Source organism: Halobacillus salinarum (assembly GCF_022919095.1).
GTDB classification, from domain to species: Bacteria; Bacillota; Bacilli; order Bacillales; family Halobacillaceae; genus Halobacillus_B; species Halobacillus_B salinarum.
The window spans coordinates 1496695-1554365 of record NZ_CP095073.1 but is presented as its reverse complement, the minus strand read 5'-3'; the positions used below and the strand labels follow the sequence as shown (position 1 = coordinate 1554365).

53 protein-coding genes, 2 pseudogenes and 2 riboswitches (2 of these 57 only partly in view) are annotated in these 57671 nt (G+C 41.9%); of the genes and pseudogenes, 15 read left to right on the top strand and 40 right to left on the bottom strand.

What is annotated here, in order from left to right:
* On the top strand, positions 1–838 hold the final stretch of the coding sequence (locus tag MUN89_RS07880) for a DEAD/DEAH box helicase (protein WP_244712722.1). 2366 nt of this gene lie to the left of the window's left edge; the window shows 838 of its 3204 coding nt (coding positions 2367–3204); the start codon falls outside the window, past its left edge; the stop codon is at positions 836–838.
* A 40-nt stretch (positions 839–878) separates the two neighbouring features.
* On the opposite strand, the gene MUN89_RS07875 is transcribed toward MUN89_RS07880, so the two are convergent.
* Positions 879–1760, bottom strand: coding sequence for a COX15/CtaA family protein (locus tag MUN89_RS07875; RefSeq protein ID WP_244712720.1), 882 nt, complete (start codon positions 1758–1760; stop codon positions 879–881).
* A gap of 279 nt (positions 1761–2039) precedes the next feature.
* Between MUN89_RS07875 and MUN89_RS07870 the strand changes: the two genes are divergently transcribed.
* Positions 2040–2693: a haloacid dehalogenase type II gene (locus tag MUN89_RS07870; protein WP_244712718.1), complete on the top strand. Its 654-nt coding sequence runs from the start codon at positions 2040–2042 to the stop codon at positions 2691–2693.
* A 13-nt stretch (positions 2694–2706) separates the two neighbouring features.
* On the opposite strand, the pseudogene MUN89_RS07865 reads toward MUN89_RS07870, so the two are convergent.
* Positions 2707–4655 (bottom strand): annotated as a pseudogene (locus MUN89_RS07865) (PAS domain S-box protein).
* 252 nt (positions 4656–4907) lie between these two features.
* The gene (locus MUN89_RS07860) at positions 4908–5741 is read right to left on the bottom strand and encodes an ABC transporter ATP-binding protein (protein WP_244712716.1); all 834 of its coding nucleotides are present in this window, start codon (positions 5739–5741) and stop codon (positions 4908–4910) included.
* Positions 5742–6119: 378 nt separating this feature from the next.
* Here MUN89_RS07860 and MUN89_RS07855 point away from each other — a divergent pair, with 378 nt between their 5' ends.
* On the top strand, positions 6120–7514 hold the full coding sequence (locus tag MUN89_RS07855) for an NADP-dependent glyceraldehyde-3-phosphate dehydrogenase (RefSeq protein WP_305852452.1): 1395 nt from the start codon (positions 6120–6122) through the stop codon (positions 7512–7514).
* Positions 7515–7666: 152 nt separating this feature from the next.
* Here MUN89_RS07855 and MUN89_RS07850 read toward each other — a convergent pair whose 3' ends face one another.
* From MUN89_RS07850 to MUN89_RS07835, 4 genes are all read right to left on the bottom strand, one after another.
* Positions 7667–8632, bottom strand: a complete 966-nt coding sequence (locus MUN89_RS07850; RefSeq protein ID WP_244712715.1) for a bile acid:sodium symporter family protein — start codon at positions 8630–8632, stop codon at positions 7667–7669.
* A 147-nt stretch (positions 8633–8779) separates the two neighbouring features.
* Entirely contained in the window at positions 8780–10270 is a 1491-nt protein-coding gene (locus MUN89_RS07845; RefSeq protein ID WP_244712713.1) for a UxaA family hydrolase, read from the bottom strand.
* A 10-nt stretch (positions 10271–10280) separates the two neighbouring features.
* Entirely contained in the window at positions 10281–11717 is a 1437-nt protein-coding gene (uxaC, locus tag MUN89_RS07840) for a glucuronate isomerase (RefSeq protein WP_244713635.1), read from the bottom strand.
* Positions 11718–11746: 29 nt separating this feature from the next.
* Positions 11747–13273, bottom strand: coding sequence for a tagaturonate reductase (locus MUN89_RS07835; RefSeq protein ID WP_244712711.1), 1527 nt, complete (start codon positions 13271–13273; stop codon positions 11747–11749).
* A gap of 149 nt (positions 13274–13422) precedes the next feature.
* Between MUN89_RS07835 and MUN89_RS07830 the strand changes: the two genes are divergently transcribed.
* A complete protein-coding gene (locus MUN89_RS07830; protein ID WP_244712710.1) occupies positions 13423–14412 on the top strand; it encodes a LacI family DNA-binding transcriptional regulator in 990 nt (329 codons plus the stop codon).
* A gap of 50 nt (positions 14413–14462) precedes the next feature.
* Here MUN89_RS07830 and MUN89_RS07825 read toward each other — a convergent pair whose 3' ends face one another.
* The 4 genes from MUN89_RS07825 to MUN89_RS07810 all read right to left on the bottom strand — a co-directional run bounded on the left by MUN89_RS07825 (position 14463) and on the right by MUN89_RS07810 (position 19836).
* Positions 14463–14642 (bottom strand): hypothetical protein, encoded by a 180-nt coding sequence (locus MUN89_RS07825; RefSeq protein WP_244712709.1) that lies wholly within the window; start codon positions 14640–14642, stop codon positions 14463–14465.
* Between the two features lie 158 nt (positions 14643–14800).
* Positions 14801–17110 (bottom strand): 5-methyltetrahydropteroyltriglutamate--homocysteine S-methyltransferase, encoded by a 2310-nt coding sequence (gene metE, locus MUN89_RS07820; protein ID WP_244712708.1) that lies wholly within the window; start codon positions 17108–17110, stop codon positions 14801–14803.
* Between the two features lie 158 nt (positions 17111–17268).
* Positions 17269–17457: riboswitch (cobalamin riboswitch) on the bottom strand.
* A gap of 61 nt (positions 17458–17518) precedes the next feature.
* A riboswitch (SAM riboswitch) is annotated at positions 17519–17630 on the bottom strand.
* A gap of 47 nt (positions 17631–17677) precedes the next feature.
* Positions 17678–19159, bottom strand: a complete 1482-nt coding sequence (locus MUN89_RS07815; RefSeq protein WP_244712707.1) for a sensor histidine kinase — start codon at positions 19157–19159, stop codon at positions 17678–17680.
* The gene (locus tag MUN89_RS07810) at positions 19156–19836 is read right to left on the bottom strand and encodes a response regulator transcription factor (protein WP_244712706.1); all 681 of its coding nucleotides are present in this window, start codon (positions 19834–19836) and stop codon (positions 19156–19158) included. Before MUN89_RS07810 ends, MUN89_RS07815 begins: the two co-directional genes overlap by 4 nt.
* 202 nt (positions 19837–20038) lie before the next feature.
* On the opposite strand from MUN89_RS07810, the gene MUN89_RS07805 reads away from it, so the two are divergent.
* The 5 genes from MUN89_RS07805 (at position 20039) to MUN89_RS07785 (ending at position 24569) form a co-directional block, all read left to right on the top strand.
* Entirely contained in the window at positions 20039–22195 is a 2157-nt protein-coding gene (locus MUN89_RS07805) for a glycosyltransferase family 39 protein (RefSeq protein ID WP_244712705.1), read from the top strand.
* Between the two features lie 32 nt (positions 22196–22227).
* Positions 22228–23247: a glycosyltransferase family 2 protein gene (locus MUN89_RS07800; protein WP_244712704.1), complete on the top strand. Its 1020-nt coding sequence runs from the start codon at positions 22228–22230 to the stop codon at positions 23245–23247.
* The gene (locus tag MUN89_RS07795; protein WP_244712703.1) at positions 23222–23650 is read left to right on the top strand and encodes a GtrA family protein; all 429 of its coding nucleotides are present in this window, start codon (positions 23222–23224) and stop codon (positions 23648–23650) included. The genes MUN89_RS07800 and MUN89_RS07795 overlap by 26 nt, the downstream gene beginning before the upstream one ends.
* Entirely contained in the window at positions 23640–23924 is a 285-nt protein-coding gene (locus tag MUN89_RS07790) for a hypothetical protein (protein WP_244712701.1), read from the top strand. Before MUN89_RS07795 ends, MUN89_RS07790 begins: the two co-directional genes overlap by 11 nt.
* Before the next feature lie 264 nt (positions 23925–24188).
* On the top strand, positions 24189–24569 hold the full coding sequence (locus MUN89_RS07785) for a DUF2512 family protein (RefSeq protein WP_244712699.1): 381 nt from the start codon (positions 24189–24191) through the stop codon (positions 24567–24569).
* Positions 24570–24736: 167 nt separating this feature from the next.
* Here the strand turns inward: MUN89_RS07785 and MUN89_RS07780 are convergent, their stop codons facing one another.
* The 3 genes from MUN89_RS07780 to MUN89_RS07770 all read right to left on the bottom strand — a co-directional run bounded on the left by MUN89_RS07780 (position 24737) and on the right by MUN89_RS07770 (position 27146).
* Positions 24737–25480, bottom strand: coding sequence for an SDR family oxidoreductase (locus MUN89_RS07780; RefSeq protein ID WP_244712697.1), 744 nt, complete (start codon positions 25478–25480; stop codon positions 24737–24739).
* An 80-nt stretch (positions 25481–25560) separates the two neighbouring features.
* Complete coding sequence (locus tag MUN89_RS07775; protein ID WP_244712696.1) at positions 25561–26025, bottom strand: flavodoxin; 465 nt, start codon at positions 26023–26025, stop codon at positions 25561–25563.
* 755 nt (positions 26026–26780) lie between these two features.
* Positions 26781–27146 (bottom strand): hypothetical protein, encoded by a 366-nt coding sequence (locus MUN89_RS07770; RefSeq protein ID WP_244712694.1) that lies wholly within the window; start codon positions 27144–27146, stop codon positions 26781–26783.
* Between the two features lie 303 nt (positions 27147–27449).
* Here MUN89_RS07770 and MUN89_RS07765 point away from each other — a divergent pair, with 303 nt between their 5' ends.
* On the top strand, positions 27450–28745 hold the full coding sequence (locus MUN89_RS07765) for a C15 family peptidase (protein WP_244712693.1): 1296 nt from the start codon (positions 27450–27452) through the stop codon (positions 28743–28745).
* A gap of 153 nt (positions 28746–28898) precedes the next feature.
* On the opposite strand, the gene MUN89_RS07760 is transcribed toward MUN89_RS07765, so the two are convergent.
* Positions 28899–29771 carry an alpha/beta hydrolase family protein gene (locus tag MUN89_RS07760; protein ID WP_244712692.1) on the bottom strand — a complete coding sequence of 291 codons (873 nt, stop codon included), beginning with the start codon at positions 29769–29771 and terminating at the stop codon, positions 28899–28901.
* Positions 29772–29873: 102 nt separating this feature from the next.
* Here MUN89_RS07760 and MUN89_RS07755 point away from each other — a divergent pair, with 102 nt between their 5' ends.
* Positions 29874–30851: a Gfo/Idh/MocA family protein gene (locus MUN89_RS07755; protein WP_244712691.1), complete on the top strand. Its 978-nt coding sequence runs from the start codon at positions 29874–29876 to the stop codon at positions 30849–30851.
* A 40-nt stretch (positions 30852–30891) separates the two neighbouring features.
* Here MUN89_RS07755 and MUN89_RS07750 read toward each other — a convergent pair whose 3' ends face one another.
* From MUN89_RS07750 to MUN89_RS07700, 11 genes are all read right to left on the bottom strand, one after another.
* Positions 30892–31059 carry a YfhE family protein gene (locus MUN89_RS07750; RefSeq protein ID WP_244712690.1) on the bottom strand — a complete coding sequence of 56 codons (168 nt, stop codon included), beginning with the start codon at positions 31057–31059 and terminating at the stop codon, positions 30892–30894.
* 214 nt (positions 31060–31273) lie between these two features.
* Positions 31274–32314, bottom strand: a complete 1041-nt coding sequence (locus tag MUN89_RS07745; protein WP_244712689.1) for a zinc-binding dehydrogenase — start codon at positions 32312–32314, stop codon at positions 31274–31276.
* Between the two features lie 74 nt (positions 32315–32388).
* On the bottom strand, positions 32389–33177 hold the full coding sequence (locus tag MUN89_RS07740) for a YibE/F family protein (protein WP_244712688.1): 789 nt from the start codon (positions 33175–33177) through the stop codon (positions 32389–32391).
* Positions 33174–34283 (bottom strand): YibE/F family protein, encoded by a 1110-nt coding sequence (locus MUN89_RS07735; RefSeq protein ID WP_244713633.1) that lies wholly within the window; start codon positions 34281–34283, stop codon positions 33174–33176. The genes MUN89_RS07740 and MUN89_RS07735 overlap by 4 nt, the downstream gene beginning before the upstream one ends.
* A gap of 330 nt (positions 34284–34613) precedes the next feature.
* On the bottom strand, positions 34614–34868 hold the full coding sequence (locus MUN89_RS07730; RefSeq protein WP_244712687.1) for a zinc ribbon domain-containing protein: 255 nt from the start codon (positions 34866–34868) through the stop codon (positions 34614–34616).
* Between the two features lie 24 nt (positions 34869–34892).
* Complete coding sequence (locus MUN89_RS07725; RefSeq protein WP_244712685.1) at positions 34893–35249, bottom strand: hypothetical protein; 357 nt, start codon at positions 35247–35249, stop codon at positions 34893–34895.
* Positions 35246–35518 carry a hypothetical protein gene (locus MUN89_RS07720; RefSeq protein WP_244712683.1) on the bottom strand — a complete coding sequence of 91 codons (273 nt, stop codon included), beginning with the start codon at positions 35516–35518 and terminating at the stop codon, positions 35246–35248. Before MUN89_RS07720 ends, MUN89_RS07725 begins: the two co-directional genes overlap by 4 nt.
* 352 nt (positions 35519–35870) lie before the next feature.
* Entirely contained in the window at positions 35871–36467 is a 597-nt protein-coding gene (locus MUN89_RS07715; protein ID WP_244712681.1) for a class I SAM-dependent methyltransferase, read from the bottom strand.
* A 75-nt stretch (positions 36468–36542) separates the two neighbouring features.
* Positions 36543–37178, bottom strand: coding sequence for a hypothetical protein (locus tag MUN89_RS07710; protein ID WP_244712679.1), 636 nt, complete (start codon positions 37176–37178; stop codon positions 36543–36545).
* A 41-nt stretch (positions 37179–37219) separates the two neighbouring features.
* Entirely contained in the window at positions 37220–38035 is an 816-nt protein-coding gene (locus tag MUN89_RS07705) for a lipid II flippase Amj family protein (protein ID WP_244712677.1), read from the bottom strand.
* 204 nt (positions 38036–38239) lie between these two features.
* Positions 38240–39601: a DUF2254 domain-containing protein gene (locus tag MUN89_RS07700; protein ID WP_244712675.1), complete on the bottom strand. Its 1362-nt coding sequence runs from the start codon at positions 39599–39601 to the stop codon at positions 38240–38242.
* 344 nt (positions 39602–39945) lie between these two features.
* Between MUN89_RS07700 and MUN89_RS07695 the strand changes: the two genes are divergently transcribed.
* Together MUN89_RS07695 and MUN89_RS07690 are read left to right on the top strand one after the other, a co-directional pair.
* Positions 39946–40572, top strand: coding sequence for a YesL family protein (locus tag MUN89_RS07695; protein WP_244712674.1), 627 nt, complete (start codon positions 39946–39948; stop codon positions 40570–40572).
* 117 nt (positions 40573–40689) lie between these two features.
* Positions 40690–42096 (top strand): sulfatase family protein, encoded by a 1407-nt coding sequence (locus MUN89_RS07690; RefSeq protein ID WP_244712672.1) that lies wholly within the window; start codon positions 40690–40692, stop codon positions 42094–42096.
* Positions 42097–42210: 114 nt separating this feature from the next.
* On the opposite strand, the gene MUN89_RS07685 is transcribed toward MUN89_RS07690, so the two are convergent.
* The 12 genes from MUN89_RS07685 to MUN89_RS07630 all read right to left on the bottom strand — a co-directional run bounded on the left by MUN89_RS07685 (position 42211) and on the right by MUN89_RS07630 (position 54256).
* Positions 42211–43608 carry a sulfatase family protein gene (locus MUN89_RS07685; RefSeq protein WP_244712670.1) on the bottom strand — a complete coding sequence of 466 codons (1398 nt, stop codon included), beginning with the start codon at positions 43606–43608 and terminating at the stop codon, positions 42211–42213.
* A 23-nt stretch (positions 43609–43631) separates the two neighbouring features.
* On the bottom strand, positions 43632–44516 hold the full coding sequence (locus tag MUN89_RS07680; RefSeq protein ID WP_244712668.1) for an AraC family transcriptional regulator: 885 nt from the start codon (positions 44514–44516) through the stop codon (positions 43632–43634).
* Positions 44517–44748: 232 nt separating this feature from the next.
* Positions 44749–45768, bottom strand: coding sequence for a Gfo/Idh/MocA family protein (locus tag MUN89_RS07675; protein WP_244712666.1), 1020 nt, complete (start codon positions 45766–45768; stop codon positions 44749–44751).
* Positions 45762–46592: a sugar phosphate isomerase/epimerase family protein gene (locus tag MUN89_RS07670; RefSeq protein ID WP_244712664.1), complete on the bottom strand. Its 831-nt coding sequence runs from the start codon at positions 46590–46592 to the stop codon at positions 45762–45764. Before MUN89_RS07670 ends, MUN89_RS07675 begins: the two co-directional genes overlap by 7 nt.
* Positions 46593–46829: 237 nt before the next feature.
* Complete coding sequence (locus tag MUN89_RS07665; protein WP_244712662.1) at positions 46830–47759, bottom strand: carbohydrate ABC transporter permease; 930 nt, start codon at positions 47757–47759, stop codon at positions 46830–46832.
* Entirely contained in the window at positions 47756–48619 is an 864-nt protein-coding gene (locus MUN89_RS07660) for a carbohydrate ABC transporter permease (protein ID WP_244712660.1), read from the bottom strand. The genes MUN89_RS07665 and MUN89_RS07660 overlap by 4 nt, the downstream gene beginning before the upstream one ends.
* A gap of 69 nt (positions 48620–48688) precedes the next feature.
* On the bottom strand, positions 48689–49996 hold the full coding sequence (locus MUN89_RS07655) for an ABC transporter substrate-binding protein (protein ID WP_244712658.1): 1308 nt from the start codon (positions 49994–49996) through the stop codon (positions 48689–48691).
* Positions 49997–50264: 268 nt separating this feature from the next.
* Positions 50265–51284, bottom strand: coding sequence for a Gfo/Idh/MocA family protein (locus MUN89_RS07650; protein WP_244712656.1), 1020 nt, complete (start codon positions 51282–51284; stop codon positions 50265–50267).
* 595 nt (positions 51285–51879) lie between these two features.
* Positions 51880–52323, bottom strand: coding sequence for a GNAT family N-acetyltransferase (locus MUN89_RS07645; RefSeq protein WP_244712654.1), 444 nt, complete (start codon positions 52321–52323; stop codon positions 51880–51882).
* Between the two features lie 218 nt (positions 52324–52541).
* Positions 52542–52835 carry a hypothetical protein gene (locus MUN89_RS07640; RefSeq protein WP_244712653.1) on the bottom strand — a complete coding sequence of 98 codons (294 nt, stop codon included), beginning with the start codon at positions 52833–52835 and terminating at the stop codon, positions 52542–52544.
* A gap of 9 nt (positions 52836–52844) precedes the next feature.
* Positions 52845–53645: an MFS transporter gene (locus tag MUN89_RS07635; RefSeq protein WP_244712651.1), complete on the bottom strand. Its 801-nt coding sequence runs from the start codon at positions 53643–53645 to the stop codon at positions 52845–52847.
* 62 nt (positions 53646–53707) lie between these two features.
* Positions 53708–54256 carry a TetR/AcrR family transcriptional regulator gene (locus MUN89_RS07630; protein WP_244712649.1) on the bottom strand — a complete coding sequence of 183 codons (549 nt, stop codon included), beginning with the start codon at positions 54254–54256 and terminating at the stop codon, positions 53708–53710.
* A 187-nt stretch (positions 54257–54443) separates the two neighbouring features.
* Here MUN89_RS07630 and MUN89_RS07625 point away from each other — a divergent pair, with 187 nt between their 5' ends.
* Positions 54444–54656: a hypothetical protein gene (locus tag MUN89_RS07625; protein WP_244712647.1), complete on the top strand. Its 213-nt coding sequence runs from the start codon at positions 54444–54446 to the stop codon at positions 54654–54656.
* 632 nt (positions 54657–55288) lie between these two features.
* Here MUN89_RS07625 and MUN89_RS07620 read toward each other — a convergent pair.
* Both MUN89_RS07620 and MUN89_RS07615 read right to left on the bottom strand, forming a co-directional pair.
* Complete coding sequence (locus MUN89_RS07620; RefSeq protein WP_244712645.1) at positions 55289–55699, bottom strand: hypothetical protein; 411 nt, start codon at positions 55697–55699, stop codon at positions 55289–55291.
* 63 nt (positions 55700–55762) lie between these two features.
* Positions 55763–56713: an alpha/beta fold hydrolase gene (locus MUN89_RS07615; protein WP_244712643.1), complete on the bottom strand. Its 951-nt coding sequence runs from the start codon at positions 56711–56713 to the stop codon at positions 55763–55765.
* 225 nt (positions 56714–56938) lie between these two features.
* On the opposite strand from MUN89_RS07615, the pseudogene MUN89_RS07610 reads away from it, so the two are divergent.
* Positions 56939–57671 (top strand): annotated as a pseudogene (locus MUN89_RS07610) (helix-turn-helix domain-containing protein); it runs 297 nt beyond the window's last position.

Sequence of the window (57671 nt, the reverse complement as noted above, 5' to 3'; positions counted from 1 at the left end):
GCCAGGATTCTACAAAAGCAAGCGGAAGTTTTTGCAGCTCAGTTCAGAAAAGATTGCGCGAATGACCCGGCCGTTTATCTTAAGGAGAATGAAAGAAGATGTACTTGAGGACCTGCCTGAAAAAATTGATTCCGTTCAATATTCTGAGTTAACGCGGGACCAAAAAGAAGTATATCTGGCTTATTTAGAAAAAATTCAATCTGAGATCAACGCTACCATTGCTACGAAAGGCATCCAAAAAGGGAAGCTTGAAATTCTTGCCGGCCTTACAAGACTCCGGCAGATTTGCTGCCATCCTTCCCTCTTCCTTGAAAACTATAATGGAGAATCCGGCAAGCTGGAGCAATTGAAAGAGCTTGTCAAGGAATTAAAGGCCGGGGGCCACCGGATATTAATCTTTTCTCAATTTTCAAGTATGCTGACTCTCTTGTACGAGGAATTAACGGCCTGCGGTCTGGACAGCTTCTACTTAGATGGAAGCACCAAAACGAAGACACGGATGGATATGGTGGATCAGTTTAATGAAGGAGAAAAAGAAGCATTTCTTATTTCCTTAAAAGCTGGGGGAACCGGCTTGAACCTTACCGGTGCGGACACGGTTATTTTATACGACTTATGGTGGAATCCAGCCATTGAAGAACAAGCAGCTGGACGCGCTCATCGCATTGGACAGGAAAAAGTAGTCCAAGTCATCCGTATGATATCCGAAGGTACCATTGAAGAACGGATCTACCAGCTGCAGCAGAAGAAAAGGGATCTCGTAGACCGCATCATCCAGCCTGGTGAATCCATGCTGAGCTCACTTACTGAAAATGAAATCCGTGAACTACTGCAATAATAATAAAGCCCTCCACTTCTTTAGCGGAGGGCTTTACATGTTATCTGGGATTTCTTTGCATTTTAAACCAATAGCCTCCCAGGATCGATGCACCAATCACCATGGTGATGGTGGAGATGATCATGTGAAGAGAAGAGGCGATAATAATATTTCCTGTGATCACTATGACAAAACCAACAACCGCATTTAAAAGGATCGTGATAAAGTACAGCCACGCAAGCGTAAGATGATACCGGAACTTTGTTGCGTAAATCACAAACCATAAGGCAGCAACAAAGATCACTACTGTAGCAACCCAGTGCAGTGAATAAATCATATTAGCCAAATTGGCATTCTTCACTAAATATTCTACAGCAGGAATATCTAATAGCACGTTGCTCGCACGGCTGTGCTTGAAAAATGCACCTAGTATAATCTGGGCTAAATAGAGGGAGTAGCCAACTAAAAAGGCCTTGTAGCTCATAGTCACGGCTTCCCTGCTTGCCTGGGGAACCACTGTTTTTTCCTTGTGAAGACTGTAACTGAGTAACACAAGCACTAACAATAACGCCTGGCTGAACGTTACATCGAGCGTAGTAAATCCAGGCGGCGTCCCGAGCAGGACATTAAATCCGCCAACTAAAGATTGTAAAACAAGCAGACCAAGACTTAATAAGGCTAAAATAAGGACAGATCGATTTTTGCGATATTTATAGATAGCTCCTGCTGCATTTATGACTGTTAAGAACACCAGTAATGGAACCATTAACCGGTGGGAATACTCAATAATCATATGATAATTCGTAAAGTCCGGAATCACTGATCCTTTGCAGACCGGCCAGGTCGTTCCGCAGGCATCACCGGATTTTGTAGCAACAACTACATTTCCAAGGATTAATGCCAAAAACGTAACGAAAGTAGTTAAAATTGAAAATTTCTTCATGGTTTTACCCTTTCTCTATTTAAAATCAGGAATAACCCTAGTTTCTCCATTACAAATGATATCATGAAAACCAAAGGAGAGAGAACGGAAAAGGCAACTTATGGTCATGAACTTTTTGTGAACAAAAGCCTGTGTTAGAGAAGTTTAATCCTTCCGCTTCCATTTTAGTAAACGATCAGTAAGCCCATTCCCTCCTTTTCTGCCCATTAATCCCAGTCGATCGCTCGTTTAGACAGCTGTGTTAGAGGGAAATTCCGCAACGAAAGGAGCTGAGCAGACATGAACGAACACGCTTATGTTTTTGATGCATATGGCACATTGTTTGACGTGCATTCGGTTAAGGAAAAAATTCATGAGTATTATCCAGATTACAGCACAGCAATTAGTCAGGAGTGGAGAACGCGACAGATCCATTACTTTCTCGTCCGCCAATTGATAGACGGATACGAGTCGTTTGATATCATCACCCGGCGGGCATTAATCGATGCCCTGCAGTTCAGCGGCATCGAAGCAGATCCTGAAAAAATACAAGTGTTTATGGAACAATACAAAAGATTAAAGCCTTATCCAGAAGTAGAGGAACTTGCTGTACAGTATCCTCAGAAAAAGTTGACAATTTTTTCAAATGGCACAAGAAACATGCTGAAGCCTTTACTCGATTTCAACGAGCTTTCTTCTCAATTCGAGCTCTTAAGTGCAGATGACACAAAAATATATAAGCCTCACAAACAGGCTTATCAATACGCACAGGACCACTTGGATGAAAATAAAGATAAGATCCTCTTCTTTTCCAGTAACCCCTGGGATATTGCCGGAGCAGCTCAATTCGGTTTTCATACGGCCTGGGTTAACCGTGGTGAGGAGAAATGGCCGGAGTTAGGGATTGAACCCACTTATATTCTTCACAACTTAAAAGAAGTTTCTGATGCATAAAAAAGGATGGCCATCAGCCATCCTTCATTTCTTCATAAAGGCAAACCTGGTCTTTGCCTTGCTTTTTGCTATAGTATAAAGCCTGATCAGCCAGCCTGAATAATTCCTCTAGCGATCGGCCGTCCGACGGAAAACTTGCAGCACCTATAGAAAACGAGGAAGCAATGATGCTTTGTTTCAAATGATAAGGCTGGCGCAGGATCTGCAATAATTGCTCCGCTCTTTGCTGAACGTAGTCTGTACCAGGTACATCGAATAAGAGAATTGCAAACTCATCCCCGCCTATACGAGCGACAAGATCGCTTTCCCGCCCCAATGATGCAGCCGAGTTCCTACCATTTTGAGAAAGTCATCCCCTGCATCATGCCCGAGCTGGTCATTTATTTCTTTAAATTGATCTCCGTCTAAATAAAGTAAGGCAGCTTTACCATTGACTGTCTGTTTCAACCTTGACCTGCCCTGATCTTCAAACAAACGGCGGTTGGGAAGACCTGTTAAATAATCATAGAAGGCCAGTTCCTTTAATTTCTCTTCATAGCTTACTTGTGAAGAAATATCTCTGGCAACCAGCACAATATTTGCTACGCTTCCCTCAGCAAAAACTCCTGTTCCTCGGCATTCATGCCAAATCCATTGCTGATTCTTCTTTAACAAACGAACCTTTAAGGAAAAAGAGGTCTTCCCTTCCTGGAAAGCTATAAAAGCCTCTTTTACGAAACGGAAATCTTCTGGGTGAACCCTCCCGATAACTTTTTCAGCCGTTGCTTGAACCGGGTCAAAACCAAATAATTTTTCATGAGAGGGAGATGCATATTTCAAGGTGCCGGTTGGAGTGAGAACTGCAATAAGGTCGCGGGAATGATTAGCAATTAACAGAAATCTTTCTTCACTTTCCTCAAGTGCATTTAACACTATATTTTGATCTGTGGTATCTTCCATGATCGCGTAAAGCGATACACGCCTGTCTTCCAGTATTATCGGGACTAAACAAACTCGAATATTCCTCTTCTCCCCGTTTATATGAAAATTCGTTTGGAAAACAGCTTCATTCGAATGTTTTCCTTCGAAATAAGTTCTCACCTTATTTTTATCACAATCAGGAATCCAGGAGAAAATGGATTTGTAAGATAGTGCTTTTTCTGTAAGGTTCATCATCTTGAGAAACGCCGGATTCGCTTTAAGAATGGTTCCATTTATCGTCAGCCTTAGAATGGGTTGAGGATTGTATTCAAACAGCGCATGATAACGATGGCGGCTTGCGGCTAGTCTTCCCTCAGCTTTCTTATATTCTGAGATGTCCCGAATAATGGAGCTGACTGCTATTACTTCCCCACTTTCTCCGTGAATCGGGGATACCGTTATTTCGACATCCAATTGAGTCCCATCTTTATGTTGACGAACGGTTTCAAAAGCGGCTGTTCCTTTTCCATCTATAGCTTTATGTAGAAGATCATAAGCTTCTTGAAGATACCTGACGGGTATAAACGGGAATACTGTCTCCTGCAATTCTTGTTCATGAAACCCGTACAATTTTTCAAAAGCATCGTTAACCTCAAGTGTCTTCCCATCCAGCGAGACAATTAATATAGCATCTGCCGTATGCTTCATCAGGGATTTAAATTTCGCGTTCATGCGTTTCAGTTCAAGTTCCTTACTGACTAATTCAGTAATATTGCGGGTAATGGCCAGTACATGGGTGACCCTGTCATTTTCATCCTTTAAGGGTGTTAAAAGGGTGTGACCGAAAAATTCAGTCCCGTCTACCACTATTTTATCCTCGTAAGTTCCTGGAACTCCTGATCGTAAAACTTTTAAATATTCTTGATTCAGCTGATTCGCATAATTCGGTGCAAGAATATCTTCTATTGTTTTCCCCGACCAGTTCGATTGACCTATTTTATGGTATGTTTCAGCTGCATGATTAACATAAGTGTACCTGAAGGACTCTCCTTTAACTTCCATAAGGAAAATAAAATCTGAGACGCCGTCCATCAAAAAATGCAGAATATCTTCACCAGGGACCTGTCCTGAAGCGTCTTTAAATCGAGCCTTAAGTACTTCGTCCATCCTCACCACTTTTATCGCCTCACCTATACTCATCCAATCTTGTGTGTGTATACACATGATACCATTTGACTAGCTGAATGGAACATCTCTTTTTAAAATCATACAAAAAAGAGGATATCAGCTGCTTGATATCCTCTTTCCTTATTTCTATCCAATTGACTGACTCTTAGCTTCCTGCTGAGCTGCTTTAATAAGGCAGCGGCCTTTCCCATGAGGGATACACATTGGAGTTCCGAATAGTGGATCCTCTCTGACATCACATCTCATTTCAAACACATTCTGCATTAAATCACACGTAATTACGTCTTCAGGTCTTCCTTGTGCAAATACCGTTTTATTTTTCACAGCAATAATATGATCTGCGTATCGGCAAGCGAGATTAATATCGTGAAGCACCATAACCACTGTTCGTCCTTGATTCTGATTCAAATCAAAGAGGAGATCCAGGATTTCTATTTGGTGGGTCATATCTAAATAAGTAGTTGGTTCGTCAAGGAGCAGCGTATCTGTGTTTTGAGCAAGCGTCATCGCAATCCAGGCACGCTGTCTCTGTCCGCCGGATAGAGAATCTACTGTTCTCTCACGCAAGTCCATCAAGTTAGTATCCTCCAGCGCATGGTTAACAGCCTTTTCATCCCCGTCAGACCATCTCTTCGTAATTCCCTGATACGGATACCGCCCCTGTTTTACGAGCTGATATACGGTCAAACCTTCTGGAGTTGTAGGGCTTTGCGGCAGGATCGACATTTTCTTTGCTACTTCTTTCGTACGCAGCTTGGAAATATCTTCACTGTCTAATACAACCTGACCAGACTTAGGCTTTAATAAACGAGCAAGTGACCGCAGTAAAGTTGATTTACCACAGCCGTTTCCACCAATAAGTACAGTCACTTTTCCTTTTGGAATGCTGATATTTAATGAATCAATAATGGTTTGATCTCCATAACCAAGGGTCAGATCATTTGCCAACAGTGTATCCATACAATCGATCTCTCCTTTAAGCACACTTTCTATTAAGCTGTTGGTTTTTATCATGAATTAGAATTTATTGTAAGTATTTAAGAATATTTTTACTCAATCTCTAGTTTATGAGGTTAGGAAACCCTTGTCAATGAATATGAGAATCATTTTCATATACTCACCGCTAATATAGCTATGCCATAACGAGTCGAAAAGAACAAAATTCACTTCCCTATATTTTAATGAAATAACGCGTTAAACGGATATAGAAGAAGAATCAGTTCAATGTAAGCGGTTTAACAACGTTGTTAGGCTGTTTATACGATTTGATGGAATTTATTTTGTCACTTATAATTAGAAATCAGAATTTTCAAATAATATGTTAGGAGTGAATTCACTATTAAGCATACGGTAGAAGAAAACGTAAGGGATGTATATTCAGTCACAGGGGAAGCTCGTCTAGGTAATATCAGTCTCATGAGTAAGGAAGATGTGGATCGTGCCATTGATCAGGCATCGGACGTGCAAAAAAATTGGAAGGAAATTGATCTTCATACGAGAGCGAGAATTCTTCATCAATGGGCGGACAACTTGGTCGATAAACAATTGATAATTGCAGATATGATTTCACATGAAGTAGGGAAAGGGATGTCTTCTGCGAAGAAAGAAGTCCTGCGTACGGCTGACCTTATTCGTTATACAGCTGAAGAGGGACTTCGATCCCATGGCGATTTAATGCGGGGAGACTCTTTTAAAGGCGGGCCGTCTTCGAAACTTGCTATGGTTGAACAGGAACCTTTAGGAGTTGTATTAGCCATTTCTCCTTTCAATTACCCAGTCAACTTGGCCGCATCTAAGATTGCTCCCGCTCTTATAACAGGAAACGCTGTGGTCTTCAAACCTGCCTCTCAAGGAAGTCTTAGTGGTAAGTTAATGATAGAAGCTTTGAATGATACGGACCTTCCAGAGGGGACCGTACAGCTTATTACAGGGAAGGGTTCAGAGATCGGTGATTTTCTTGTCACTCATCCAAAGATAAACATGGTAACGTTTACGGGAAGTACACAAACAGGACAAGCTATTTCCCAACAAACAAAAATGGTGCCGGTAGTCCTTGAGTTAGGCGGAAAAGACCCTGCGTTAGTTCTGAAAGATGCTGATTTAGACCTTGCAGTGAAACAAATCGTCAGTGGCGCTTTTTCTTATTCAGGACAGCGATGTACAGCTATAAAAAGAGTACTTGTTCAGGATGAAGTTGCTGAGGAATTGGTACAGAAACTTAAAGAAGCCATAAATAACCTGTCCGTTGGGGATTACCAGCAGGAATCGGATATTTCTCCTCTCATCAACACAAGAGCTGCTGATTACGTGGAAGAATTAATCGATGAAGCCTTGCAGAAGGGAGCTCATGCCGTCACAGGAAATAAGCGGGAAGCAAATGTTATTCACCCCACTCTTCTCGATCAAGTTAACGAAGACATGCGGGTGGCTTGGGAGGAACCTTTTGGACCAGTACTTCCTGTAATAAGAGTTCAAAACGAAGAGGAAATGGTTAAATTAGCCAACCTATCTGAATACGGATTACAGGCAAGTATTTTTACTAAAGATACTCAAAAAGCGATTAAATTAGGTTCACAGTTAGAAGTCGGTTCCGTACAGCTGAATGCAAAAACAGAAAGAGGACCGGATCACTTTCCTTTCATTGGTGCGAAAAGCTCCGGCCTGGGATCTCAAGGTATTCGCAGAAGTATCGAATCTATGACACGGGACAAGCTGTTTGTCCTGAACTTATAGAAAAAAGGACCGGAATTCCCGGTCCTCAGCTCGTAGAAAAACCTATGGTTTTTCTACGAGCTTTTTTTATGGATACTGAGGTCTAATAATTGTTCGCCTCTCTCTTACAAAAGAACTTCCGACACATTTGAACCTGATTTGCCAGCCAGCTCCTATGATGTTTCGACAGCAGCTCTCTCTGCAGCCCTCAAATTACGGGACAGGAAAAAGCCGGTAAACGAAGCTAAAATCTGCTGAAAAAGCATTCCGACAATAACAGGAACGGCTACTGGCGGAGGGAAATAAGTGATCGCAATCACTGCCCCTCCGCTGATATTCCGCATCCCGCTGTTGTACGTAAGCGAAACAACGATAGGAGAGCTTTGCTTTAATAATCTGCCTGTGATAAACCCTGTTCCATAGGCAAGTACAGCCATTCCAAAAACGGTAACCGCAATAAGCAGTAACTTTCCATTGACCTCCTTTAAAAAAGGTGCCACGTCCGAGCTGTTAATGGCTACAACTAAACCTATTCCCACTTTTGTAAAAGGAGCGAATGCCGCACTTAGCTTGTCCGATGTTTGCTTTTTAGCAAATTGATTGATGAGCATCCCTAGTAAAGAAGGAAGTACGATCATCCAGAAAAGCCCGGACATAATGGCAAGTACGTCCATTTCCACAGAGGTTCCTACAAAAATCTTCAGTACGTACGGGACCACAAAGGGAGCTAGGAGTGTATCCACCAAAATAATAGAAAGGGTTAAGACGACATGACCTTTGTAAATGGACACCCAAATCAAGCTGGTGATTCCTGTAGGAATAACAAAGGATAAAATAAGTCCCGTAACGGTATAGGAATCCCCTGGGAAAAGCAAAGAACCAATTCCTAAAGCTATTAGCGGCATAACTAAATGTAACACCAGGAGACAGGCGAGCAGCGGCAAAGGCTGTCTCAATACCTTTCTTAAATCACTGAAATTTGAATTCAGACTCCCTGAAAAAGTCATGACAGCAAAGATCCACGGTACTAGAAACACAAATTCTTTGAGCCATGCTGAAAAAATGACGCCGATCACAACACTTGCAGGAGTAATAAACGGCATGCACTTTTGCAAAATCATATTTATACGCTGCAGCATCCTATTATCCACCCTATCTTAGTATCAATCCATATAGTTTAACACGCTCTTTAGGTTTATGCTCTACTAAAGGTTTAACGTCAGCCTATGTACTTTTGATTCCATAAAAAAGCCCTGTCCGGAAAGGACAAGGCGAGAATAGCTCCATTATAAGGTAACGCCTGATTTAAAGATGGCGATTTCCCTGAAATCATTAATCTCATTATTCACTGGTTTCCCATTTGCGACTTGGATGACGTATTCAATGAATTCATCCAAAAGTTCATCTGGATCATAATCTGCAAGGAGTTTTCCTGCATCAAAATCTATCCAATGCTTCTTTTTTTCGTAGATTTGAGAGTTGGTTGAAATCTTTACTGTAGGTACAAAAGAGCCAAACGGTGTACCTCTTCCTGTTGTGAATAAGACAAGCTGACAACCAGCCGACGCAAGCGCGCTGGATGCAACAAGATCGTTTCCTGGAGAGCTCAGCAGGTTCAGACCCTTCGTCGTTAAAGTCTCTCCATATTTCAGCACATCTTGTACAGTTGAGGTGCCGGCTTTTTGAGTGCAGCCCAGTGACTTATCCTCAAGAGTAGTAATCCCCCCGTCTTTATTTCCAGGGGAAGGATTTTCATAGATCGGCTGGTTGTGTTGGATAAAATACTGCTTAAAATCGTTGATCATCTGTACCGTTTCATTAAAAACCTCTTCATTAGCGGCTCTTTCCATTAATAAAGACTCTGCTCCAAACATTTCAGGAACTTCTGTGAGCACGGTCGTTCCATTCTGAGCAGCCATAAAGTCCGAGAGCCTGCCCAACAGGGGATTCGCTGTGATTCCAGAAAAACCGTCTGAGCCTCCACATTTCAGCCCTATCTTTAATTCCGATAGAGGTACTTCCTCCCGTCTATCCCGCTTACCGCTTTGGTAGATTTCATGAAGCAAAGATACGCCTGCTTCCATTTCATCAGAAACATCCTGCGATACTAGAAATTTTACACGATCCTCATTAAACTCCCCAAGCGATTCCTTTAAATCATAGATGTTATTATTCTCACATCCGAGCCCTAACACAAGTACTCCTCCTGCATTCGGATGGTTGATGGCATTTCCAAGAATGGTTTTCGTGTTTTCGTGATCATCTCCAAGCTGTGAGCATCCATAGTTATGTTTTAACACATGGATATTTTCAAAAGGAGCGATGTCGCCGACTTCACTTTTAAATTGCTTGACCATTAACTCTGCAATTCCATTTACACACCCGACCGTAGGAACGATCCACAATTCATTCCTGATGCCAACACGTCCATCATCACGCTTGTAGCCTTGAAAAGTTAAATGCTGATTTTGAAACGGGTTCTCCTTGAAGTTTGGGGAATACAAGTATTCCTGGACTCCTTCCAGGTTTGTTTTTGTATTCGTTGTATGAACCCATCCTCCTTTTTCAACGTCTTCTGTCAGGCGGCCGATTGGAAAACCGTACTTAATCACCTGATCGCCTCTATTTAATGCATTCAGCGCCATTTTATGTCCCTGGGGGATGGACTCTTTTACTTCAATCTCCTGGTCGCCTATTCGTACTTTTTCTCCGTTTGCTAAATCTTTAAGTGCAACCCAGACATTATCCCGTTCATTTATTTGTACTACTTCTTTCATTGTTTACCTCCTAGAGACTGGATGATGATGGACTGGCTGAAGAGCTGCTGACGGAGATTTCCTCAAAGCCCAAGTACTGCTTAGCGTTTTCATAGGAAACACCTTGCACAATCTGCTTCAGAAGGTCTTCATCATTAGGAATTTCGCCCTTTTCAACCCATTCGCCTAATAAGTCACAAAATAGTCTTCTAAAATATTCATGGCGTGTATAGGAGAGAAAACTTCTGGAGTCTGTCAGCATTCCAATAAAACGGCTGAGCAGCCCGATGTTCGCAAGTGTTTTCATTTGACTGAGCATGCCTTCCTTATGATCGTTAAACCACCAGGCAGTACCGAATTGAATCTTCCCGGGCACGCCTCCGCCCTGAAAGCTTCCTGTAATGGCGGCGAGAACCGGGTTATCATTGGGATTTAAAGAATAAAGGACAGTTTTAGGCAGACTGTGACCTTTTTCTAAAGAATCGAGTAAATGAACAAGCGGTTTCGCAATCGGTTCGTCGTTCATACTGTCATAGCCGGTGTCAGGGCCAAGGTCAGCGAGCATTCGGGAATTATTATTTCTCAGTGCGTTAATATGAAATTGCATAATCCATCCGTGCGAAGCATAACGCTCTGCTAAAAATTTAAGGGTAAAGGATTTATATTTCGCTTCTTCTTCTTTAGAGACTTTTGCTCCTGTCATCACATGTTTGAAAATCGTGGAGGCTTCTTCCATAGTCGTCTCGGCAAACATCATCGTATCTAAAGCATGATCCGATACTCTTCCTCCGACAGCATGGAAAAATTCGATTCTTGATTCCAGAGCAGCTAAAAAGTCTTCATAACTGCGAATGGGTATATGTGACACTTCTCCAAGCTTTTCGACCCAGTTTTTAAACCCTTCCTTATTTAGTTCCAGTCCTTTATCCGGGCGAAAACTTGGCAGCACCTGAAACGAAAGATCTTCTTCCTTAAGAAGTTGATGATATTCCAAGGAATCTGTGGGATCATCAGTAGTACATACGACTTCCACTTTGGATTTTGTAATGAAATCCCTGGTGGAAAATCCTTCTGATTGAAGCTTTTCGTTTACAGTTTCCCAAATTGCAGGAGCTGTTTCTTCATTGAGCAGTTCCTTTACTCCAAAATAGCGCTCGAGTTCTAAATGAGTCCAATGGTATAACGGATTGCCAACCGTCATCGGAACCGTCCTGGCATACGCCAAAAACTTCTCATAATCGCTTGCATCCCCTGTAACATAGGCTTCTTCCATGCCATTAGCTCTCATTGCTCTCCATTTATAATGATCGCCATACAGCCATACTTCAGTAATGTTGTGATAAGGTTTATTTTCATAAATCTCTTTCGGACTTAAATGACAATGGTAATCAATGATCGGCATATCCTTTGCATAGGTTTCATACAACCGGACAGCGGTTTCATTATTTAACAAAAAGCGTTCATCCATAAATTTCTTCAACAAGGACCATCCTTTCCCTATTTGTTTACTTCCTTCTTATTCATTAATTCCTCCAAGGCGGGCTGTGCTCCTAGGCGGAGCATCAATTCAATGTGCTCATGTATACGCTCTGCAAGGTTAGGGAACCGAGTTAAGTCTTCCCCCCATAAGGCAGTCCGGGCAAGGATTTGACGAACGGATTCTATATAAATTCCCTTTTTAGAGCTCTCCCAGAAATGAATAAAGGCGTTCATGGCTGCTTCGGTATCACGAACCTTGTACGCCACACCTTCACGCTCCCCTGTAAAATGACCTTCTTCTACAGACACTGGTTTATAATAGACAAACATGGCTGCCAGAGCATAACTCATGAAGGAAGGGAGCTGACCCGTTTCTGCATAATAGTTCTGAAACAAAGGAAGAACCCTCGCTCTGAATTTATTTACCGCATTTAAGCCGAGATCAGTTAAGTAATGCTTAATATAAGGATTTTGAAATCGTTCGATGACAGCTTCACTGAATTGAATCGTTTCATCACGGTCAAAAGATAAATAAGGCATGATTTCTGTTTCCATGGCCTCGCTCACGAAATCCTTAAGTAGAGGATCCTTCATCGCTTCATACACTGTATTAAGTCCGTATAAAAAGCCTGCCGCAAACATCATCGTATGAGGCGCATTTAACAGGCTTACCTTCAACGTTCGATAAGGCTGAACTTTGGCCCACTTAACGTTTAACCCCGCTTGTTGTAAGGGCAGAAGATCCTCAAGTTCCTGATCAGCTTCAATGACAAATAAATGAAAAGGCTCACCTGTAACCATAAGCTCGTCATGATAACCTAGCCGGTGTTCCCAATCCAGTGCATGTTCCTTTGGATATCCCGGCACAATCCGGTCTACAAGTGTGTTGCAGAACGTATTTCTTTCTTGTACCCATTTTTTAAACGGAACTGGTAAACGCCAGTCTTCAGCGATGGTCAATACGATTTCTTTCAACTTCGTCCCATTGTCTTCGACGAGCTCACAAGGGATAACTACAAGACCTGGTGCCTCTTCTTTCCCTTTGCATTGGTAGCGATGAAATAAACAGGCAGTGACTTTCCCTGGAAACGACAGCGGAGACTGGGAAGGATCATACTCTTCTCTGCTATAAGAGAGTCCCGCTTCAGTCGTATTAGAGAAAATAAATTGCAGTTCATCAGAAGCTGCAGTATTTAAAACCTCCTGCCAATTTTCATACGGGTTGATACTGCGGGAGATGGAGCAGTTTACTTCAACCTCTTCCACTTCTTTCCCGTTGTCCAATCCTTGGAGAATCGTCGTATAAAGATTTTCCTGACGTTCAAGCTTTGGCACGACTCGTCCATGAGGAGTAGGCTGAACCGCTGCGACTCGGCCGTTAAATACTCCTTTATCATTCATCTGCTGTACCATCCAATTCGTAAAGCAGCGGAGGAAATTCCCTTCACCAAACTGCAAAATTTTTTCAGGTAGAGAGTCTACGGGTTGAATGGAGGAATGCTTCAATTTACGTGTTAGAACTAGCTTTTTATCCAGTAAGTCCACAGGTTACCTCCTTTCTAAATAACAACGTTGTTATTAACTGTTAAAAAAATATTCTGAAAACAACGTTGTTATTTTAAATCATATAAAGTTAAGCTATAATTGTCAATGACTATTCTAATTTTTATCACTATTAATGCAGGAGGAGCTTTATGGGAGTTACCATTAAAGATATAGCCAAAAAAGCGGGGGTAAGTTATTCCACCGTTTCTAAAGCACTCAGAGACAGCCCGCTTGTTCAGAAGCCGACGAAAAACAAAATCATGGCGATCGCAGAAGAACTAGGGTACCAGCCGAATATTGCGGCCAGAAGTCTCGTATCAAAAAAATCCTGGGTCGTTGGAGTGGTTTGGCCATCAGTGGAACGGATGACACTATCCGCATTGATTACAAAGGTAAATAAAGAACTCGAGGAAAAGCAATATACGACTGTCCTTTCCATTAATGAGATCGATTCAGCCATCCAAACCTTTCAGCGTTTTCAAGTAGATGCCATACTGGTTTTTCGTGATCAGGCAAACAGCCCGTTTGAATTAGAGGCCCTGGATACGAACATTCCCATTCTTTTTTATGGAACACAATCCGATCAAGTCTCTCCAGTCGTGGATGTAAACCGAAAAAAAGCGATTGAGCTTGCTGTCGAGCATCTTTCAAAGCTTGGCCATAAAAAAATGGCTTATATCGGAAATCTGGGTGAAAAGGATACGCTGCAGCAGGAAAAGGTACAGACTTTTCAGCACATGCTTGTTCGAAAAGGGATCGAGTCTGGCGGGATCCCTTTATTAAATGGGCTCGAAGCATCGGAAGGCTATAGAGCGGGCAGACAAATCATTCAAGCAGCTTCCCCGCCTACTGCAATATTGAGCGGAAGTTATGATTTGACTCGAGGACTGTTTCAAGCGTTGCATGAAGCAGGTCTATCTGTTCCCCAGGATATTTCTATAGCCAGTTATGATCATGTCCCACAAATGCTGGAATTTGATCCGCCTGTAACCAGTGTCGGGGTGCCAATTGAAAAAGTCGCTGAAGAAATCGCCGCGATTTTGCTCCGTATGATTGACCAAACTGATGTCCAGCAAACCTATTTACTAGACCCGGAGCTCGCTGTCCGGACTTCCACACGGCACAGAATAAACCAGTAGAGACTAAGCTCTACTGGTTTATTTTCATATCTAAACGGATGATTTTTTTATTAAAGGTTTTCGGGCTTGGAGGCTTCATTGCCAGCCCCATGTTCAATATAATCCTGTTCAAGCATAGTCCTGTCTTTCATTGACAGATTCGCTTCCTGAGCTTCACGCTTGCCTCTTTTTTCAAAGTAGATCGCTACTGTAATGATTGCTGCTGGAATTAATAACAACAGCCACATCATCGAGATCCCCTCCTAGGGTTAAATTGGATTACGGTTATTATATTCCCGCTGAACTGGTTTATACTCCAATTTAACAGGAAACAGGGACAGGGACTGATTTCCTGTAATAAACCTGCCGTTTTTGTCATCTCATTGTAAGCGTTTCCGATACTTTAGGCCTACCTGGCTTTCGTCGAATTCGTCAGCTTGATCTCTTCTCTTTTTAGACGGGCAGCTTCGGTCATATTTTTGAGAGACTCTACCGTTTCCTTAATGTTTCTTGTTTTAAGCCCACAATCCGGGTTCACCCAAAACTGCTCGGGATCAAGCACTTGTAGAGCGCGGGTGATACTCTTTTCCATTTCTTCCACAGGTGGTATTCTAGGACTGTGAATATCATACACGCCAAGTCCAATTCCCTTGTCGTAATGGTCGTTCTCAAAAGCAGCTACTAAACCACCGTGACTTCTAGCCGCTTCAATAGAAATCACATCAGCATCCAGTTGATCAATCGTATCCATGATGTCATTAAAGTTCGAATAGCACATATGGGTATGGATTTGAGTCTCATCTTTAGCTAAGGTTGTCGTAAGTTTAAAAGCGTACACTGCTTCAGCTAAATATTTTGCCTGCTTTTCCACTTTTAAAGGCAGACCTTCCCGTAAAGCAGGCTCATCGACTTGAATCATATGAATATCCCGCTCTTCCAAGGCATGGATTTCTTTCTGCAAAGCTAAAGCGATCTGTCTATTCACATCAAATTTACTCACATCATTCCGGACGAATGACCAGTTAGTAATCGTAACAGGACCAGTAAGCATGCCCTTAAGCGGTTTATCCGTCAAGGATTGAGCAAACGCAATCTCTTCAACCGTCATCGGTTCTTTCCAATAGACATCTCCATAGACAACTGGAGGCTTTACACATCTTGAACCGTAAGACTGTACCCAGCCAAAACGGGTAAACGCAAATCCACCGAGCTTTTCTCCGAAAAATTCAACCATATCATTCCGTTCAAATTCTCCATGAACGAGTACATCCAAACCGATGGTTTCCTGACAGGAGACCCATTCGGAAATGTTTCTCTCGATAAACTCTTTGTATTCTTCGTTACCCCAATCTCCTTTTCTCCATTTAGAACGGGCCTGACGAATTTCTTTCGTTTGGGGAAGACTTCCAATTGTTGTTGCAGGCAGTAAAGGAAGTCGAAAAAATTCCTCGTGCACCTTCTTACGACGGCTGTATGGAAGCTTGCGTCCAGGAGTTCTCGTATTCCAATCGGACACTTCCTGTTTGACGTCTCCGCGGTTCCGTTCTTCTGACTGCTTTAAGGCGTCCAATTGCCGCCATTGATCGTCTATCACCGGTTCGATGCTTGCTTTTCCTTCATTCAGTCCCTTGGTAAGTATGGTTACTTCCTCAAGCTTTTCATCGGCAAAGGCAAGAGCTCCCTTTAATAACGGCGGCAGGGAATCTTCCGTTTCAATAGTAACTGGGGTATGGAGCAAGCTGCAGGAAGGCTGAATAATCAGCTGGTCTGAATCAACACATTCAGCAAGCTTCTCTAAGTATTCGAATCGATCGTTTAAATCAGCCTTCCACACGTTGCGTCCATCGATCATGCCTGCCGCTAACACTTTCTCTTTAGGAAATCCAAATTTTTTCAATTGGGCAAAGTTCGCGCCTTCATCGTGCACAAAGTCGAAACCAATGCCATCGACCGGGAGATTGATGATTTCTTCGTAGCGGTCAACCGCTTCAAAATAGGATTGCAGCAGAAGTTTGACATTGGAAAGCCCACTTGTTATTTCGTGATACACTTCTTTCAAAAGCTCGACTTCCTCGTCAGAAATGGACGTGCTTACTACAGGTTCATCCACCTGAATCCATTCAGCCCCTGCTTCTTCCAAATCTTTAAAGACTTGCATATAGTGAGGAATCAATTGACGCACACAGCTTGCGAAATCGTTTTCTTGATAGCCTTTAGCGAGCTTAACTAAAGTTAAAGGACCTAGGATGACCGGCTTTGTTTTTACATGAAGCTCATTTTTTGCTTCTAAAAAGTAATCAAGCAGCTGGTTATGAGCGACTCGTGGAGCAAAATGGTCTATTTCAGGAACAATATAATGGTAATTGGTATTGAACCATTTCGTCATTTCACACGCTACCGCTTCTTTGCTGCCACGGGCCATGGCAAAATACGTCGCCAAGTCGTCCGTTCCCGTTTCGCTTTTGAATCGGTCTGGAATCAGCCCGAACATGAACGCCGTATCAAGAACGTGATCATACAAGCTGAAATCTCCAACGGGAATGAGATCAATGCCTTTTTCCTTCTGCTTGTTAATGTGAGAAAATCGCTGTTCTTTCATTTCTGTCAAAAGCTCATTTTCTGAAAGTGAACCTTCCCAAAATGCCTCTAACGCTTTTTTCCATTCACGTCTTTCACCAATACGTGGATAACCAAGAGATGAACTCCTCCATTGTTTCATTCCATATGCCTCCATTCTGTTTCAAGCAAGTGAATAAATGATAAAAAAATCTTAAGCATAAAAAAATCTCTCTTCGCAAAGAGAGATTGTTATGAAAAAGGCCTGATCATGCACAGACCTGTCCTGTTTTCACAACACCTCCCTATCCTCGTAGGTTTAGTGACCAACACCAACAGGCAGGTCTCCTGACTTATGATCATCACTTCCTGCGCCTTCCCATCGAGATCGACAGTGACGTGTTGCAGGCAGCTCCCATATACAGTGGCGGGACCGTGCCGGATTTGCACCGGCTTCCCTTTTAAGCTGTTTACAGCAAGATCAACAGCACCTTTGGTTATTCCTATTTACGCGCTGCTAATAAAAAACCTCCCTATCAGCTGTGATAGAGAGGTTTATGCTTCCGCGCGCCTCTCATTTTTCAGAGTGAAAAACACTCTGCAGGATTTAGCACCAGTCCAGCTTAACGCTGGCAGGTTGCCGGGCTTCACAGGGCCAGTCCCTCCGCCGCTCTTAATAAGAGATGATTTTAATGGATTAAAGGAATACTAGCATTTAATCCTTTCCTTGTCAATTGAGGTTTGCCTTTAAAGGCAGGCTGACGGAAAAAGTAGATCCTTGATCAATCGCACTTGTCACACGTACACTTCCTCCATGGGCCTCAACAATGGATTTCGTAATGGAAAGCCCCAGCCCTGCCCCGCCATATTTTCTCGTTCGGGATTCTTCCACACGGAAAAACCGGTCAAAAATATGGTCAAGGTTGTTTTCGCTGATTCCAGGTCCATTATCCTGCACTTTTAATTCAGCACGACCGCGGACAGGCGATAGAGAAACGGTAATCTTCCCTTGGGCATCGTCCGTATGCTGAACAGCATTATGGAAAAGATTCAGCAAAACTTGTTTCATTTTATCTGCATCCATGTTTACATAGACGTCCTCTTTGACTTGGAAGTCAACATGTCGATCTCCTGCTAATAAATGCAGCTGATTTTCCATATCAAGGACAAGCCTTGTAAGGGAAGATGGAACGAGATCAAGTTCTGGCCTCCGATCAAGCTTTGCAAGCAGTAATAATTCTTCGACAAGCTTAATAATCCGCCGCGATTCACCGTGCATACTATTGAGGCCTGTGTATAGCTGATCTTTATTTTCAGCCGCCCCTCTCAGAAGTACTTCTAAATACCCGTGAATAGAAGTGAGCGGCGTACGAAGCTCATGAGAAGCGTCTGCGATAAAGCGCCGCATTTGCTCTTTTGCTTCTTTTTCATGCTCAAAAGAAACCTCCAGCCGCTCCAGCATTTCGTTAAAAGAGTCAGCCAGCCGGTCAATTTCTTCCTGCCCTTGCTGTTCAGGGAGTCTGTCCTTTAAGTTTGCTGCACTAATTTTTTTTACGCCATCTACCATGGCGGACAAAGGCGTAAGAGTCCTCTTCAATACAGAAAAGTAAATGACGATTCCTGCGGCAAACGCTAAAATCGAGAGGACAATAAAGGTGAGCAGCTGGCGCCATAATACCTTTTGCAAACGAGAGGTACTCACGCCCATTTGAATGACGCCTCCAGTTTCTCCATTACGATTATGCATGACTGGTCTGAAAACGATCAATTGTTCCCTGCCTCCAGAATCCTGTACCACCTCGTGTTCGATGGGCTGATGCTTCTGAAGGTTTGCTTGTATTTGCTGAATCGCTTCATCAGAGAGTTCCGGAGCAGCAAGCTTACTATCCTGCAATAGATTGCTGTATGTTCCTTCTTTATTAATAAGGGCCAAAGAAAAATCCTCAATCATTAGAAATCTCGACCGCCCGTCTTCAGGCGGATCGGGGAGTGGTGCCTCGTTCAATATCATTTCCACGGGCATGGACATTAGTTGAGCCCTTACTGTTTCTGCTTCATTTTGATATAAAAAATTCTTCATAACTAAATATTGAACGATGCCAATCATCAATAGGATAAAGGAAAGGATAAACAGCATCCGTGTTAAAAGCTTAGACCTGAGTGAACCTGGTGCTGCCATGCGGCGGACAGCAGCCAGCCATCTTTTTATCATGGCAGATCCAGCCTGTATCCTGAACCTCTAATCGTTCGGATCAGCTGATGTTCCTTGTCCTTTAACTTATCGCGAAGTGCCCGCACGTACACTTCTACGATATTTTCTTCTCCTTGAAATGAATACCCCCACACTTTATCGAGGATCATTCCTTTACTCAAGACGATGCCATGATTCAAAATCATATATTTTAAAAGCTCGTATTCTGTTGGAGACAGAACGAGAACTTGATTTTGAAACAGAATTTCACGGCGGCGGTCATCAAGCTTAAAAGGCCCGTACACGACTTCGCCAAACATATTAGGAAATTGATTACGCAGCCGCGCGTTCATTCGCGCTAACAGCTCTTCAAAGCTGAAAGGCTTAATGACGTAATCATCAGCTCCGAGAGTGAGCCCTTTCACCCGATCGTCGACTTCATCCTTGGCGGTCAGCATGATGACAGACGCCTGTAGACCATTCTTTTTCAGCATACGGCACACTTCAAAACCATCGATCCCCGGCATCATAATATCGAGGATGACAATGTGCGGCTGAAAATCTTTAGCGATCGTGACAGCAGACATCCCTTCAGAAGCGGTTTTCACTTCAAAGCCTTCATTTTCAAGTCCCAGTTGAAGAAATTGAACAATATGTGGTTCATCATCCACAAGCAATACTTTGATTTCTGATTTCATTTAACTCAACCTTCCCCTGCAAGAGATGTCAGCCAGCTCCTGCAATCCTGCCTATCTATTTTCTCCTATTATAAAGGGTTCTGACAGCCGGGGATATCATTTTCAGCAAACTTTCAGCTAGTTTTAAAGGACAAATCAGCTTGGTCATGCACAATACAGGTACAGTCTCATTAACACATTGGAATTATAGGAGTGAATAGTCATGATCAATCGTTTTAAATCTCGTTTAGATGTTCCGCTGTTTTTTATCGTTCTGCTTTCCTTATTTTTAAATGGTTACAAAATTTGGACCGATGAATACGCCAATACTTATTACACCACTGCGGTAGGAAGTATGATGCAAAGCTTTCATAATTTCTTCTTCGGGTCGCTCGACTCCGCTGGTTCGGTAACCGTTGATAAACCACCGGTTACCTTTTGGATTCAAACCATAAGCGCTAAAATTTTTGGTCTGGAAGGCTGGAGTGTCATTCTTCCTCAAGCGCTTGCCGGAGTTGGGTCTGTGATTCTTCTCTACATCTTAGTAAAGCCTAACTTCGGGAAAATGGCAGCTCGGCTTGCTGCATTAGGAATGGCGGTTACACCTGTGGCTGTCGCGGTGAGCCGGACGAATAATATCGACAGCATGCTCGTATTTACCCTCCTGCTTGCGACGTTGCTTTTATTTAAAGGAGTGAGAAGTGGCAGTAAATGGAGCATTATGGCTGCATTCGCTGTTATCGGAATCGGTTTTAATATGAAAATGCTCCAAGCCTATATGGTTCTTCCCGCTTTTTACCTGTTCTATTTGTTAGGCGCGAAAGTGGACTGGAAAAAGAAGCTCGGAATCCTGACTGGGGCAACTACCGTGCTGATTGTGATCTCCCTATCATGGGCTTTAATTGTTGATTTAATTCCAGATGACCAGCGTCCTTATATTGGCAGCAGCGACACGAATTCCGTGCTTGAACTTGCGTTTGGCTATAACGGCCTGTCGAGGCTGACTGGACAGCAAGGACCCGGAGGCGGCGGAGATGGACAAGGTCAGCCTCCAGGTGATAACGGCACGACAAACGATATGCAGCAGCTTCCTAATGAACAGCCGGACTTCCAGCAAGGGAATGGCAAGGGAACAGCCGGAAATGCTGGCTTTGGACCACCCGACATGGAGAATGGGCAGCAAATGGGCGGTCAGAGAAATGGTCCCGGCGGTGCAGGAGGTATGTTCGGGACAGGAGAGAAAGGTCCGTTAAGACTTTTTAAATCCGCTTTATCCGGCCAGGCAAGCTGGCTGATTCCTTTTGCTGCTTTTGCCAGTCTGAGCCTACTTGCCGGATTCTCATTTAGAAATCGGACGGCAAAGCAGACAGAAATCATTTTCTGGCTCGCCTGGTTAATTCCAGGGATGGTCTTCTTCAGCGTCGCAGGCTTCTTCCACCACTATTATTTAATCATGCTTGCTCCACCGATTGCTGCCTTATTTGGAACAGGTGCTGTGAAGCTTTATCAAGATTACCGAACCAATGAAGGCTGGAAATCGTGGCTGCTTCCTGCAGCTGTGTGTATTACTGCGATTTTCCAGTGGTATATCATCCACCCTTATGATGACGTCATTGGAAACGGGTGGTCAATAGGAGTCGCAGTTCTAGGAATAGGTGTCTCCTTATGGCTGGTCTTCAGTAAGGATCGGCAGCCTCAGATAAAAACCTATATATCAGCTGCAGCTCTAACGGCCCTTCTCATTGGACCATTGTACTGGGCAGCTACTCCAATCGTCTATGGCGGGAACAGCATGATTCCACAGGCAGGACCAACAGGCGGCGAAATGGGAGGATTTGGCGCAAGAAATGCTCAAGCTCAAAGTGATCAGGATTTTGCTCAAGGGGACGCATCTGCAAAGCAGCCTCCTACCGGGCAAGGACAGAACAATTCTGTCAGCCGCTCCGCCAATATGGGAGGCGGTCCCGGAGGAATGAACGGCTCTCAATTAGATGAACAAACATTAACCTATTTAACAGAAAACAATTCAGGAGAAACATATCTGTTTGCCACTACCAGTTATCAAACAGCAGCACCTTATATTATAGACGAACAGGAATCCGTGATTACGATGGGAGGATTCTCTGGATCTGATCCCGTCTACTCCGTTGAAGAACTGAAAAAACTCGTAACAACCGGCCAATTGAAGTATTTCCTTATTTCTGAACGCGGAATGAGAGGCGGCGGCAGCTCTGAAGTAACCCAATGGATTAAAGAAAATGGCAAAGAAATTCCCGACGACGAATGGCAGTCCAATTCCGCAGATAATGGAAGCGAAGATTCTATGCGCTCAGGATTCGGAGGGGGATCTAGTTTATATGAAGTGAGCATTGACGAATAAAAAAACGCCACTCGAAAAGGAGGGTACAGCATATGGAACCATTTACGCTCTACGATAGGATGAATAGGAAAGAAAGGAAGGGGATGGCCGTGCGGTATTCAGTGATTGTCCCTGTTTACAATGAGGAAGAAGTCATTCATTCCAGTTTCAAACGGTTAAAGCAAGTCATGGATCAAACCTGTGAAACGTATGAGCTTATTTTTGTCAATGATGGCAGCGTTGATCAAACGCTCGCCATCCTCAAAAACTATGGCGATCAGGATGCAACAGTAAAAATTATCGATTTCGCCCGGAATTTCGGACACCAGATTGCCATTACTGCAGGGATGGATATGGCCAAAGGTGATGCCGTTATCGTTATTGATGCCGACCTTCAGGACCCTCCAGAATTAATTCACACCATGATAAAAAAGTGGAAGCAAGGGTATGAGGTGGTTTATGCGAAGAGGACAAAACGGAAAGGAGAATCTTTATTTAAGCGTTATACAGCCTCTTTATTTTACCGGACGCTCCGGACGTTGACGGAAGTAGACATTCCTTTAGACACAGGGGATTTCCGATTAATCGACCGAAAAGTGTGCGAGCAGATGAAGCAGCTCCATGAAAGAAACCGGTTCGTAAGAGGTCTCGTCAGCTGGGTCGGTTTCCGTCAGACTTCCGTAGAGTATGAACGAGATGAACGGCTGCTTGGGGAATCGAAGTATCCATTAAAGAAAATGCTTAAGCTTTCCTTGGATGGGATTACCTCCTTTTCCTATAAACCATTAAAACTAGCAACGTATGCCGGTGTCTTCCTTTCTCTGGCAGGGTTTATCTATATGCTTGCAGTCATTTACTTAAAGCTGTTTACTTCCCAGACAGTCGTCGGCTGGTCGTCGGTGATTGTTATCCAATTAGTCTTCAGCGGCTTTGTGCTGCTGATCCTCGGTGTCATGGGGGAATACATCGGGAGAATTTATGACGAATCAAAAAACCGGCCGCTTTATGTCATACGTGAAAGCTACGGCATAAAGGAAAACAAAGAACATGCCAAAATACTCAGCAAAAAATAGTGGAACCCAATTCATGAAGTTCAGCCTGACAGGAATACTGAACACAGTGATCGATGTGAGCCTCTTTTTCCTCCTCACTGCTGTTCATTTTCCTTACTGGCTGGCGCAGGGTTTGTCCTACAGCGGCGGTGTATTGAATAGTTATCTTGTGAATCGCAAGTGGACGTTTCAAAAAAAAGACGGACTGAAGAAGGAAGAATTATTACGTTTTATCCTCGTAAATGTAATCACTTTGCTGATCTCATCCATCGTTTTAAAAATGACACTCGACTATCTAAACCTACATCTAGTTGCGGCTAAAGGAACAGCCACCCTTTCAGGACTCGGCTTGAATTTCGGTTTGAGCCGCACGTGGGTATTTTCCGATAAAAAAATAAAAGGGGCGATTCAAAATGACCATTAAAAGAGTCGTCATTCCTGTAGCTGGATTAGGAACACGCTTTCTGCCGGCCTCCAACCTCGCTATTGGGAGATATATCTTAAACCCTTCCATATTCAAGCATCTGAAAAATCTCGAGAAAGGTTCTGGCAGCGAACACCAGTTAACCGATGCTTTAAAACAGTCGTTGCATCATGAAAGCATGGAAGTAGTGAAGCTCCATGGGGCAACGCTACGATACCGGCAATCGCTTAGGATACATGCAGGCAGTCTTGGAAATCGGAATACAACGAGATGAACTGCGTGAAGAATTGCTTTACTTCATGGCGAACCTCCTTAATAGAGAAAGCCGGGTGATTTCCTAATAGATGTCAAAGGTTTTACAATTAGTTAAAGTTATTGATAAAAACGTTTAAATTGGAAACGAATGGGAAGCGTTTAATGTAACACGGCAAAAGGAAAAACAATTTTTTTATTTAATTGATGCAGTGTGATGCGGTTATGGACGGCTTTTGACGGATTGGAGTGTACAATAATTCTTTTCACCTCAAAAGGAGGATGTATGATGGAGCATAAAAAAGCCCTCACCATTAAAGGGATTTCGACGCTGGTATCCTTATTTATTGTTCTCACTTTTGGATATGGAGTTTCCATCTGGAGTGTCCTGATCGTAACAGTCATTCTTGGAGGATTATCGTATTTCTTAGGAGATTATTTACTGCTTCCAAAATTCAAAAACCAGGCAGCGACGGCAGCCGATTTTGTATTAACCTTTGTAGTTATCCTTGCCGCTGGCAGCTGGATTCTTTCACCTGAACAATCTATTTGGCTGGCAGCTCTCATATCAGCCGTTGTAATTGCTACTGTAGAATACTGCTTTCACATTTATCTTGCATCCCGTGCCCTTCCAGCAAATAATATTGTGAAAGCCGATGTTTATTAAGCTATAAAGTACAAACTTAGACGGTCGAGATCATTCTCGATCGTCTTTTCTTGTGAAGAAGATCGATGAAAACCGATTGGGTTTCCGTTGTAAAACGATGATCCTTGGTCATTATTAACGCCATCCCAAAGAATTCTTTGGGATGGCGTTTGTTTAGACAGCTATCTTTATAAATCTTGCTCAGTTGGCCGGACAACAATTTCATTGATGGTAACTTCCGGAGGTTCCTCCAGAGCGTAACGAATCGTCCTTGCGATACTATCAGGCTGTATAGCCATTGAATACAAGTCTTCTGTCCCTGATTTCATATCTTCATCAGTAATCGTACTCGTCAGTTCAGTTGAAACAGCACCAGGAGAAATAATCGTTGCTCGAATATTGCTTTCTTTTGCCTCTTCCATTCTCAAACCGTCTGTAATCGCACGAACGGCGAATTTTGTGCCACTATAAACAGCGCTTCCTGGGAATACGACATGACCTGCCACGGACGAAAGGTTAATAATATGCCCTTGTTTTCTTTCTCTCATGTGTGGCAGGACAGCTGAAATTCCATACAGCACACCTTTAATATTCACATCAATCATTTTATCCCATTCATTGACTTTCTGTTTATTAAGCAGTGATAACGGCATAAGACCTGCATTATTCACAAGGGCGTCAATTTGGCCGAATTGATCTTGAGCAAATTCCGCCAACTCCTCCACTTCTTCATACGAAGTTACATCAGTTACTTTATAGGCAGCACGCTTTTCGTCGCTGTTCAATTCATTTGTTAATTCCTGCAAACGCTCTTCACGACGGGCTGCCAATACTAGCTTGGCGCCCTTTGATGCAAGTTCTTTGGCCGTTTCTTCGCCAATTCCGCTGGAGGCACCAGTGATGATGACTACTTTATCTGTAAGGTTTGCCACTTTTATTTCCTCCTAATGTTGCAAGTATAGTTCTCAACCCCTGTTTCCTTTCCCTTTTCAATTTAAACATCAGAATCGGTTTACAGTTCACTTAAAACCCCCAGCTTTTTAACAAATTCCCTGGCAAAAGCTTTACACTCTTTTGTGTCTTCCTCACCTGGATCTAAATCGACTTTTAAATAATCGAGAACTACGTTCGCCCCGCATTCTATAAACCGGTCGCCAAACTTATGAATAGCACCACCGTAATCAGGATACATGGAATCACATGAGCCAAAGAGCGCCGTTATTTTTCCCGTTAAATCTACTTCTTGCAAATCATCATAGAGATCCTCCATTTCATACGGCAGATCCCCGTCTCCCCACGTATATGTACCTAGAAGAATCGCATCATAATTCTGTAATTCTTCCATAGATATTTCATCAAAATCAATATGATAGGCCGTTACAGCAGCTCCTTGTTCGGCTGCTTCCTGCTTGATAATCTCTGCCATTTCTTCTGTATTTCCAGACATGCTGGCGAACAGCATGATAATGTCAGTCATCTTTATCTCTCCTCTATATTTATTAACTTAAGAATAAGTGATAATGATTCTCATTGTCAATTAAACATAAAAAAGAGTCATTTTATTAAATGACTTGTTTATTTGAAGAACGATACTGTTTGTGAAATAGATCCATTCAGATCACATCGTGCCACATACCCTTGTGAAACATAGGACGCTTCATTTTACCTTTTAAAAAATCAGGAACTTTCACAGCCGTTTCATTTCCTGGAATATGCTTCCTGTCGTTTAACTCTTTCAGGAAGTGGAACTCCCTATTATACAAGCCATTTTCCTAAGGAGCTCTCCTATGAATCATGACAAGAAGTTACTAATTAACATGGCAAATGGTGACAAACTGGCTATGGAATACTTTTAAGATAAATATGAAAGTCACGTCAATAACCTCATCGCACAGACATTAAAAAATCCCCCGCAAAGTGAAGAAGTAGCGAGGGAAATTTTTAAACTAATAGGGGAGCATCCTTTTTTCTTAGATAAGGATAAACATGTGTCTGTCGAGCTTACAAAGCTTTGTTTAACATTCCTGCGTAAAAGAACAATGATTGTCAGCTAAGTTCCCGTTCAAGAAAGGATCCACCCTTGCGGAAAGATGAACCGGGAAATCTTGAACAGTAGTACAGGGGAATTATACAAAGAGTGGATATACATAGGGAAACTAAGCGCAACCACTTCTCACACAGCAGTTCCTGCTTCTTTTTTTCGTCACTTTCCCCATTATACTATGAGCACATTTATAAATAAGAGTAATTAATGCAGCTTCGTATTTCCGCTGCGACCTGCTCGGGTTTGTCGAGTTCAATCACGACAAACCTGTACTGATGGCCGCTCAATTCAATAATGACCAGCGGTACTTGATGTTCATAGGAAAGAAAGTACCAGTTATCCTGATATTTAAATGTTCCTTCAAAAATATTCAGCGGGGAAATGGACGTGCCAGGCATTCGGACAGTCCACGCCGGCGGCTTAAAATAATCGACTACCGTACTTTTAATCGTATGATACGGAATTCTGACTTCTTTCTTTAATGCGAATAAACGGATCACCAAGCCAAGTTTCACCACAAGTTCAGTGTCTTTATACTCCAGACTCCTTCTCATGCTTCTCTCCTCCAAAAGAAATAATTTCGTCAGATGGCTTTGGTCGTCTAAGCTATTTCTTTCTTCTATTTTACTATATGGTCAAGTATATAGGGGGTTTCCAATTTTTAAAAGTTCTTAAAGACTCCGTGGAGGGTAGACCTTACTTCTTATTTATCAACTTCTTTTCCCTCATTCCTTTTTCTTACTCCCGCACGACTAAGTTCTCAATTTCTTTTCAAATAATTCAAACTATTTGAAAATTTCCCTGTTTCTTCTTACAATGACCTCGTCTAAATATAATTAAACTAAGGAGGACGTAGGATGAAAAATGTTAAAATAACAAGTCTAGCTTTAGCAGGTTTCCTTGCCCTCATAGGTATGGTTGCAGCTTCTCCGTCACAGGCAAGTGCTAAAAGCAACAGCTGTTACGACACCGATACTCCATTAACCCCGGAAGAACAGCGAATCGAGGACGGTTCCCCTATTCCCCAACAGATTATGGAAGATGCAGACTTCACTAAATTTGCCCAACGGTTTAAGAAAAAGCTCTGTCAGGCAAAAAATTCGAAGCAAGCTGAAAAAGCAGTTCAAAAACACGGTACGCATCTTTGGAAAATCGCAGTAAAACGAGCACAGGGAAAACGCTCTGATCTCGGAACACTTGATTCGTATGATGACCGTCCACTGTATTGGACGAGACTACATATGACAAAAACACTTCGCCAATGGAGTCCTGGGTTTGAACTTTCTGAGAAGAAACGCGACGAATTGATGAAGGAGCTTGAATATACTTCGCGAGGTATCACAACCATTCATTTTCCAAAAGCGAGAGGTGTGAAGCGAATTCTTGTGAGTGGATTTGATCCGTACCGATTAGAGCAGGAATACAGGCGAACGAACCCATCTGGTGCTGCGGCTCTTCAATTGGATGGGAAGAAAGTCATGACTGACAGCGGACCAGCGATTATTCAAGCCGCTAACTTTCCTGTCCGCTGGGATGACTTTGATGAGGGCATAGTGGAAGATACATTTGGTCCATATTTAAAAGAAGGAAAACAACAAATTGACCTGATGATGACCATCAGTCAAGGCGGACCAAAAGTCATGTCTATTGAAGGTTATGCTGGCCGCTGGCACACAGGTGTAGGCAATAACTTAGAAGATCGTTCAGAAGAAATCCCTACGGTTTCAGACTGGCCGATGCCGGATAAGCTGCCGGAGTTTATCGAGACTACCCTGCCAGCTGAAGCCATGATTGAAGCAGGCACTGGCCCGTGGCCGGTAAAACGAAATGACGAAGTATGTGAATGGCTCGCACCTGAATATCAGGATCAACCTTACGTATGCAATGACAACGGGCCGACCGCATTATCCAAAGCCCGTGCTGGAGGAGGTGGCAGCTACATGTCAAATGAAAGTCAATACCGTTCCAATCGGGTCAGACTCGGACTAGGCGCATACGATATTCCAGGCGGCCACCTGCACGTTGCTGCTCAAGAATACTATCCTGAAGACAAAAGCGTCTATATCACTGATCAATTTAAACAATTCCGTAAAGACACGGTAGATCAGACAATTGAACTTGTAAAAGCGGCGGCTGGCGCCGTTAAGAAGTAAAAAGTATAACGTCTGCAGAGAAACTATCCTCTGCAGGCGTTTTTGTTGATGATGTAGAGAGTTTTCGATCCGCTAAAAGGTACACTTACCCAAAAATCATCATTCTAAAAGAGTTTTTCTTGTAAAAGTGTTACTTATGCAAGTATGAAGTGGTCACTCAGAGAGAAACTCTGCAATTTCTTTATTGAGTTGCTGGTGAAAACTTGCTCTATCAAACCCCGGCGGATCCTGGGAAGGAGGAAAATCCGGACGAACCAATTTTTCAGGGAAAGGAGACAAGAAGGAAAAGTGACCGCCATTTTCTATCATTCGATGCTGCATTTGATTCGGACCAGAAAGACCATTCAAAATGATATCCGAGTGAAAGGATGTGGTAATCTCGTCTTTTTCACCTGTGAGCATAAGAACGGGAACGGTCACCTCATCCAGCGCTCCTTTTTCTTTAAACCACACCGATGCCGGCGCCAGCAGAACAAGCCTCCCAATTCTTGAATCAGGTTCGACCTTTACGTTGCAGGAGTTTCCATCTGATGATTCCCGAGGAAGCGAGACCGGCCTTCCACCTGCCGCAGCTAGAGCTGTGTAGGCGCCCATAGAGTGACCGATAATGGCTGCGTCTTTTTGTCTCACGTGACTTGCAAACTCCTCACTGTTCATAAACCAGTCAATAGCAGCGCTAAGCTGCTTCGGACGGTTTTCCAGATTTTCTACTGTGCCTTCCAAAGAGTTATCCGTAAGGTTGTTAAAGGGATGCTCAGGCAGTCCGACAACAAATCCGCACCGTGCCAAATAACGTGCCAACGTTCGATAAACATACGGCGTTCCACCGGTACCGTGAGAGATGATGGCTAAAGGATGTTCCCCTTCACTCACGGGCGCATGTTTGGCTGCCTTCAATACATAGGGGCCCACTCTTTCTTCTGTTTCCAGAATGGAAGTTGGATACATGACCAGCATTGGAAACGTGAAACCTTTTTCAGCGACTTCTACCTGCTGATATCCACAAGTATGGCATTCTTTTTGCATAGTGTCATCATCCTTATTCTTTGTGATCGTTCTAATCGATTGTATAATAAACGTAATGAAATTAGCGAGCACCATTAAACATTAATAAAAAGGCGGGGTACTATGAAAAAGGTAAGCTGGGGAATTATCGGCTGCGGCAATGTGACAGAAGTCAAAAGCGGTCCAGCCTTCAACCAAGTAAATAACAGTTCGTTAACGGCCGTCATGAGAAGAAACGGGGATTTAGCAAAAGACTACGCCATGCGACATGGGGTGCCGAAATGGTACGACAAAGCGGAAGATTTGATCCAGGACCCGGAAGTTAATGCGATCTACATAGCCACACCACCAAGTTCACATAAACCTTATACCCTTATGGCAGCAGATGCCGGAAAGCCTGTGTACGTAGAAAAACCAATGGCTTTAAATACAGAAGAATGCCAGGAGATGATTAATTACTGCAAGAGCAGAAAGGTTCCGTTATTTGTAGCCTACTACCGCCGTTCTCTTCCGCGTTTTCTTAAAGTAAAAGAGCTGTTAAACAATGGTTCAATCGGCGACGTCCGATTTGTATCCATGCAGCATTTAAAAAGACCCATTTCTAAAGATGAAACGGGAGCATGGCCTTGGAGAGTTCAGCCGGAAGTTAGTGGCGGAGGACTTTTTTACGATTTAGCTTCCCATACCCTGGATTTAATGGATTTTCTTCTCGGACCTATAGCAGATACAAAAGGATTTGCCGCAAATCAGGAAAATTCTTACCGAGCAGAAGATATCGTAAGTGGAAGCTTTCAATTTGAGAGCGGTGTGATGGGAACGGGAGTGTGGAGCTTTTCATCCTTTAAAAATGAAGATCGAAACCGAATAGTAGGCACAGAAGGAGAAATCCGTTTTTCCTCTTTTGATCACGAGCCGATTACACTCGAAAAAGCATCCGGTATCGAACATTTTTCCATTGATCACCCAAAGCACATTCAGAAGTACTTAATTGAAAGAATCGTAGAAGAACTGTTAGGAAATGGTCATTCTCCCAGTACCGGCGAAACCGCACTTCGAACAAACCGCATCATGGATGCACTCGTGGAAGAATACTATTCTTAATATAGCTCAATAGAAAAAAGCAGCTGACAACCAGCTGCTTTTACTCTTTCAGATTAGGATTTTCATTTTTTGCTTCTTTGACGCGAGGTTTACGATATCCACCTGCGATATCCGCTTGTTTAAACTCTTTAGCATAATGAACCTCTTGAGCGTCAGACAGCTCCACCTTTTCTCCTCGAATTGGTTGATACTGTGCATTTCTTGCCATAGTACTCATCCTTTCTTGGAATTAGGTTATATGCACTGTTTCCCGGCACACTATGGAAATAAACCTATTTGAATAGAAAAACTTTGTATTAGATTCCGTATTCACTTCAAAATCGCGCCAAGACTTACATGCAGGTCGTTTCTTTAAATAAACCCAGGAGTCAAACTCCTCGCTGTAGTTTGACTCCTGGGTTCATAAAAACAAATCGATCGTTCTACCCTTCAGGCAGTAATAAAATTTTTCCTAATTTCCCTTTGTTTTTAAAGTAATTTTGAGCTTCTTTAGCTTTTTCAAGTGGGAACGTTTGATCAATAACCGGTTTGATTTTCCCTGCGGAAATCGATTGGAGCATGTCTTTAAACTCAGCTCTAGTGCCCAGCACAGACCCATACATCGTAATGTGCTTAAGATATAGAGTTCTAAAATCAAGATTTGTTTGCTGTCCGCCTGCTGATCCTGATATACAGAACTTCCCACCTTTCTTTAGAACATGGAGAGAAGTGGAAAACAAAGCATCTCCAACCACATCCAAAACGGAGTCAACCGGTCCTCCGTTAATCTCTAAAATGGTTTCAGCAAGTTCATCAGATTTATAGGAGACAACATAGTCGGCGCCTAAATCCTCCATTTTCTTCTTGCTATCCAAATCACCGATAACCGCAATTACCTTGGCGCCAAAAACCTTAGAAGCTATTTGGACATTTAATGATCCAACACCACCATTTGCCCCTGTAACCATCACCGTCTCACCGTGCTTAACTCCGATCTGCTTAACCATATGCCAGGCCGTTAACCCGCTCACTGAAAACACAGCACTTTCGGCATAGTCAGCAAGCGGCATATCAAAACAAAGCTCAGCCGGCCACGCCACGTATTCCGCATAACCCCCGTCGTATTCGGAGCCAATAAAAGACATATCCTCCGAAATATGTTCAACCCCTTCTTCTCCACTAGAAGTAAAAGGGAATAACACTACATTTTTCCCCACCATAGTCTCACTTACTTTTCTCCCTGTTTTTACGATTTCTCCCGTGATGTCTGAGCCAGGGATACGAGGAAATTGCACGCCCTCAGGTCTCCATCCGGATTTAGAGCCGGTCCCGTAGGCTCCTTCTCTCATCCAGATTTCTGTGTTGTTAATGGCGCAAGCTTTGACTTTAATAAGAACTTCATGTTCTTTAGGTTCGGGTATCGGGATTTCTACCACTTTTAACTGATCGACATCTCCATATCCTGTTACTTGTACTGCTTTCATATGATCAGCACCTTTCTATTTATTCATTCCGATTATTATTCCACAATTTCCAGATTTTCGTTCCTCTAAATTTTCTATTCTTCGCTTACTTCCGATCTTTGCTGCTTATCCCTTGCCTTAATTGCAAAATAGGCATTGATCCACGCCGTAACCGGAATAATTAAAGCGACACCAATTCCAGCACAGAAAATAGTAATCATCTCACTACTGAAGATTTTCGAATTTACGATTTCTCCAATCGAATAGTCCAAATCTTTAAACCAAATAAGCAGGGCTAAATAGCCGCCAAAAAAAGCAAAGAATAACGTGTTAGTATCCGTCCCCAAAATGTCCTTCCCAATCCTCATTCCAGATAGAAATAAATTTTTCCTGCTGATAGAAGGATGGTGGTTCAAGGTTTCTCCCATGGAAGATGTAATGGATATCGCTACTTCTGTTATCGCACCTATAGTGCTCATAATAATGACAGAGGCTCCAATTTTGACAAAATCCACACCGATATAAAGAGAATAAGGAGCAAGCTCCTCTGATTGTTCTTCACTGAAGCCTTGAATCATGGCAATGTTCGTTACAATATCAATCAATAATAGTAATACAATGATCGTGATAAGCGTAGAAAGGAACGCTGTGGCAGTTTTCCTATTCACTTCATTAATGAAGAACAAGTTAATACAGCTAATGACGGCGCAGGCAATCATTGTGATAAAGATCGGATCCATGTCCGAATCCATCATAAAAAAGACTGTGATCATGAGCACGCCAAAATTAAAAAACAAAGAAACAAAAGACAACGCGCCCTTCGTTCCACCTATACTAATCATCAAAAGCAATAAAATGACGGACAATAGTAATAATACATTCATAGTCTATTCCTCTTTCGATTGACGAATAATACAGAAGTGTACACGGCTATTGGAATGGTTAATACGATACCAATTCCTCCAGCCAGGGCACGGGCAAATTCCAAGGAAAGGTTCATAGAAAGAGTAAACCCTAGAGCTGAAGCATTTTTTAAATACAAGATCATCGAGGGTATAGAACCGCTTACGTAAACAAAAAACAAAATGTTGGTCAACGTTCCCATAACGTCTTTTCCTATGTCCATACCGGATTTTCTCAGAGCCTTTATGCTTACGTTGCGATTCTTTTCATAGAGGCCAAAAATAGACGATGCAATGGTAATAGCCACATCCATTACTGCCCCTAACGAACCGATAAACAGCCCTGCCATAAACACCACTTCATAGGGCCTGGTCAGAAACTGCATCTCTTCATATCTCAAACCACTTCCATCCGTAAGCTTGATCGTGCCATAAGTGATAGATAATGATAATAAGATGCCCAGCAGTGTTGCTGCAATCGCGGCATAGGTCATTTCATTGAAACCATTCAGGAGCAGTAAAGAAATGATGGTAAATAAAACTACCAATATACTGCAAATCCATAACAGACTGGTGTCTGAGTGATTCACATAAACGTCCAATGCAATGGAGATTAAGGAGACGTTGACCGCCAAGCTGATCATGGAGAAAAAACCTCGTTTCTTTCCAACAATCAGTAAAGTTAAGATAAAAATCCATCCTACAAGCAGAACATACTTGTCCCGTTTCACATCTGTGATCGAACCAGTTAACTGCCCTTTTTCCTTTGATTTATTATCAATGGAAATAAACAATTCATTTCCGACTCGGTATTCTTGATCATAAGCACCAGACGAAGAGTACTTATTCGTTAAGTGCACTTCTTTACCTTTTTCTTTCCCATTTTTAATTTCAGCTGTGATGCTCTGTTTGAATACCTGATCTTTATTATCATGAACATCCTTCACTTGATTCGAATCTTCCACCTTGGTATCTACAACCTGGGCTACCGTTCGTTTGTAGAAAGAACTATTGTGATTCACAAATAAAACGGAGCCGGCAATGAAAAGTCCTATTAAAGTATAAATAATCAATTGTTTGTAAGTCATTTTTCCAAATATTTTTCCGATCGCATTCAAGAATAAAGCCTCCATTCGGAAAGGATCCAGCAAAAAATCGCTGCTCTTGGGAACATGATTATGTGTAAGTCTTATTAACAATGGACTTATCATAGCAGATATTTATCTACAATTCCAAAGGAGAAAGGTTTAGCCTGTTCACTTCATTATTCGTCTTCATGTAAAAAAACCACACACCTTTTTTTACGAAGAATGTGTGGCCTGATAGATTACATACCCGTTAAATGTATTTCCTCTCTGTTCATAGCATTCTCTGATAAAAATAAACAATTTTTCCTTGTTTCATCCTGTAAGTCATGACTAATTCCACCTCTCCAATTTATGAAGATTTTTCACATATAGTCCAGCCAAAAACTTTGGAAAACCCATTTCGATGCATTTGTTTTTTACAAGTTGTTTCATTTCATCAACAGATATGTCCTCGTTCGTAAATTCTCCTGCTTGATAGCAGTGCGTGCAGTACATAGAACTTTTCTCTAAATTATGCTCAGTTCCTCGATCCTCGATATTTTTTAACGGCATGGCACAGCTTTGACACTTTTTATATTCTTTCATAAGATCACCTCCATAGATAATTAATTAAGCATCTAATGTTTTATAGATTCTTCTAACTCTTTTCAGCTGAGGAGCGGTAAGGTATGTTTCTCTTTTTCGTAACACCTTTAAAAGATCCTCTTTATTTTCAATTGTTACGGCAATAAGAGTGCTTTCAGCATGCTGAGGAATTTCCTTTGGTCTGCAATTTTCAAGGTGATGGAGTAAAAATGGAAAAATCGCATCATTGTTTTCTCTACTAACAGCTGCAAGCTTCGCAAGAGTAAGAACTCCTTTATCGACTGTAATAACCGAACCAATTTTCATGGCATTTTTTATTGTGTCAAGATGAGCCATAAGTGTTTCTGATGCTTCATCAGTAATGGTTGCTATTGCAGTCATACCCCCCACACTAAACGATTATTGCGGCTCCTTAGCAGCTCAATAAATTGGATGGCATACTTGCTTATCAGTACTGGGTTAACTTGTCCAATTTCATACGCCACTTTAATACAATCATACTGTATCTTTTTATCCTTGGAGGATAGGTTTTCCATTATTTCTTCAATACCTGCATGATTATCCTCTTCAGCTAACTTATGAGCCAACGTTATATTAGGCTCTTCATCCTTTCTACTGAGTTGTGAAGCTAATTCATTCACTACTGACATAACCATTCCCCCATTATTTCATCTTTAAAATAACCGATCACACCTGCATGTTGTGAGACACTTCATACATTCCCACCTATCCACCGATGAATTTGCCATCTCCCGTATTCTTGATAAGTTTGTTTGTCATTCTATTTCGCTAAAAACTGAAAATAACCTTCCGAAAGAAAAGCTTCCTTATGTGAGATAATCACTCAACCCCCTTTTCAGCATAATAAAAGCCAGCATGAAATGCTGACTTTAGCTGTGTCATATATTGTAACTCCATTTTTTTCATTGGAAGCTCATAAACGAAGGAATAGTCATTTAACCTGTTGCAATGCGATTGTGATTCATAATAGTAACCATCTGCTCACTTTATACTACTGGATATAAACATCGAGGCATCTTGATTCATAAAAATATGTTCCCCATGGAAGAAGGTCTTGATTTCATTTGATTTAAATCCAACTTCAGATAAGGTTTTTTTCAGTTCCTCATGGAGAAAACCATTATGAACCTTTGGATGATCGATTTGATCGTTTTTATCAAAATCAACAATGATCAGCCTGCCCCCGTCATTCAAAACGGTGAATAACTTTTGTAAAATTTTCTTAGTATCAGGTATATGAAGAAGCACGAGGGACATTAAAACGATATCTGTCTTCAGTTCAGGAGTTTCTTTAGTAAAATCCGAGCAGCGTACTTTTGCGTTGAAAATGCTCTCGTTAGTGATCTTAGCTTGTGCCACCTCCAGCATTTGTGCCGAAGAGTCTACTAACAAAACAGAATTTACTAAATCTGCGATTTGTAAGCTAACTAAACCCGTTCCACTTCCATAGTCCAGCAGCGATTTTGTTTTAAGATTTAGTAATGCTTGTCTTACTTCCTCAGCTATAACTTGGGCTAATTTCCTTCTTTCTTCCGTATCATATTTTTTGGCCAACTGTTCAAAAATGTTATTTTCCATAGTCGCACTCCCTGTTTAACTAAATTAAAGTTATAGCAGCCTTGAACCATTACCTTATTTTCGAGACACTTTTAACTAAGATTCCTCATCTTTCAATTCCAATATAAAAACGAGCGCAAATTCTGCGTCTTTTACTGATTTTGGCAAAGTTGTCAAGTCCTCATGTAATGGTGTGGTTAATGTATTCTTACTCGTTCCAATCAAGTACGCCAAATAAATTGGTTTCCCTTTTATTAATTTAATTTCCTCTCCCGGTTGTTCAAAGAGAAAGCTGCCGATGTCCCCAGGAATAGTCGTTGAGCCCCTTGCATAACCATTCGGCGAACCAATGGTAACATAAGCAGCTTTCTTTTCCAGCTGGATCTGGAACGAGTGCAGTGCCTTATTGAATTTCTTTTCTTCGCCTGAGCCAACAGATGACATTACTTCTTCACCTTTCTCACCCTTTTTATAAACCTGTACCGAAGTAACTAGTACATCTCCTTCTTTCACTTCTCCATCAACTGTGTAGAAAGTTTGGTGATCATTCCCCATTTGATTGACCAGAGTCTTTTCACGTTCTGAAAGATTTGCTGGTTTAACCTTTAGAATAGAAGCTGACACTTCCTGACTAGAAGCGCCTGCATTTTTTTGTTTCGATTCGCTGCTTCCTTGATTTGTACAAGCTGCTAAAAGCAGCATCACTACGACGAGGGTGGTAAACCACTTCATAAGCTCTCTCCTTCCCTTTTATCCCTTTCCCATTACTTATGTTAAACGATAAATTGAGTGAACCATGCAATGTACTCTGCCCCAGGAATGAACAGCAGTTGAGCCAGTAAGGTCCCAAGCAGCCTCGAAGTAACCATCATAAGCGACGCATTTCTTAAAGTTAAATAATTCCCTCGCTTATTAATGACGTCATCTGCCATCACTGATATTTTCGGATCCACAAACACCACTAACAGTATAGTAGCTATGCCATTAATTAAACCTGAAGACATAATGACAGTATTGTTTCTATCTGGAGCCAGAAGCGCTGCATACAACGCTGATAAAACCCCTACTGTATAAATAGAAGTTACGAGCATATTTATCAAAAACAATCGTTTTGGTATGTGAGCTAATGAAAAGTTTTTTAAATACGTTCTATTTGGAAAATGCATCTGGTTTAAGCCACGTTTAATATAATCCAGTGTAAAAATGGTCTTAAATAATGAAGGGACAGACCCTCCTTGTTGAGATAGATGAATGATCGCTCTTGAAAATAAAGCCACAAACGTTGGTAATAAAATAATCCCCACTAACGTGCCTATTGTAGAGGCACCAATAATAACCCTGTACTGATGCTCCAGAAAAGATAGAGTATTTGAGCTTGGAGCAGTATCCACCAAGCTCCCTGTAAAGGGTTGCTGCAGCATATTGGCCATTCTTGAAACGATCACCATGATATTAAATAAAGACAATGCAGACGCAATCAAACCTACCCGCGCTCCCGATAAGCGCACAGCATAAGCCAGAGTTTCAATGGTATGTATTATTAAAATGAATAAAGAAATATAAATTAATTTTTCCGTTACAAACTCCAAGCGACGACCTCATTTCTATTATTCTCGTTAATATGAAAATTTTAACATAATAAAGGGAACAATGACGCACCTAGATACGATTAGCAATCGAGTAAATCTGTTTATCCCCCGTTCAAATATAAAAAGGCGATCATCTTTTAATAGATAACCGCCCTATTGAAGAACCCAACCAAATCTGCCTTGATTGTGCCACCACTTATCCATTTAAAGAGACGAAGGTACATTGGCGGCACTCTTTGAGCTGACCCGCTGCAGCATGTATTCAAGCAGGAAAAGATAATCTTTCTGATTATCCGTGTTTTTAGCAAGCTCGGATAATTGCTCTAAAATATATAAGCAGTCATTTTCATAAAGGCTGTAGTTATCAAACCCTAAAATGGTCTGGCGGGCAAATTCCCACAGATCTTTATGAACCTCCTTATCCATCGTTTTACTCAGCAGGGAAACCATCGTTAACAGCTCAGTCATCACTGTTGAGTTCTGGTTAGCATATTCTCGAATGGAAGCAAACCCCTTATGAAGATGATAGCGGAAATCTTTTTGATTTAAGATAATCCGCAGCTCCTGTTCCTGGTCGAAAAGGTAAGGAGAGAAATTCGTAGACTGGCCAATGCTTTTCAACAAATCGGTAATCTGATGAATCGTATTCGTAACGGTAAGCGGATCATTATGACCAAAAGCCTTAATTGCTACTTCGGCAAGCTTAATCAGCCCATACTCCAGATCCTGAATTTCTGTTTGTTTGAGGCCGATTTCAATGGACTTGAAGTAGCGGTCGGAATGAATACTTTTCCCGTATTCCCAATACGTAAACAGAGGGGTTCCTTCTACTACAAATTCCCCTATTCTAACTTCGAATCTTAAGAGAATATTATCTTTATTCGCTAGTTTAATAAGTCTTGAAAAGTCAGCGACTTGAAGATAACCTGATTGGCTGGCTTTTATCACTTTTCCATTAGACTCAGGAGGAAGTGACTCCCTCTTTATCTCCTTATCAAGGTGGTAGGGCCCTAATTCTTTTTCCAGTGAAGCCTGCACCGATTTGGACTTGGCATTCATATTGAAGCTGATATTGTGAACCTGCATCCAGGTGGCTGTATGGTTGATAAAATAAATAAAGGTCACGGCAGCGGTAATTGCCGTCAAAATGGAAAAGACAGGCGTCGCAACAATATACTCATCTTTTTCGTGGGTTACGTATAAGAAGTTTAAGAGCACGTAAATAAAACTTCCGTTAAAAATACCGAGCACGTGCTGGGTTGCCCGGTCACTGACAAAGTTCACCAGCATTTTGGAAGAAAATTGACCGCTGAACGTCGTCAAGGCGACGAGCAGCGAGTTAATGGTAAAAGCACTCAAGGTCAGCACCCCGCCTACGAGTGCACTCAAAAGCACCTGCAGCGTCTGACCACTGAAACCAATCGCCGCTGGCAGATACAAGCTGACATTAACTACATAATCAAGGTAAAAAGTGAACACGGATAAACAAACTGCTCCAATGATATACCAAAGAGGGGTAAACCAAAGGGTTGATTTTAGTTCACTTTTCCGCTGACGTCTCGACATTTTAAGATATTTCTTTATATAGTAAAAGAACCCCATCTAATCACCATTCTTACAAGTTTTTTAAATACTCCTATTTCCTACCCTGAAAAGAAATACATTAACCTGAATATTCTTGGTTCGATGAAAAATAAGGAAAATTACCGAAAAATTCCATATTATTCTTAAACTAGAAGAGTTCCGTAGACGGATAAGCCTCCCTATATATAAAATGCATAGACTGATGAAATCATCAGTACAGTTTTGAAGACTCATTTTCCAGGATAAGATTTTTATACAAAAACTCTTTCCTATTTGATACAATTTTATAAAAGCGCTTACAAATAAATAGAAGAGGAGGTTAGGCTTTGCATACTGGGTTAGGATTTCTTAAGATTCCCGAGTGGATTGTAAAATTCGCTTATCTAAATCTATTATGGTTCTGCTTTTCCCTATTAGGTGGAATTGTGCTGGGAGTATTCCCAGCTACTACGGCTATGTTCGCTGTGGTACGTCAATGGCTGCTTGGGGAAACGGAGATCCCTGTATTTAAGAGATTTTGGAAATTTTACAAACAGGACTTCCTAAGAAGCAGTCTGCTTGGCTATGTCCTTTTCGCTGTCGGCTTCACCTTATACGTGGATTTTATGCTTCTTGATCAATCTGAAAATTCATTTCGCTGGCTGCATTTTCTCTTACTGATTCTGTCCTCAATCTACGTGTTGACTCTCTTGTATGCTTTTCCAGTTTTTGTTCATTATCAAATGAAGGTGTTCCAAGTATTGAAAACCGCCTTTCTTGTGATGGTTATTTCTCCTTTATCCACCATTATGATGATTGCCGGAACCCTCATTATTTATATAGTCATTCTTTATTCTCCAAGTTTTCTCCCGATCTTCAGCGCCAGCCTGCTGTCCTTTTTGATTATGTGGGCTGCAGTTTTATCTTTCCAGAAAATTGATAAAAAGAACAAGGTAACGAAACAGGCTTCCTAGCAAGGCCGGATCGACCATGAAGATGGCTTGATCGGCTATCGTGAAAACCATTAACAAATAGTACAATAATGGTAAAACGTCATTCTGGAATTTGTTTATCCAATAGGAGGCCATTACGTGAAAATAATTATGATGTCACTTGATTCTTTAAGGGCTGATCGATTAGGCTGCTATGGTTACCACAAACCGACCAGTCCTCATATAGATAAAATCGCTTCTGAAGGGGCTTTATTTGAAAGCGCTTACTCTCAAGATATTCCTACAGAAGTTGTTCATACTTCTATCTTCACAGGCAAAGCGGGGCTGCGGACGGGGGTTGTCTCTCATGGTTCCACATTGTCGCACCTCCCAAAGTCTACAGAGTGGCTGCCGAGTATGCTGCGGCAAAGCGGATTTACTACTGGAGCTGTCGATAATTTATATCATTTACAAGAATGGTTTGCCCGAGGTTACCGCTATTATATCAACAGCGTCGGGGAAAAACGGTGGATCGATGGAAAAACGGTCAATGAACTGGCCAAACCGTGGCTACGGGATCATAAGGATGAAGATTTTTTCTTATTCCTTCATTACTGGGATCCCCATACTCCTTACCTCCCTCCTGATGAATATAAACAATTCTATGATAGCAGTAGTGATCCATACGATCCTCACAATACAAGTATGGATGGTGCTTACAACCATTTGGCTTATCCTTTTTTTAAAAACCATCATTTTGACCTGATCGGCCCTGTCACGGATGCCCAATACGTGAATTCCCTGTATGATGCAGAAGTTCGTTACTTGGACGACAGGCTGAAAGAAGTCGATGATTACTTAGAAGAACTGGGTATTAAAGACGATACTATGCTCATATTGTTTGGAGACCATGGAGAAAGTCTGACAGAACATGATATCTATTGGGATCACTGCGGTTTATATGAACAGACGGTTAGAGTACCTTTGATCATGAGAATGCCCTCTTACATTCCGGAGGGGAAACGTGTGAGTGGATTTGTCCAGCAGGTCGATTTACTCCCGACTATTTTAGAGTCCATAGATAAAGCAGCTTCCTCTCGTATAAAGTGTCCCGCCGTTCCAGAGAAGATAGACGGAAAAAGTTTATGGCCGGCTATGCTTGGTCAGGAACAAGGTACACAATCGAGGATTTACTTAAGCGAATGTGCCTGGCAGTCTGCTCGCGGGATCCGGACTGAACGGTACAAATTTATCCGCAATTACGACAGCGGATTATTCACGAGACCAGATCAAGAGCTCTATGATTTAAAAGCCGACCCAGAAGAAATGGTGAACATTGCAGATTCTTTCCCTAAGCTGGCTGAACAATTTGAAAAAGAACTGGATGCCTGGATAGATCTTATCCTCCAGGGGAAAGAAGATCCCATGATGCATCAACTGAATACAGAAGGCCTGCCTTTCCGAAAAAGGATCGAGAATATACTAAATGAAGTCGGCCTTACTTGGGAGGAGTGGAAAGAGAATCCATCGCGGGAACGTCTGGAATCACTCTTATTACAAGCGTAAAAGCTAACTCAGAGTCAACTAACACTTTTTCCTTTTGATAAATAGTAATATCAATAATAAATGCCGAAAACTAAAACGAAAACCGGACCTCCAAAAGGTCCGGTTTTCTCTCTTCTATTTAACTGTTTGCTTCTTATCATCCGCCTGCAGGCCTTTTGCTTTTGTTATAGATCCCAAATACATAGTCTCATAGGCTTGCTGGGAATCTTCCATCGGCTCCTCACCAAAGCCATGATAGCCGGTGTTAGTGTACATCGGATTGACCCTGCCTGTTTCCCTCTCACGCTTGGCGATGTATGCCTTCATCCGTTTTTGCAGCAAGGCGGCTACTTCAGGCTCTTCGTCTGCCACATTGCGATTTTCTCCCGGATCTTTGATAAGGTTATACAGCTCTATTTCAGGCTTGAAGTGAAAGTCCGGCTCCAGGGCCTGAATCAGCTTCCATTCTGGAGTACGCCAGCCATGTTTACGCATCCATGTACATTCGGTAATGTAAAATTCAGCTACTGGCTCTGGTCCATCTCCATTAATCATGTTAACAAGGCTTCGTCCGTCGAATGGAAGGTCTGTTTCGATACCGATTATCTCCAGGATCGTCGGGGTAATGTCCTGAATTAATGTCGGATCCGTCAGACGTTTTCCTTCAGGGAGCCTGCCTTTATACTGAAAAATCAGTGGAACGACCAGGCAGTTGTCATACATACCGTGATGGTCGAAGTAACATTCATGCTCGTACAGCGTTTCGCCGTGATCGGCTGTCACTACAATTAATGTTTCTTCTTCTATTCCCAGCTCTTCAACTTGAGCGAAGATATTTTGGATGCATGCATCCATGTAAGCGATCGCCCCTTCATACTGAGCAATGACATAATCCTTATCGGTCACACCTTTCGGGATCCAGGATTTAAAGAAATCAGCATGTGGTTTGAAGTTATAGACGGGTTCCATTGATTTATTGTCCGGATCCTTTTCATCTCCGGCATAAAACATTCTCTCGAAAGGACGAGGAGGCATGTAAGGCGAATGCGGGTCCATATGACGCAGGAACAAGAAGAAAGGTTTTTCTTCTGCCTGCAGCCGTTTCAATTCAGGGATGGCAACGTCGTTCAGGTTTTCTGCTTTCGGACATCGTCCCGTTTCATCCGGCAGCCATGCTTCGTAGTCCAAGTATTTTTGGAATCCTCTTGCAGAAGGATTATTGGAGAATCCGACACAGGTCGTATTGTAATCATTATCCCCTAATATTTCCGCTAATGTTTTCGTACCTTCGCCCATAGGTCCCTTATGCCTCAACGCGACAACGTCGGTGCCAAAGCAATCCCTGCCGGACAACATGGATGCATACGCCGGAGTAGTCGGAATACTTGGGCTGAAATGTTTTTCGAACAAAACCCCCTCTTCAGCAAATTTGTCAATGTGCGGGGTGGTTTGGTGGTAGTAACCGTAACTGCTCATGAAATCCCTTCGCAAACTATCAATACCAAATAAAATGACATTTGGTTTATTCGTCATCCCTGATTCCTCCTTTAAATGGTTTATACGAGCATCCCTTTATCATGATCTAAACCTCTGTATTTGCCAGGAGAACAGCCAACCTCCCTTGTGAATAGACGAGTGAAAAAAGCTGGATCGTCATAACCTACTTCCATAGCGATTGTCAGCACTTTTTTGTCTGTATCGGTAAACAGCTTTTTCGCTTTGTTAATCCGGACATGGTGTACGAATTCAATGACCGTTTTTCCTGTTTCTTCTTTAAAAATACGGTTTAAGTGTCTGGAGCTTATATTGAACAACTCGGAAAGAACACCTAATGACAGCTTTTGATTGTAATGACGTTCGATATAGCCGCAAATACGCTGAATAAAAATTTTCCGTTCCTGCTTACGGCGGCTGGCCTTACATGGGAATGTCGCTTTTTCCCCGTAATACCTCGATAGCTGCAACAGAAGCTGGACAAGCTTGAGCCGAATCAGTGTCATGTAGTCGCTCCGTTTTTCCACATATTCTTCAATGATGGTTTCAAAAGAAGATAAAACGGTTACGGCATCTTCTCCCCTTAAATTCAAACAATGATGAAACCGATCATTCGTATTGAGAAAGGGGTGCACATAGAAATAATCCATCGATTCGGAAATGCCAAGCCCTCTCAGCCATGCTTCATCGAATAGAGTGGGCATGAACAAGCAGTTGATGATCTCAAACCGGTGCCCGTGGCCGATTTTATACGTATGGACTTCACCAGGATTAATAATGAACACATCTCCTGCTTCAATTCCATAGCCTTCCCTTTCAAAAATATGCTCTGCCTCCCCTTCCAGTACATAGACCAATTCAATAAAATCGTGATCATGGACTGGCGGCAGGTTTCGCTTCGTGTGGATTTTCCGATTGATACAGAAAGGGAAGTCCTTTTCACTCATAAACTCACTGCTTTTTAACCTCATCAAACCTCCGCCCTTCGTTTTCTTCTGAAATCAGCCTTCCACATCATAAGGAATTGAAGTGAATAAAGCCAACGCTTCCTGGGACGAATATACGAGCCTGATGTACAAACCGGCAACAGGAATGCTGCTCTTTAACTTGATCGTATGCAGAATAACTCTACCTCTTCTCGATGTTTATCCATCAGGTATAACTTATACTTATTTCTGATCATAGGAAAACTTCCTTGTTAACAGGCGTAACGTCGATTGCCATGCCATTTTCCTGCTGGGAGCGTATAGCCGCTTCAATGACTTCCTGGCCGGCTAAAGCGTCTGCTCCGGATGCCTCCATTTTGCCAGGCTCAACACCATCGATAATTTGCTTGATGAAGTGATCAAGACGGTTTTTAAACGTTTCCTGAAAGCTGCCGACACCACTCATGATCGAGTTCCTTAGTACGATCAATTCATCACTGTCGTGTGGATAAAATGTGAAATTTTCATAGACGTTATCGATTATGAACCGTCCCTGATCTCCTGCCACTTCGCAATACTCAATCGGGTGGCGCCCCGCCATATCATAGCTTCCAGTCAAATGTCCCACAGCACCAGAGGCAAATTCTAAATTAATCGAAGCAGTCGACCAGATTTCCCGGCCAGGTGCTTTAGTCATAAAGGACTGAACACGTTTAATGTCACCGGCAAAATAACGAAGCACATCAACTGAATGAGGATGCAAGGCACGAAGGTGAAACCATGGGCTCGTTTCATTCGGGTTTTGAATCGTCAATTTCATGTTCAAAAACAATAATGATCCCAAATCCCCTTTTTGAATCAACTCCTTGCCTTTATAAGCAGCCGGTACGAAGCGGTGGTTTAAGTTGCTGACGAGCCGTACTTTTTTTTCTGCTGCCAGGCAAACCATTTCTCTTGCTTTCTCAATATCATTGGATATCGGCTTTTCAACGAGTACATCTTTTCCGGCTTCAAGCGCACAGACCGCTGGCCGGAAGTGATCTCCGCCGTTTTCCTCTCCGGCAGTGGCGATACTGACAACTTCGATGTCTTCCTTATTGAGCATGACCTCTATGTCCGTATAAACTTTCGAACCGTACAAATCCGCCATTTCTTGAGCGCGCTCTTCGATCAAATCACATACAGCCACCAATTCAACGTCCGGATTTTGGCTGTAGTAACGACAGTGAATTTTCCCAATATTTCCAACCCCTACGACTGCAACTTTTACCATTGAATCTGCTCCTTTCTTTCATTAGCTTCCTGGAATAAGCGGCTTAAATACCCATGGCTCTCGGCGGCGATTGCGGTAACTTTCGGCAAGGAATAATCTTTGGCCCCAATGATTTCGAGCACTGTCGCTCCTTGGTACCCCGTTTCTACCATTTTGTTTACGACTTCATTTAATGGTACGGTCCCCCGGCCGGCAATCTGATATTCCGGTGCTGCGATTTTCAGCTGTTCGATAAACGTATCCCGGATATGGGTATGGATGATATGATCCTGCAAAGCTTCGATAGCCTGAACAGGATCATCTCCAACCCGTCCCACATGAGTCGCATCAAAATTAAGACCTAAGGCCGGCTGCGTCACTTCTTCCACTAACCGCTGGGCCGTTTTTGTATTGTAGATGCTTTGCCCATAATGTAGTTTTAACGCATATTTGATGCCAGCGTCCCCTGCCGCCTGCGCCAATTCTTCGATGGCACGGAGAGAAGCTTCTGTTTTTTCTTCGTTGTCTGATTCACCGGCGCTGCCAGAGGTGACCATTGGAATTCCCAGCTTTGCAGCTCTTTCAAAAACCCGTTTTGTCCGTTCACGGTTTTCCGGAACCAAAATATCGGTGGCCGCTTCGACGCAGTAAAACTCCAGTCCAGCATCTTCCACCAGCTTGCGGATCTCCCTCAATTCACCGTCTCCTGCCCTATCATTTAGGTGTACGGCCATGTTTTCAATTGAAGCCAATTCGATCCCCTGATAACCAGAAAATTTGATATATTCCACAGCTGTCGCCAAGTCAAAACCACCAAATAACACCGAATTTACTCCTAATTTCATTTATTTTCCTCCTTGTTTAGCTAGTCCGATAAACGTTAAAACGCTTACATATTTTTATATAATCGTGGATGTAAGAGATTTTTTCTCTCCTCTTGTTTATTTTTCTATCATAGCACGTGAAAACAGTCGACTTCATTGTGCATTCAGCCTACTTCATAGCTGACCTGGACAATTCCGTATGTAGACAACGCAAAGGGAACGTTTGGCAAGGTATTCGTCCCCTTGCTTTCATGATCATTATCCTTTTACCGCACCAGCGGTCATCCCAGCTACAATCTTCTTATTGAAGAAAATGAACAAAATAAGCGGTGGAATTGAAATCATGATCACGTCAGCAAACAACAGGTGATAGGAAGTTCCATACAGGCCGGTGAAGTTATAAAGTGTTAATTGCACGGTGGCATTGTCTGCTCCCGGAAAAAAATAAAGCATGTTTTCAAAATCGTTATAAATCTGAATGGATGACAAAACGATAACAGTAGAAGTCACCGGTTTTAACAATGGGAAGATAATTCGGAAAAATAAGCTGAACGGACCGCACCCATCAATAAGGGCTGCTTCATCCAACTCCTTAGGTATCGTTGCTACAAAGGCTGTGTACAGAAGAGTAGCAAACGAAAAATGCAAAGCAGATTCCAGGAAAATGATCCCCGGCATCGTTTTAAATAAACCGATAGATTGTAACACCCAAATCGTTGGTACGATGGAGGGTGGGATCATCAAACCAGCCAGAATGACATAGTTGAGTTTTTTAGATAACCCTGGTCTGCGCTGCAGGACAAATCCAGCCATGGAACAGACGATAATCAGGGTTATAATCGCACCCAGCGTAATAATTGTGCTGTTCATGAACGCTCGAAGAACAATCCCATCATTTAATGTGAGCACTTCCCGGTAGTTCTCGATGGCCTGGAAGGCATTAGGCCAGGATAGATTCATAGCTGCCGCTTCTCCACTTGTTTTGAATGAGTTGACGATGACGAAATAAAATGGAACGCCGAAAAACAGGATTGCTGCAAGTACGGCACCTATTTCAACCGCCAGAAGACCGTGTGCCTTCTTTTTTTTCTTCTTCGGGCTCACTGCCGGGTGGTTGTCATTTTCCGTCTTGACTGTTTGCACTTGTGATTCTTTCAGCGCATTGCTTCCTTCATTTTTCAAACTCATAGATCCACCTCTTTGCGGTTAAGAAATTTAAAGATTGGAAAAGCAATCAACCCTACAAACAGGAACAACAGCACGTTTCCTGCGGTAGCAAGACCATAAAATCCTCCTGCATACTGCTTGTACACAATCGAAGCCAGCAAGTCTGTACTGAACCCTGGTCCTCCTCCTGTCATCGCCCAAACCAAATCAAATGTTCTCAAACCACCGATCAAAGCTAGAATAATAACCGTGTTCAATGCCGGCCTTGACAGAGGAAGGGTTACATGCCAAAACCCTTGAAAAGCATTCCCTCCGTCAATCTTCAGCGCTTCGTAGTAATGGTTTGGTATCGCCATTATCCCCGCTATAAAGATAACGGTGGCAATTCCAACCCCTTTCCAAATATCTGTCATGGCTACCGACAAAAGGGCGATACTGGGATCACCAAGCCAATTTGGACCGGTAATCCCGATTTTGGCTAACGCAGTATTAATCAGACCTGTTGTTGGATGCATCATGGTTTTAAAGGTGATTCCGACAGCAATCGTACTGAGAAGTACAGGGAAGAAAACAACCGAACGAAGAAAGTTTTTATTCCTGATTTTAGAACAGAGAAAGACAGCCAGCAATAGCCCGATGATTACTTTTCCGCCCATTGTCGTAAAGGCAAAAATCAATGTATTTCGAAAACCGATTCTCAGTGAAGGCTCTTGAAAAAACTGGATGAAGTTATCGAATCCGATAAACTCCCAATCGTCGAGGGTCCACCACGTCATACTGTAGAAGAAAGACATTCCTGTTGGTAAAAGGAAAAAGACGGAATAGATAATTCCAGCCGGCAGTAAAAAATAAAGAGGATACATTTTTTTTGAATTAATCATCCGCTACACTCCTTATAAAGAAGAACTCTGTTAAAAAAGCTACAGAGTCCTTCACTTTTTTCGGCCAGCTTACCAGTCAAGGCCAAGCTGTTTAGCCTGCTTCTCGACATCTTCATCGTACATTTTGGCAGCCTTTTCTGCTTTCATCGTGCCGCTTCCGATCGATGTACATATCTGTGGAAGGTTCGGCCCTTTAATTGGCGATACAAACTCCAGGGCAGGGGCTACATTGCCCGATTCAAAGTAAGGAGTCATTTCCTTGACTGCCGGATAGGAATCCTCCGGAAGTTCCACACCTTTCAGGACGAATGGACCGATCGCTTTTTCTTTTGACGTATAGACTTCCAGGGCTTCATCTGAGATATAGTACTCCAACCATTTTTTAGCCTTTTCTACATTTTTGCTCTCTTTATTGATCATAATTGCATCCGGCATCCATGCAGTCAGACCGTTCACTTCCGGATCATCACTTGGCTGCGGGAAGACACCAATATCGTTGACAAGTTCCCCATGATTTTCGGCAATTAGGGGAAGTACTTGAGTAAGCATAGGGTAATGAACGCCTGTTCCTTCTGCAAGCATTTTCATTCCTTGATTATAAGAAGCAACATTATAATCGTCGTTCATGTAACCTTTTTCACTTATTTCCTGAATTCTTTCGAACCCTCTTAATGCCTCCGGAGTGGATGCGTATTTTGCTTTGCCTGCGGTATATTCTTCAGCAAAACTCGGGACCTCTGCCTGAACATTATAGAAGTCAGCAAGAATTGGCAGCTGAGAGGTCCATGTTTCCCCATATGTTCCAATGACAGCCGTTTTGCCTGCCGCTTTGATTTTTTCATTGTTAGCCATCAATTCATCCCACGTCTTTGGAACGGATAATCCTAACTCCTTGTACACTTTTTTGTTATAAAGCCACCCGCCTACCTGGCTGGATTTGGCAGGAATACCGAAGATTTGACCGTCTTTGCTGACCACTTCCTTATACGAATCCATGACCTTGTCCATAAATGGTTCACCCTTCAGATCAACAAAGTGTTTGCCTGGGTCAAGAGCCATTAACAGAGATCCAGAGTTAAAGAGAACAAGATCTGCCATGTCGCCAGTGGCCAGTCGAGTTTTAACGATGTTCTCCCCTTCTGGTCCTCCAGGTCTTTTTTCCACTTTTGTTTTTATTCCCAACTCATCTTCAATCTTCTCAACAACCGCACGGAACCCAGGCGTATCAGCTGTTTCTGAGACAAGCATCGTCAACGTATCGTCACCACCACTGCCGCTTGAGGCCCCGCTTTCCTCTGCCCCGCAACCGGCAAGGATCATACAAATTACGAAAATACTTATCAGTAAACCAAACCGCTTGGACTTCACCTTACTCATATTTCCATCCTCCTCAATCATTATTAAGTGTAGAACAGTCAATAAGCACTTAAATGTTAGCGCTTTCATTAAAGTTACAAAAAAAGACAGCATACGTTTATCACTGTTTTACAAGCTGCCTCCGGTGTCCTCCTCAAACTTGGAAAGGGTAGTTGTCGGCTTCAATTGACGTCATCAGTCATTTTTCTTCGATTGACTTTAATGTTCTTAAGTATAAGATGGGGAGTCTAAGTGCAAGAGTTTTCATTAGGCATTTATTAAATCATGTTTAAATAACAAATGCTTTCTTAACTTGCGGAACTTCCACAACCTTCCCGTTCTGTTCCCAGGACCTAATAGCAGCTTCGATGACTTCCTGTCCTGCCAGTGCATCAGCACCGGATGCATCGATGTTATCAGGTGCTACTCCTGCCTTCACTTGCCTGATGAAATGATCAAATCGATTTGTAAATGTCTCATTAAATGTGCCCACACCTGTCATAATTGAATTTCGTAATACAGTCAGCTCATCGCTGCCGTGCGGATAGAAAGTAAAATTTTCATAAACATTGTCTATCGTGAATCTTCCTTTGTCCCCACCAACTTCGCAAAATTCTATCGGGTGCCTTCTCGACATATCATAGCTTCCTGTCAAATGACCGACAGTCCCTGAGCTGAATTCCATATTAATGGAAACCGTTGACCATGTGTTTCTCCCAGGAGCTTTGGTCATGAATGCTTGGACCCGCTTGATATCTCCGCCAAAATAGCGCATTACATCAATGGAATGAGGGTGTAGAGCCCGCATATGAAACCATGGTGTCCAATCTTTCGAATTCTGAATGGTCAGCTTCATGTTAATGAATAACAAGGTACCCAATTTTCCTTCAGCAATCAACTTCTTTCCTTTTAAGGCTGCAGGGACGAAGCTGTGATTTAAGTTACAAGCAAATCGAACTTTTTTCTCAGCGGCAAGGCGGACCATATCCCTTGCTTCTTTAATAGTGTTAGAGATCGGCTTTTCGACAAGGACATCCTTCCCTGCTTCGATCGCCAGTTTTACAGGAAGATAATGATGACTCCCGTTCTCCTTACCTGCTGTCGCCACACTGACAATATCAATCTCTTCTTTATCAAGAAGAACTTCTAAGTCGGTGTAGGCGTTACTTCCAAATTGATCTGCTGCCACCCTGGCGCGTTCCTCCACTAAATCACAAACAGCTGTAAGCTGGGTATCCGGATTCTTACGGTAATACTGGCAATGGATCTTACCGATATTATTGACTCCCACTACAGCGACTCTCAGCATCTAAGACCTCCCATACCATTTATTGGTCGCTTTGGTTAGCAACTTGTTAACTATTTTTATAGTAAAACACATCAATTTTTCTATCATAGTCAATACGGCCAACAAAATGAGAATAGTCAGAATAGACAGACTAAAACAGCCATTTTTCTCATTTTTATACAAAAATCATTAAAAATACAGTCTTCTTGCACGTCTGCCCTATGCAATAAAGCCATCAACCCATACGGAAATACATAGTTAAAGATTTTTTCAGAATCCTTTAGGTCAAGAAAGGGGGATTTTTAAAGGGGAATGGCCAATTGAAAGGTCTATTCAAAAGTTGTCCTGATTAGCCATAAATTTTTCAACGAGAGATGCTAACATTGTGAAATACGGAGCGTAAACGCAGACGATGACTCTCTTCCTGCTTGTGAATTCCTATTCAGTATCCACCTCTAAACAGGGCGCCGCCGTTAATTCTATTTGCTTAGAAAGTTGAATTTATCTGTAGAGGGTTGCCCTCCCCGTTCTAACAGCTTGTTTGACAAACCAAAAAAGGGAGCAAATTTTTCATGTTACTGATATGCTCCCTTTTCAAAGACTCCACAAAACCTTGTTAAACAAGCACCTTTACCATCGTAAAATAACTACTGCCAGGAGGGTAATCTTTAACTTCACCTACAACTTGATAACCTTTGGTTTCATAAAAAGTACGAGCTTGAAATTCAAAAGTAGTTAAAAGTGCTTTCTTTGCTCCTTTCTCTTTGGCGATTTTTTCAGCTTTTTCAAGAAGGTGTGCTCCTAAACCTTTTCCCCGGTATTCTTTATGAACCCAAAAATCATTAATCTCGAGCCAGTCCCAATAAAAATCTGCGTTCAAACCACCAATCCAACTTTCATCGTCATTCGATACCATCACATTTATTGGCTGTACTGCTCCGCTTTTCCTAACTTCTTTATGATGGATGGAGTGTTTATTATTGTATTCCTTAATTTTCTTCTGTAAGAAGGTTGAAAATTTTTCGTTCTGTTTCATTGATACTTCTATAGTATAGTGCATCTTCGTTCTCCTCTAAATTTATTCTCCTATTTTTCAAGGATAATAGAGACCTGATGAATCACTCGCTCCATATTTTTGAATCATATTATCAAGTTAATCCATTGCTTTCGTAACGGGCTCTGGTTCTCTGATCAGCATACGAAATAATGATGTTTAACGTTCTTCTTATTCTAATGTATTCTATATTCAGCGCAATTCCCTCTCAGCCTTTTTGGGACCTATAAAGGCAGCCACAATTCCGATCCCCCATAAACGATGAAACAAGCAGCAAAATCCCATTTCCCAATAAACCATCCAGCGAGTATCGACCCTATGACTTGTCCCAAAGCCAATAGTAAAAAGGGAACCCCAATACCTAAGGATGCATTTGTGATAAATACACGGATTCCCCAGACAAGCAGTACTCCCGTTAACAAGATATACGAGCCTCCAAAAAACCCGGCCGATAAGAAAGCGACCAACCAATTACCTGGCATCACAGCCAATATGATCGATGCTGAAGCAATGGACAAACTTCCTAACTAAGGCAATCCTCTTCTCTCTACTAGAGCACCGGAAAAACCTCCCAAGACACCAAACATCCCTATGATGACCCAAAATCCAGACAGCTGCCAAGCAGGATAATCACCAGCCGCTTCAATAAATGATCGGGAAAAAGTCCAGAACGCAGCTGTAGAAATCCCTAAGGTAAGAGACGCCAAAGATAAAGAGATTGCGCCTTTAATTCCTCTTATAGCTAGATTCCCTTTGTTCAATCTTAACCTTGGGTTTTTGCCGTCTTTCGGAATCGCTGTAAAATTCCATGCCACTATTAGAAAGGTCATGATCGCATAAATTATATACGTCAGCCTCCAATTGGATGCTAGTAGAATCGCTCCCAACCCAGAAAGAGCTATACCAAAACTTGTTCCTGAATTGATCCATGTATTGGCTTTTCCTTGCTTATCCTCTGTAATCCAAAGCGAAATCGCTGCACCATAAGGTGGAGAGATCAGACCCGTGCTTCCTCCAGCAAATAACACTCCTAACGCAAGCACCCATGCATTTGGTGTCACACCCATCAACAACATTCCAGTAAAGGCTGACAGTCCGGCTGAGATGATCATTCTTTTCGGCCCTTTCTTTGTAGTGACCACCGTAGATAAAATGATAGTGAAGCAATAAGCTAAATAAAACAGTGAAGAAATGACTCCTGATGCAAATTCGGACATTTTAAGTGATTCCCGTATTTCTGGAAGAAGCAGTCCAAAACTAAACCTTGCCAATCCGTAGGTAGCAGCAATCATAGTAACTCCCGGGAAAACGAGCCTTGAAAATTTCATGGTATTCATCCTAACTCATTAAAATTATATAGAACGACCTTTCTAATTTTCAGGTAAAAAAATTACGATGTATGTTGGACAAGTGTCCTCGCCATCGCAATAGAGTGTTCTGTTGCTTTCTCCGCACCAATTAATGTGGTCATCGAAGTGGTTCCTTCAAGAAGAAGTGTAAATTGATGAGCTAAATCCAGCTCATTATCTTTTCCTTTTCGTTGAGCGAGCTGCTGAAAATATTTGAGTAATTTGGCTTTGTGGCCTCTTGCAATATTTTCAATGTCATTGTCCGTTCCTGCATAATCTTCAATCGCTCTTAGAAACATACATCCTCTGTAGGATTGTTCCTTTAACCAACGACCATGAGCTTCAACAACTAAAATGAAAGGGGACTCTGAATCCATTTCTACCTGTGTATCCAAATAAGACCAATAGCGTTCCTCCCGCTGCCTAAGTACTTCCTCGACCAAATTGTCCTTGGAGGAGAAATGGTTATACAGCGTCATCGTTGCTACATTAGCTTCACTAATGATCTGTTTTAACCCTACACCACGGAACCCGTGCTCATAAAACAATCGTTCTGCTACTTCCAGTAATGTATCTCTTTTTACACTCATATCATTCAGCACTCCTCACATTAGATAGAACGATCTTTCTATTTAACAGAATAACAATAACTCTTTACTATAGTCAACTACTTACACTTCATATTTGATGATAAAAGATTGCCTAAGGAGCATTTGACTTACTGAAGATCAGAAAGTAATATGAACAAATCACAGCTAATAAAGGAGCTGCAAGTAAATGGACTTTAATGAATCTGAATTAATTGAAGCAAAGCGGCAGATTGACTCCACTCTACACAAACTTAGAGAAACGATAAAAACTCTTGAAGCTAAAGACAATCCGAATTCGTATAAATCTCAAATCACTTTAGCAAAAAGGCGGATTGAAGCATTTGAAATTTCAGTATTTCTTATTGAAAGAGAAATCAATGAGCTGAATAATCAAAGCTAAACATCATTATTCCAGCAGCCAATGTTCTCCTCCTTTCACCTCTTAAGAAAGTCTAAGAACTATCACTATGACAAAGACTGTGACAGGAAGAGACATAAAAAAGAAGAATTGGTAATATACCTATAGACAGCCTCATTCCCTTCATGAATCTACTCACAATTTAACCTCTCATCCAAAATAAAGATACTACCCCATTAAAACGGACAGGTAGGTAGAAAAAGTAAGCCAACCAAGCGAAGCCATATTTAAACAGAGGATCATCACGAATAAAATGGAAAAAGCCTTTGACTCTCTGTGGGATCGAAGAAGAAAAGCTAATGATAAAAGCACACTTACAAGAAAAAAGAATCCAAAACCTGTTTCTGCCATCAGTGAAAACCGTATATGAAAGATAAATAGGGCACTCATGATGTAAAAAACATTAATACATAAAGAAACGAGTAAAAAAATCATTTTCAATTTCATTCTCCTCTCTAAGCCCCTGGGTTACTTTTCTCCATCTGGATTAAACAACCATCCAAACCATTATTTTTGATATCTCCCTATCCTTGATGACTGTTCTCATGCTGCTACTATTACACTTTTATCAACTTGGTATATAAAACTACTAAAAGGGGCTTTCTTCGCTTACCTTAAGCCTGGTTCGAATTATTCGTGATGAAACCAAGTGACCCGAGCAATAGTTGAACGAAGCTGAATAACATGAATTCTACCGTTGCAAGGTACCATTCTTTCAACAAAATGAGTTGAATTAGATTACAACCAAGAAAGATTGTCCCCATAATAATAGTAAATAAAAATAAGTTAGCTTCTTTTTTTATGAATCCATAAATGGAAACTGCCGCATTTCCAAATCCGAATAGAATAATTGCGAATACAGCTAGACTTGCCCAATTGTTAAAGGGAACCTTTCCCATCCATTCATCTGGAAACGAAGCAAAAACCCCTTTTCCTGAAAGCATGGTTATCCCAGTGTAGAACGCTCCCAGCGATAAAAGCAGATTATAAATATTTGAAGTAATTTTTAGAGATTTATTGACCAAATTTTTTCCCCCTGTAATAGAAAGTTGATTTGAACTCTCTTTATTTGAGCAAGCAAAACAAGTTTATTCAGCTTTTTGATTAAGAATGGAGGCGGCAGCTCTTTTTATAAATTCAGGCTTATCAAGATGAACACTGTGCCCGGAGCCTTCAGCCAATATATATTTGGTGTTAGCATTCAGTTTAGTTTGGCTGCGGATTAATGATTGCCATATGGTTTCTATTTCCTCTGCTTCTGACTTATATAATCCTTCATCTTTTATCATTTGTGTAATGGAAGCCTCAGGGTCTCTGCCAATCACTATAGTGGGGGTATCAGGAAAAAATTCGTAGTGATTAGTAACCCTGCTGGACAAGAAATCAAATTCAAGTTCTTCACATAAAGTCTCGTACATGGATGGGTTACTCATAAATTCCTCTACTTCTAAATGGGTACTGCTTGGTAGTGATTTTTTAAGTTCTTTAATCCAGTCTGCCATTTCTACTTGTAGATCTTCCTCAGCAAGACTGGAATAGAATCTGCATTTTTCTATCCAAGCTGCAGTACTATTTCCATCCTCTCCTTCAATCTCAACTTCATCCAGCTTATAAGCATCATAAGAGGTGGAGTCCACTAAAATATAACCCCCAGCTATGGTTGAATAATCCACAGCAAATTGTTGAAGAACGAGCCCTCCGTACGAATGACCTAAGATAATAGGAGATACTACCCCAAGGGTTATTATTAGATCATGAAGACCCCTTGCATTCTCTTTACGATTTCTCGGGGTGCTTCCCTTATCACTTCTACCTAACCCTGCTCTATTATAAGTAATAACTCTAGCACTTTTTGAGAGCTCTTCACATAAACCTTCCCATTCAGCTACAGAGCTCATCAAACCAGGTTGAATGATGATCGTCTTTCCTTTTCCTTTCATCCATAGCTCGAGTTTTTTGTTCCCGATATCAATGAGTGTCTTAATCGTAATCTCCTCCACGTTCCATTTAAATATGAAGTCTTCAATAACATTATGCATAATAGCTGAGCTGACCAGTCAGTAACTTTGATCCGTGATAAAAATTGCTTAAATCCTTAATCCTTGCAATAATTAATTCACGTTCATGTACCTTATTAAGCAAAAGTCTGCTGTTTTGGATCTTATTTAGATAGAAATCACAATTAATATCAAAAGTACAATGAGAATATCCCTTATAATATATTTCAGGGGAGCTGAATGAATGTTGCATCAATGATTGATTGAATTGAAGACAGACTGAAAAGTAAATTCCCATTAGATGAACTGGCTGATGATATGGGGTTTGCCTCTTATTATTGTTCATGTAAATTTCACCAAATCACAGGTTTAACCATTAGCCGATATATTCTTCTTAGTTACAGAGCACTTAGAACATGGGAAGGGAATCATTGATACTGCCTTTGACTATGATTACTCTTCCCAAGAAGCATTCAGCAAGGCGTTTAAGAGCGCATTTTGCATAAGTCCCAGAGAATATCAGCTCAATAAAATGCCGGTTCAATCGATTCATAATCTAACAATCTATGGTAAGGAGGAGTTATTCGAAATGGATTTTTCACAAAAAATGAACGTTGATCAATTACATTCGGAAACCAGTGATTTCTCTGATGAACAAGTCCTTCATCTATTAAATGGCCAGGTTATGTATGATGAATTTCACAATAATAAAATGATGGGGAATTCAGATTACGCTCCATTTAATGAAGCAATGTGTGTACACGCCACAACCGAAAATATATTTAGTAAGGAATTCATAAAGACAAGAGCTGCGGGACACAATGAGTTAGTTGAAGATTATATCACCAAGGTAATCAGCCCTCTAAATAACCTCTTTACCAACAATTATCAATGTATCGTCCTATGGTTTGGCGAAGATATGTTTTGTCAAATGAACCTTCTTACACTTCTCGCTTACCTTGAACAATCCGGTTACAGCGGCAGAGTTTTTCTGAATAGT

Coding starts and splice junctions, on each gene's coding strand:
- MUN89_RS07875 (WP_244712720.1), bottom strand. CDS start 1,760: ATGAAGAAATTTTCAATTTTAACTACTTTCGTTACGTTTTTGGCATTA.
- MUN89_RS07870 (WP_244712718.1), top strand. CDS start 2,040: ATGAACGAACACGCTTATGTTTTTGATGCATATGGCACATTGTTTGAC.
- MUN89_RS07860 (WP_244712716.1), bottom strand. CDS start 5,741: ATGGATACACTGTTGGCAAATGATCTGACCCTTGGTTATGGAGATCAA.
- MUN89_RS07850 (WP_244712715.1), bottom strand. CDS start 8,632: ATGCTGCAGCGTATAAATATGATTTTGCAAAAGTGCATGCCGTTTATT.
- MUN89_RS07845 (WP_244712713.1), bottom strand. CDS start 10,270: ATGAAAGAAGTAGTACAAATAAATGAACGGGATAATGTCTGGGTTGCA.
- uxaC (WP_244713635.1), bottom strand. CDS start 11,717: ATGGATGAACGCTTTTTGTTAAATAATGAAACCGCTGTCCGGTTGTAT.
- MUN89_RS07830 (WP_244712710.1), top strand. CDS start 13,423: ATGGGAGTTACCATTAAAGATATAGCCAAAAAAGCGGGGGTAAGTTAT.
- MUN89_RS07825 (WP_244712709.1), bottom strand. CDS start 14,642: ATGATGTGGCTGTTGTTATTAATTCCAGCAGCAATCATTACAGTAGCG.
- metE (WP_244712708.1), bottom strand. CDS start 17,110: ATGAAACAATGGAGGAGTTCATCTCTTGGTTATCCACGTATTGGTGAA.
- MUN89_RS07815 (WP_244712707.1), bottom strand. CDS start 19,159: ATGATAAAAAGATGGCTGGCTGCTGTCCGCCGCATGGCAGCACCAGGT.
- MUN89_RS07810 (WP_244712706.1), bottom strand. CDS start 19,836: ATGAAATCAGAAATCAAAGTATTGCTTGTGGATGATGAACCACATATT.
- MUN89_RS07805 (WP_244712705.1), top strand. CDS start 20,039: ATGATCAATCGTTTTAAATCTCGTTTAGATGTTCCGCTGTTTTTTATC.
- MUN89_RS07800 (WP_244712704.1), top strand. CDS start 22,228: ATGGAACCATTTACGCTCTACGATAGGATGAATAGGAAAGAAAGGAAG.
- MUN89_RS07795 (WP_244712703.1), top strand. CDS start 23,222: ATGCCAAAATACTCAGCAAAAAATAGTGGAACCCAATTCATGAAGTTC.
- MUN89_RS07790 (WP_244712701.1), top strand. CDS start 23,640: ATGACCATTAAAAGAGTCGTCATTCCTGTAGCTGGATTAGGAACACGC.
- MUN89_RS07785 (WP_244712699.1), top strand. CDS start 24,189: ATGATGGAGCATAAAAAAGCCCTCACCATTAAAGGGATTTCGACGCTG.
- MUN89_RS07775 (WP_244712696.1), bottom strand. CDS start 26,025: ATGACTGACATTATCATGCTGTTCGCCAGCATGTCTGGAAATACAGAA.
- MUN89_RS07770 (WP_244712694.1), bottom strand. CDS start 27,146: ATGAGAAGGAGTCTGGAGTATAAAGACACTGAACTTGTGGTGAAACTT.
- MUN89_RS07765 (WP_244712693.1), top strand. CDS start 27,450: ATGAAAAATGTTAAAATAACAAGTCTAGCTTTAGCAGGTTTCCTTGCC.
- MUN89_RS07760 (WP_244712692.1), bottom strand. CDS start 29,771: ATGCAAAAAGAATGCCATACTTGTGGATATCAGCAGGTAGAAGTCGCT.
- MUN89_RS07755 (WP_244712691.1), top strand. CDS start 29,874: ATGAAAAAGGTAAGCTGGGGAATTATCGGCTGCGGCAATGTGACAGAA.
- MUN89_RS07750 (WP_244712690.1), bottom strand. CDS start 31,059: ATGGCAAGAAATGCACAGTATCAACCAATTCGAGGAGAAAAGGTGGAG.
- MUN89_RS07745 (WP_244712689.1), bottom strand. CDS start 32,314: ATGAAAGCAGTACAAGTAACAGGATATGGAGATGTCGATCAGTTAAAA.
- MUN89_RS07740 (WP_244712688.1), bottom strand. CDS start 33,177: ATGAATGTATTATTACTATTGTCCGTCATTTTATTGCTTTTGATGATT.
- MUN89_RS07735 (WP_244713633.1), bottom strand. CDS start 34,283: ATGACTTACAAACAATTGATTATTTATACTTTAATAGGACTTTTCATT.
- MUN89_RS07730 (WP_244712687.1), bottom strand. CDS start 34,868: ATGAAAGAATATAAAAAGTGTCAAAGCTGTGCCATGCCGTTAAAAAAT.
- MUN89_RS07725 (WP_244712685.1), bottom strand. CDS start 35,249: ATGACTGCAATAGCAACCATTACTGATGAAGCATCAGAAACACTTATG.
- MUN89_RS07720 (WP_244712683.1), bottom strand. CDS start 35,518: ATGTCAGTAGTGAATGAATTAGCTTCACAACTCAGTAGAAAGGATGAA.
- MUN89_RS07715 (WP_244712681.1), bottom strand. CDS start 36,467: ATGGAAAATAACATTTTTGAACAGTTGGCCAAAAAATATGATACGGAA.
- MUN89_RS07710 (WP_244712679.1), bottom strand. CDS start 37,178: ATGAAGTGGTTTACCACCCTCGTCGTAGTGATGCTGCTTTTAGCAGCT.
- MUN89_RS07700 (WP_244712675.1), bottom strand. CDS start 39,601: ATGTCGAGACGTCAGCGGAAAAGTGAACTAAAATCAACCCTTTGGTTT.
- MUN89_RS07685 (WP_244712670.1), bottom strand. CDS start 43,608: ATGACGAATAAACCAAATGTCATTTTATTTGGTATTGATAGTTTGCGA.
- MUN89_RS07680 (WP_244712668.1), bottom strand. CDS start 44,516: ATGAGTGAAAAGGACTTCCCTTTCTGTATCAATCGGAAAATCCACACG.
- MUN89_RS07675 (WP_244712666.1), bottom strand. CDS start 45,768: ATGGTAAAAGTTGCAGTCGTAGGGGTTGGAAATATTGGGAAAATTCAC.
- MUN89_RS07670 (WP_244712664.1), bottom strand. CDS start 46,592: ATGAAATTAGGAGTAAATTCGGTGTTATTTGGTGGTTTTGACTTGGCG.
- MUN89_RS07665 (WP_244712662.1), bottom strand. CDS start 47,759: ATGAGTTTGAAAAATGAAGGAAGCAATGCGCTGAAAGAATCACAAGTG.
- MUN89_RS07660 (WP_244712660.1), bottom strand. CDS start 48,619: ATGATTAATTCAAAAAAAATGTATCCTCTTTATTTTTTACTGCCGGCT.
- MUN89_RS07655 (WP_244712658.1), bottom strand. CDS start 49,996: ATGAGTAAGGTGAAGTCCAAGCGGTTTGGTTTACTGATAAGTATTTTC.
- MUN89_RS07650 (WP_244712656.1), bottom strand. CDS start 51,284: ATGCTGAGAGTCGCTGTAGTGGGAGTCAATAATATCGGTAAGATCCAT.
- MUN89_RS07645 (WP_244712654.1), bottom strand. CDS start 52,323: ATGCACTATACTATAGAAGTATCAATGAAACAGAACGAAAAATTTTCA.
- MUN89_RS07635 (WP_244712651.1), bottom strand. CDS start 53,645: ATGAAATTTTCAAGGCTCGTTTTCCCGGGAGTTACTATGATTGCTGCT.
- MUN89_RS07630 (WP_244712649.1), bottom strand. CDS start 54,256: ATGAGTGTAAAAAGAGATACATTACTGGAAGTAGCAGAACGATTGTTT.
- MUN89_RS07625 (WP_244712647.1), top strand. CDS start 54,444: ATGGACTTTAATGAATCTGAATTAATTGAAGCAAAGCGGCAGATTGAC.
- MUN89_RS07615 (WP_244712643.1), bottom strand. CDS start 56,713: ATGCATAATGTTATTGAAGACTTCATATTTAAATGGAACGTGGAGGAG.